The organism is Clostridium sp. HCP1S3_C6 (assembly GCF_052066735.1).
Classification (GTDB): Bacteria; Bacillota; Clostridia; order Clostridiales; family Clostridiaceae; genus Clostridium.
In genome coordinates this window covers 1-44,200 of record NZ_JBQHRN010000020.1, presented here as the reverse complement: position 1 = coordinate 44,200, position 44,200 = coordinate 1, and the positions used below count along the sequence as shown (strand labels likewise).

The window sequence follows — 44,200 nt, the reverse complement described above, 5'->3', positions numbered from 1 at the left end:
ATAGAAGAAGATGAAAATAAACCAGCAGAAGATAATAATAAGGATATAGAAGAGGATGAAAATAAACCAGCAGAAGATAATAATAAGGATATAGAAGAAGATGAAAATAAACCAGCAGAAGATAATAATAAGGATATAGAAGAGGATGAAAATAAACCAGCAGAAGATAATAATAAGGATATAGAAGAAGATGAAAATAAAACAACAGAAGATAATAATAAGGATATAGAAGAAGATGAAAACAAACCAGCAGAAGATAATAATAAAGATCTAGAGACAGATAAAAACAAACCATATCAAGATAAAGGTGATAAGGAATCAACTAAAGGTGAAGAAAATAGTAAACCATCTAACAATGCTACAAAAAATGAGGATAAGATTCCTTCAAATAATACTAATAAAGCACCTACAACTGGTGATGAAGCAAATATATTAGCAATTTTATCACTAGCTGGAGCTAGCCTAGTAATATTTAAAGCTTTATCTAGAAAAAAGAATATTAATTTTTAATTAAACAGTATATAATAAGAAGGCAGGGTAATTTATTTTGTATCCTGTCTTTTTTATATAACAAAAGAAAATTAAATAAATATAAGAATAATCCGATAATAAATTATATTTGTAAATAAAAAAAGAAAGGATGAAAAAATGGGAAGATTATTTGTAGTAGACACTGAAAACACTAATGATTATAGTTTTATTCATAATTATGAAATAAATAAGGAAGATGAAATAGTTCTTTTTGTAAGTAATAATATGAAGGGAATTAAAGCTGATGGCTGTATAGCACTTTTAAATACAGAAGGAAATGTAATAACAGAAAAAATTGAAACAGGTGAAAAAAATTCGTTAGATTTTCAATTAATTGCTTATGTTACTGAAAGGGCTATTAATGGTAGCTATGATGAAATATTAATAAATACAAGAGATCATGGATATAGACAAGTAATTAAATATATTCAAAGAAAGTATTATGAAAATATTAGTATAGTATCAATGGAAGGTATAAGAAAACAACTAAATAATAAAACTTTAGAACAGGATACCAAGGTAAATGAAGAAAACAATTTACATGAAGTAAATATTAATAAAGAGGAAAATACAATACAAAATGTGGAAAATCCTGTGAATGAAAATAACGAAATTGAAAAAACAATTAAAGAAGAAAATAAAATTGAAAATGAAACTATTGAAGAATCAAAGTTAGATAATGAAGAAAAGGTAGAAAGAAAGCAAGTTAAAAAAAGAACAACTAGAAAAAAACAACCTGCTAAAAATCATAATGAACCACCAGTAGAAAAAAAGGTAGAAGAAATAATAAAAAGTATAGTACCAGATGCTACTGATGATCAAATAAATAATATACTAAAAATGAAAAGTAAAACACTTCTTCTTAGAAATCTTCATGATGAACTTTTAAAAACATTTAGAGAAGATGGAAAGAAAATTTATGGTGAAATTAAAGGATATATGAAGAAGTAATAAAGGAAGAAATATAATTATGAACATAAATAAAAAATTAGATGGTGGAAAGCTTATAATTGAAATTGAAGGAAGACTTGATACTTCAACAGCTCCGCAACTTGAAGTTGAAATAAGAAAATCTTTAGAAGGAATAAATGAATTGGTATTTGATTTTTCTAAGCTTTAATATATTTCATCTGCTGGTTTAAGAGTTCTTCTTTTGGTGCAAAAGATTATGAACAAGCAAGGAAGAAAGTTATATTCTGTAGCTAATAGAACAAAAGAAAAAGCACAAGCCTTTGCAAAAAAATATAATATAGAAAAGGTATATGACAAAATAGAGGATGTGTTTGATGATGAAAATGTTGATATTATTTACATTTCAACACCTCATAATACTCATATTAAATATTTATTAAAAGCATTAAATAGTGGCAAACATGTACTTTGTGAAAAGGCAATTACATTAAATTCAGATGAATTAAGTGAAGCACTAGAGGCTGCAAAGAAAAATAATGTTATATTAGCTGAAGCTATGACTATTTTCCATATGCCATTGTACAGAAAACTTAATGAAATTATTTCATCTGATAAGCTTGGACCACTTAAAATGATTCAAATGAATTTTGGAAGTTATAAAGAATATGATATGACAAATAGATTTTTTAATCGTAATTTAGCAGGTGGTGCTATGCTTGATATTGGTGTTTATGCACTTTCCTTTATAAGATGGTTTATGTCAGAAACACCAAAACATATTTTATCTCAAGTGCTAGAAGCTCCAACAGGTGTTGATGAACAAGCAGGAATACTTCTTATGAACGATAATAATGAAATGGCAACAGTAGCATTATCACTTCATGCAAAGCAGCCTAAACGTGGTATGGTAGCTTTTGATAAAGGATATATTGAAATATATGAATATCCAAGAGCTCAAGAGGCTATTATAACTTATACAGAAGATGGTTCAAAAGAAGTTGTAAAAGAGGGCTTCACAGAGGATGCAATTCTTTATGAAATAATTGATATGGAAAAAGCTGTTTCTCAGGATAATGATATGTATATTCAATATACGGTAGATGTTATGAAAATAATGACAGATATAAGAAAGAAGTGGCAAATGTACTATCCAGAAGAAGAAAATTAGAAAATATGCTTTATGATTAAAAATTAGTCATAAAGCATATTTTTAAATTAAATTAAAAATAATTCGAAAAATATGCTTTTAAATGTAGAATACAGTAAAAATATATGATATAATCAACCCTTGCATAAACTAAAAATATGAAAGGTAAAAGTCATAATATGAAAATTACTAGAAATAAAATAATGATTTTTGGAATGGTGATTACATCTATAAGTTATCTTATATGGAGAATTTTTTTTACAATTCCTTTTGGATATGGTTGGCTTTCTTTAGTGTTTGCATTTTTTCTTCTTACAGTGGAGATACTTGGAATGATAGAAAAAATAATTCATTTTCACAATATGTATTCTATTGAGTATCCTCAAAGACCAATAGTTAGTGAAAAAGATTTTCCTCATGTAGATGTGTTTATTACAACTTATAATGAACCTACATATTTATTATATAAAACCATTAATGGGTGTAAATCTATGGATTATTGTGATAAATCCAAAGTACATATATATCTATGTGATGATTCTGCTAGACCAGAAGTTAGAAAATTAGCTAAAGATATGGGAATAAATTATTTAAGCAGGAAAGACAAAAATGGTGCAAAAGCAGGTAATTTAAATAATGCATTAAAAAATACTTCATCTCCACTTATTGTTACTTTTGATGCTGATATGATACCAATGCATGACTTTTTAATAGCTACAGTTCCATATTTTATTGAAGATTTAATTAATGCTGAAAAAATAAAAAAAGAAAAAGGTGCAAAAGAAAGTAAAAAGAGAAAAAATAAAATTGGTTTTGTCCAATTACCTCAAAACTTCTATAATTATGATCTTTTCCAATATAATCTTTTTTCTGAAGATAGAATTCCAAATGAACAGGATTATTTTTATAGAGATATTCAAGTTTCTAAAAATAAAAGCAATTCAGTTATATATGGTGGATCTAATACTGTAATTTCAAGAGAAGCTTTAGAAGAAATAGGAGGATTTTACACCAAAGTAATTACAGAAGATATTGCTACGGGACTTCTTATTGAAAGTAAGGGATATAAGTGTATTGCACTAGATGAAGTTCATGCATCAGGACTTGCCCCTAAAGATTTGAAATCTCTTATTAAGCAGCGTAGAAGATGGGGCAGAGGTTGTATTCAAACAAGCAGAAAACTTAATATTCTTTTTAGAAAGGGTCTTACATGGTCACAAAAAATTAGCTATATATCATCAATATTATATTGGTTTAATCCATTAAAAAGATTTATTTATATAATGGCACCTATTCTTTTTTCTGTATTTGGAGTTGTTACAGTTAAATGTACTATAGTTGAAGTTTTAATATTTGCACTTCCTATGTATATTTTTTCTAGACAATGTTTAAAAATTATTTCAAGAAATATACGTACTGTAAAGTGGACTAATATTTACGAAACAATATTTTTGCCAATACTATTTTTTGATATTTTATTTGAAACTTTTGGTATATCCAAAAGTAAATTCGAAGTTACACATAAATCTCAAGTAAAAGAAGATAAAATTTATCAATTAAAAAATTCTATACCACATATTATATTTTTAATACTCTCTATTATTGGTATATTTAATTGTATAAAAATGATATTTATAAAAGGTGTATATGATTATTTTGTATTGCTTTTTTGGCTTATGATTAATTTTTATAATGTTTTAATGGCAATTTTTTTTCTACTTGGTAGAAAGACAAGCAGAGGGGCTGAGAGATTTCTTGTAAATGCCTCTTGTGTTATAAATTCCAAGGAAATACTAAAACCAATAGAGTGTATTTCTTATGATATATCAGAAACTGGATTATCTGTACTTTTAAATGAAGCTGTATTTATTCCATATGATACAGATGTATCAATATTATTAAAGACAGATATGTATATATCAAAGTTTATAGCTAGAATTATTCATGTTGATGAATTTAATGGAAAGTGGAAATATGCTTTTGTCATAAAACATATAAATAATAAAAATTATAATAATCTTCTTAACATAATTCATGATAGAGTTCCTAAAATGACTAAAACCATAAGTAAAAATAGGAATATATTTTATGATTTTAGGGCAAATATTTTAAAAAGAAATAAAGATTACAAAACATTAAATCGTAGACTTCCACGTATTGATTTAAATAAGAATGTTGAAACTAAAGAATGTGGAAATATCACTATATTAAATTACAATTATGAGTGTTTGCTTTTAAAAATAGATTGCAAATTTTCTAATATCAAAAAGATAACTATAAAATATGGAAACAATAAATATTTAACTTGTTATTTAAAAAAGAAATTATCTAACAATAATAAGTCCTTGGAAAATAATCATTACAAAGCAGTATATGCAATAAGTAATTATAAAAATATTCTATTTGATGAGGAATTTAATTTGTATAAAACATAAACTAAATGTACCTATATACTTTCATAGTTATAGGTACATTTAATTTTTTGCAATAAAAAGCATTTACATGTAATTCACTTGTAATAAAAAATGCTTATAAGCAGTAATTAAATTATTCTATTAGTCTTTTTTTGTAGAAATGTTGACACTATTAGCAAAAAGTAGTAAGCTTTATTCATGAGGAAAACATACTAAAAAGATATGATAAATATGTTTAATTGCACATGTTAAATGGGAGTGATAAAAGTGGGAAAAATTAAAAGAGTTATAGTTACATTTTTTGCAGGTATGATAAGTTTCATGTGCATGGGATGTTTTGGAAGCCCTTCAAAAAATAAAGAAATTATAAATGTTTCTTATGATCCTACTAGAGAGTTTTATGAAGAATATAATAAAAAGTTTACAGAATATTGGAAAGATAAAACTGGTGAAGATATTTCTATAGTTCAATCACATGGTGGTTCGGGAAAACAAGCAAGATCAGTAATAGAAGGAAATAGAGCTGATGTTGTAACTCTTGCATTAGAACATGATATTACTGCTATTGAAGATTCAGGACTTATAGATGAAGGATGGGTTAATGAATTTGAAAACAGCAGTGCACCTTATACATCCACTATTGTATTTCTTGTAAGAAAGGGAAATGAAAAAAACATAAAAGATTGGGATGATTTAATAAAACCTAATGTTAATATTATTACACCTAATCCTAAATCATCAGGAGGAGCTTGTTGGAATTTCCTTGCAGCATGGGCTTATGCAAAAGATAAATATAATGGTGATGAAAGTGAAATAAAAGATTTTGTAAGAAAAATATATAAAAATGTATCAATATTAGATTCAGGAGCTAGAAGTGCTACTACAACATTTGTAGAAAATGGACAAGGTGATGTATTAATATCATGGGAAAATGAAGCTTATCTTTCATTAAAAGAGCATCAAGATGAATACGAAATTATAACACCAAGTGTAAGTATTTTAGCTCAACCCTCTGTAGCAGTAGTAGATGAAAATGCAAGAAAAAATAATACAGAAGAAGTAAGTAAGGAATATCTTAAGTACTTGTATTCAGATGAAGCACAAGAAATAGCTGCTAAAAATTATTATAGACCAACTAACAAGGACATTTTACAAAAATATTCAGATGTATTTGATTTAAATACAAAATTATTTACTATAGATGATTTTGGTGGTTGGAATAAAGTATATGAAGAATACTTTAAAGATGGAGCAATATTTGATGAAATATACAAAAAATAATTTGCAGGAGGATGTATTATGAAAAAGAGTAAAGAAAAAAGAGTAATTCCTGGATTTAAATTGTCATTAGGAATAACTATTGCACTTCTTAGTATAGTTGTGCTTATTCCATTAGCATCATTAATTCTTGTTTCTTCTGGAATAGGATTAAAAAAATTTATATCAATTGTTACAGCCCCTGAAGTTATGGCTGGTTATAAAGTAAGTTTTTTATGTGCTTTTATAGCAGCTATTATAAATTGTATATTTGGCACAATACTTGCATGGGTGCTTGTTAAATATGATTTTCCATTTAAGAGATTTTTAGATGGGCTTATTGAACTTCCTTTTGCAATTCCTACAGCTGTAGCTGGTATATCTTTAACAGCCTTATATTCAGATAAAGGATTTATTGGACAATTTTTTGCAAAGTTTGGAATAAAAATAGCTTATACAAAAATAGGTATTGTAATAGCAATGATATTTATTGGAATTCCTTTTGTTGTAAGAACAATACAACCTGTACTTGAAAAAATTGATTTTCAATATGAGGAAGCTGCAAGAATATTAGGAGCAGGAAGAATTAGAACATTTTTTAAAGTTATTTTACCAGAAATATTTTCAAGTATAATTACTGGTTTTGGATTAGCTTTTGCTAGAGGAATTGGTGAATATGGAAGTGTAGTATTTATTGCAGGAAATATTCCTTATGAAACACAAATTATACCTCTTCTTATAATGAATAAATTAGAACAATTTGATTATACGGGAGCCACATCAATAGCCCTTGTTATGTTAATTGCGTCATTTGTAATATTATTTGGAATTAATTTTATTCAAAATGCTGTAAGTAAAAGAGCAGCAGGAAATTAGGAGGGATTATTGTGAAAAAAGATAAATTTAAATATGTTCTTATTGGAATAAGCCTTTTATTTGTTGTTCTTATGCTTATTTTGCCAATGATAACTGTAATTTATAATGCTTTTTCAGCAGGTATAGAAAAATATAAAAATGCAGTTTTTGATACATATGCTATTAAAGCACTTAAACTTACATTAACTGCAACAGTAGTAGCAGTAGTAATAAATACTGTTTTTGGTTTATTTGCTTCATGGCTTATGAGTAAGTTTGATTTTAAAGGAAAAAATATTTTAGCAACATTAATTGATATTCCTTTTGCAATATCTCCTGTTATAGCAGGTCTTGTATTTATATTAACTTTTGGACGAATAGGATGGGCTTATGGAATACTTCAAAAGTTAAATTTAACTATTGTTTTTGCAGTTCCTGGAATAATACTTGCAACAATATTTGTTACATTTCCATTTATATCTAGAGAAATATTACCTGTTTTAAATTCAGTAGGAAAGGATGAAGAAGAAGCAGCAGCACTTATGGGAGCATCTGGTTTTACTATATTTAGAAAAATAACTTTTCCACATATTAAATGGGCACTTCTATATGGAGTAGTACTATGTAGTGCAAGAGCTATGGGAGAGTTTGGAGCAGTATCAGTTGTATCTGGACATTTAAGAGGTAAAACTAATACGTTGCCGTTACATGTTGAAATATTGTATAACGATTTTAAAATAACTGATGCTTTTGCAGTTTCATCAGTGTTGGTAATTTTAGCAGTAATAATACTTATTATAAAGAATGTTATTGAATACAAATCAAAGAAGGCTGGTGAAAATTAATGTATGTAGAACTTAAAAATATAAATAAAACATTTAATGATTATAAAGCATCAAATAATGTAAATTTTGCTATAGAAAAAGGAAAACTTGTAGCACTTCTTGGACCAAGTGGAAGTGGTAAAACAACAATACTTAGAATGATTGCAGGACTTGAAAATCCAGACTCTGGAGACATTCTAATTGATGGAAAAAGAGTTAATGATGTGGAAGCCAGTAAAAGAGGAATTGGTTTTGTATTTCAAAGTTATGCACTTTTTAAGTATATGACAATATATGATAATATTGCTTTCGGATTGCAAATTCAAAAAAAGAGTAAAAGTGAAATAAGGAAAAGGGTAATGGAACTTATAAAGCTTATTGGGCTTGAAGGATTAGAAAAAAGGTATCCAAATGAATTATCAGGAGGTCAAAGGCAAAGAGTTGCATTTGCAAGAGCCCTTGCTCCAAATCCAAGTATATTACTTCTTGATGAACCTTTTTCTGCTATTGATGCAAAGGTAAGAAAAGAACTTAGAAGTTGGCTTAAAGAAATGATAAAAAAAGTAGGAATAACAAGTATCTTTGTAACTCATGATCAATATGAAGCTATTGAAGTTTCAGATGAAATTATAGTAACAAATAAAGGAAGTATTGAACAAATGGGATCGCCTCTTGAACTTTATAAAAATCCTAGAACACCCTTTGTTGCAAAATTTATTGGTGAATCTACAGAACTTGAGGATTATGAAAAATATAAAGGTTTTGAAGAAATTGGACCAGGTAAAAAGGCAGTTATAAGACCAGAATTTATAAAGATAATAAAAGATGGAGAATATAGTCAGTATCCTTGTGCAGTTCAAAGAGGTACAGTTAAGGGAATTTCATTTATGGGAGATAATTTAGAAATAACACTTGAGGTTTTTGGAAAAACATTAGTTGCAAAAAGAAATATTGAAGAAGAGCCTCTTAATATAGGAGAAGAAGTAGACGTGCTTGTTTATAGATTGTATATATTTGGTGATGATACTGCTCATATTGTTGAAAATTCTCACTTTGAAAATAAAGAATCTATCTATATATAGTATAGCTTGGAGTTGATAAAAATATGAAAAAACATGTAAGTATTAAAAAGCTTGAAACAGATATTTTGATTATAGGTGGAGGAGCTGCTGGATGTTATGCAGCTCTTACAATTGGAGAAAAATCAAAAGCAAATGTATTAATTGTAGAAAAAGCAAATATAAAAAGAAGTGGCTGTTTGGCTGCTGGTGTTAATGCATTAAATGCATACATTACAAAAGGAAGAACACCTGATTTTTATGTAGATTATGCCAAGAAAGATGCAGATAACATAGTTCGTGAAGATCTGCTTCTTACAATGTCACAGGATTTAAATAAAGTAACTAAAAAACTTGAAGATTTAGGACTTGTAATATTAAAGGATAAAAATGGAGATTATGTAGAAAGAGGTACAAGAAACATAAAAATTAATGGTGAAAATTTAAAGCCTATTTTGTCAGATGCTGTTAAGAAATTAGATAATGTTAATATACTTAATTATGTAAACATAATTGATTATATAGTAAAAGATAATGAAATATTAGGTGCTATAGGAACTTCTATTAATGATAATGTTTTGTATGAAATAAAAGCAAAAAAAGTAATATGTGCAACTGGTGGAGCAGCTGGTCTTTATAAGCCTAATAATTCAGGTTTTTCAAGGCATAAAATGTGGTATCCACCATTTAATACTGGTGCAGGATATGCTATGGGAATAAAACATGGTGCAGAAATGACAACTTTTGAAATGAGATTTATTGCTCTTCGTTGTAAGGATACAATTGCACCTACAGGAACAATAGCCCAAGGTGTAGGAGCAAAGCAGGTTAATTCTTTAGGTGAAGTTTATGAAAATAAATATGGACTTACAACATCAGAAAGAGTATATGGAACAGTAAAAGAAAATCTTGATGGAAAAGGTCCTTGTTATTTAAAAACAGAAGGTATTAGTGAAGATAAAAATGATGATTTGAAAAAGGCATACTTAAATATGGCACCAAGTCAGACATTAAAATGGGTTGAATCAGGTAAAAATCCTAGTGAAGAAAATGTTGAAATAGAAGGTACAGAACCTTATATAGTAGGAGGCCATACTGCAAGTGGTTACTGGGTTGATTCTTATAGGGAAACAACAATCAAAGATTTATTTGCAGCAGGAGATGTGGCAGGTGGATGTCCACAAAAATATGTAACAGGAGCTTTAGTAGAAGGTGAAATTGCAGCAAATAGAGCATTAGAAAAGTTACAAGAAGCTAAAGTTACAATAAATAAGTCAGAAGAAGAAGAAATATTAAATAATGCAAAAAGTAATGTAGAAAAAATATTAAATACAGAAAATCCTGTTTATTCAACAGAAGAATTAGAAGAAGCTATGCAAAAAATAATGGATGAATATGCAGGTGGTATAAAAAGTAATTATGGATATTCTGAAAAGAAACTTGATATAGCTGATTATAAAATTAATCAAATTATAAAATTAGCAGATAATTTAGGGGCAAATGATATGCAGGAGCTTATGTATGTTTATGAGCTTAAGGAAAGACTTGTAGTATGTAAAACACTTATTGCCCATTTAAAAGCTAGAAAAGAAACAAGATGGCATAGTTTTGCAGAAAATCTTGATTACCCAGAAAAGAGTGATAAGTATTTAAAATATGTTAACTCTAAATATGAAAATGGCAAAATAAAAATTATATATAGAGACTTAGTAGGTAGAGGTGAAGTATATGAGCATAGCAATTAATAAAGATAAATGTATTGGATGCAAATGCTGTATGGAAGTATGTCCAGGAAGTTTAATAAAGCTTGATGAAAACAATAAAGCATATATTAAATATCCAAAAAATTGTTGGGGATGCTGTTCATGTATAAAAGAATGTAAAAAAAATGCAATTGGACTTTACCTAGGTGCAGATATTGGCGGTATGGGAAGTATTATGACAGTAAAAAAAGAAAAGGACATTTTAAAATGGCAAATTGAAAAATCTAATGGAGAAATCCATGAAATAGATGTAAACACAAAGGATTCTAATAAGTATTAAGGAGGAATAATAATGGGAGAATTATCACATTTAGATCAGTTAGAGGCAGAAGCTATATATATAATAAGAGAAGTGGCAGCAGAATGCGAAAAGCCAGTAATGCTATATTCAATAGGAAAGGATAGTTCAGTAATGCTTCATTTAGCATTAAAAGCTTTTTACCCTGAAAAACCACCATTTCCATTTTTACATGTAGATACAACATGGAAATTTAAAGAAATGATTCAATTTAGAGATAGAATTGCCAAGGAAAAAGGTATTGAAATGCTTAAATACACTAATGAAGATGGTGTAAAAAGAGGAATAAATCCTTTTGATCATGGTTCTGCATATACAGATATTATGAAAACACAAGCATTAAAGCAGGCTTTAAATAAGTATGGATTTACTGCTGCTTTTGGTGGAGGAAGAAGAGATGAAGAAAAATCTCGTGCTAAGGAAAGAATATTTTCTTTTAGAAATGAATTTCAAGCATGGGATCCTAAAAATCAAAGACCTGAAATGTGGAAACTTTTTAATACAAAGATAAATAAGGGAGAAAGTATGAGAGTTTTCCCTATTTCAAACTGGACAGAAAAAGATATATGGCAATATATAAAGAGAGAAAATATAGAAATAGTTCCTTTATATTTTGCAAAAGAAAGACCAGTTGTATATAGAGATGGAAATATAATTATGGTTGATGATGACAGAATGAAACTTAGAGATGGAGAAAAGATTGAGTATAAAAAAGTAAGATTTAGAACTCTTGGATGTTATCCATTAACAGGAGCAACTGAATCAGAGGCTGATACATTAGATGAAATTATAGATGAAACTTTAAGTGCTGTATCATCAGAAAGAACAACAAGAGTTATTGATAGTGAAGCAGCAGGCAGCATGGAAAGAAGAAAAAGGGAGGGATATTTCTAATGAAAAGTTTATTAAAGTTTATTACATGTGGAAGTGTTGATGATGGTAAATCAACATTAATAGGTCATATTTTATATGATGCAAAACTTATTTATGCAGATCAAAAAAAAGCATTAGAACTTGACAGTAAGGTTGGAAGCAGAGATGGTAAAATAGATTATTCTCTTCTTTTAGATGGTCTTATGGCAGAACGTGAACAGGGAATAACAATAGACGTGGCTTACAGATATTTTAATACAGATAATAGAAGTTTTATAGTAGCAGATACTCCAGGACATGAAGAATATACAAGAAACATGGCTGTTGGTGCCTCTTTTGCAGATCTTGCAATAATATTACTTGACGTAAGTCAAGGGGTTTTGGTTCAAACTAGAAGACATGCAAGAATATGTGCATTAATGGGTATAAGATACTTTGTTTTTGCTATAAACAAAATGGATCTTGTAAATTATAGTGAAGAAAGATTTAATGAGATAAAAGAACAATTAAATGATTTAAGACATGAATTATCTCTTGAAAATGTTAAGATAATTCCAATATCAGCTACTGAAGGTGATAATGTAACTAAAAAGTCAGATAATATGAAATGGTATCAAGGTGAAGATATATTATCATATCTTGAAAATGTTGATATAGAAGAATTAAGCAATGAAAAAGGATTTTATATGCCTGTTCAAAGAGTATGCAGACCAAATCACACATTTAGAGGTTTTCAAGGACAAATTGAAAATGGTGTTATAAATGTTGGAGATGAAATAACAACTCTTCCAAGTAATGAGAAAGCAAAAGTTAAAAGTATTAATGTAGATAAACAAAGTGCATTTAAGGGACAAGCTGCTAATATCCAACTTGATAGAGAAGTGGATGTATCAAGAGGATGTGTACTTGTAAAGGATGCAGAAATAGGAACAAGTAATTTAATATCTGCAACAATTTTATGGATGGATGATGAAAGACTACCTGTTGGTAAAGAATTTCTTGTAAAGGTTGGAACAAAAACTATTCCAGGAATTGTAAAAGATATAAAATATAAAGTAGATGTAAATACAGGAGATCACTTAAAAGCAGGAACCCTTAGCAAAAATGAAATAGCTTTATGTACTATTCAACTTGCAGAAAATATAGTTATAAGTGAATTTAAAAAATATAGAACATTAGGTGAATTTATTCTTATTGACAGAGTATCAAATATGACATCAGCATGTGGTGTTGTAGAAAAAGCATATGGAGAAAATGAGAAGGATAATGACAATATTACATTTAAATATAATGATTTAGAAGCAAGAGGAGACATATTTGAAGAATTCTATTATGATACAGATAGCTTAGGAGTTTATAAATATAAAAAAGATGAAAAATTATATACAGTTGGAGATAATATAAACTTAACTGGTGCAAGCTACCAATATCCTGAAGATTTTGATATACTTATTTTTAGAGATAGTATATCAATAAAAGTTGAAGGTGGCGTAATAAAAGATATTACTTCTCTAGACAATTACACATTTAGTGGAAATCCACTTGTTAATGGTAGAGGTTTTGCACTAAATGTAAAATCAAAAGATGATCTAAATACATTACTTAATGATTATAAAAATTTAAAGGAGGCTGACTTCTTAAATAAGTGGGCTGATTTTACAAAGTATAGGAAGGTTGTATTTGGAATTAACTAGGAGGAAATAATATGGCAGTAAATGCAAAACGTCAAAAAGAGTTAAAAGCTTTGGGTTTTTTACTTCAAAATGATAAGGAACACTTTGCAGTGAGACTTTTAAGTAAGGCTGGCAATTTTACTACTAAGGAACTAAAAGATATTGCAATGCTTGCAGACAAATATGGAAAAGGCTATGTAGGAGAAACTACACGTCTTCAAGTGGAAATTCCATGGATCAAAGATGAGGATGTAGAAAGTTTTATTGAAGAAGCTAAAGCTTTAGGATTAAGGCATGGAGGTACAGGTCAAAAAATAAGACCTCTTGTATCCTGTAAGGGTACAGTCTGTCTTCATGGAAATATCGACACTCAAAAAATATGTAGACAATTAGAAGAAGCACATTTTGCAGAAGATACTCCTCACAAATGTAAAATTGGTGTAGTTGGATGTGCAAATAACTGTGCAAAGGCAAATATTAATGATATTGGAATCCTTGGAAGAACTGTACCAGAATTTAATCTTAACAATTGTGTAGGATGTGGTATGTGTGTTAAAGGATGCAGACAAAAGGCACTAGAAGTTGTTAATGGTAAGATAGTTCATAATAAGGATCTTTGTGTAAATTGTGGCGAATGTGTAAGAGTTTGCAAGCTTAATGCTGCCATAGCTAAGGAAAAAGGTGCAGAAATCTTTGTAGGGGGAAGATTTGGACGTGCTATAAGAATAGGTGATTCTTTGGGAAAAATATTTAAAGAAGAAGAAATTGTACCTATGGTAAATAAAATTTTGTCTTACTATAAAGAAGTTGGAGAAAAAGGTGAAAGAATATCTCATGTTATGGATAGAATAGGAAAGGATAATTTTATAAAAGAATTATTAAAGTAGTACTTTTAATAAGTGTGTCATTAGCAGTTAAAAATTGTTAATGGCACACTTATTTTTATGAAAAATAATTATAATAATTTTGTGAAAAAGTAATTATTATGGTAAAATACTATTAAGTGTGTTAGGTATTTAAAAATTGAATATTTATATGATTAAAATCTATCTACAATTTTAAGGAGTGGATAGAAATGATAAAGAAAGTAATAGCAATTTTAATGTCAGCAGGAATTATAATAACTTCACTAAGTGGTTGCAGTATTGACAAAACTATATTAGGAAATGATGTTACAATTGATGGTGAAACTTGCAAGGATGTTTCCTTTAAAACGATTAGAAAGCAATTAAATGGACAAATACCATCAACAACAGATGGACAAAATGCTGATAATTCTAAATTAGTAAATGCAGATAATATAAACATAAATGATATGGGAACTCAAGGTGGCAAAAAAGGCAAAGATGGAGAAGAAAAGGGATTCCCAGAAGATAAAAGCAACAAAAAATTTTCAAATGATAAAAATAATAAAGAAATGAATGAAAATAAGAATTAGAAAAATAATTTAAACATTAAAAAATATCATTTGTTATATTAATATCAAGTGATATTTTTTTATTTTGGGGGTATGAGATGAAGAGAATTCTTATAGTTGAAGACAATATAGATGTAAATAATATGGTCAGGGAAATGTTGACAAATTCACAATATGAAGTTTTTTCAGCTTTTAATGGAATAGAAGCTGTAAAGGCTATTAAGAAAAATACATATGATTTAGTAATTCTTGATATTATGCTGCCCTATAAAAGTGGTGATGAAGTTTTAAGAGAAATAAGGCAATTTACAGATATTCCTGTAATAATATTGTCTGCCAAGGATATGGTTTCTACTAAAATTGATTTATTAAAACTTGGGGCTGATGATTATATAACAAAACCTTTTGATTTAGGTGAACTTGTAGCAAGGGTAAATGTGTTATTTAGAAGAATAGATAAAAATGTTAAAAAGGACAACCTAATAAGATATAAAGATATTACATTAGATGGTAATTTAAAAAATGTTTTTATTAATAATAACAAATTGGAACTTACTGCAAAGGAATATTTAATAATGGAACTTTTTATGAAAAATAAAGAAAGAATATTTTCAAAAGAAGCTATATATGAAGCCGTATGGGGAGAAGAATATTTAGGAGACGATAATGCAGTAAAAACTCATATGAGTAATTTAAGAAATAAGCTTAAAAAAGCTAGTAATAATGAAGAATATATTGAAACTGTATGGGGTCTTGGATATAGACTTAAAAATAATTAGTTTACATTCTTATCTTTTTATTTACATTTTACCTAATAAATCTTAACCTTTTCTAAACCTTTAATATGTATATTAAAAGTATAGAAAAAAGGCGGTGGTTATATGGATGAATATATATTAGAAACTGAACATTTACATAAAAAATATAAAAAGCATGAAGTTATTAAAGATGTTTCGGTAAAAATAAAAAAAGGCAAAATATATGGGCTTATTGGAGAAAATGGAGCAGGTAAATCTACATTTATGAGACTTGTTACAGGGCTTTCATTCCCTGATGAAGGAAATATTAAGCTTTTTGGCAATTCTTTTAATAAGCTTGCTACTGAGAGAAAGAGGATAGGATGTATGATTGAATATCCAAGTTTTATTCCTTATATGACAGCAAAAGAAAATTTAACATATCATAGAACTATTAAAGGAATTCCAGATGCAGAAATTGAGGAAAAACTTTTAGATTTAGTTGGACTTAATGATGCAAAAAATAAAAAGGCAAAGAATTTTTCTCTTGGCATGAAGCAAAGACTTGGAATAGCTATAGCACTTCTTGGCAATCCAGAACTTCTTATTTTAGATGAACCAGTTAATGGGTTGGATCCTAAAGGAATTATAGAAATAAGAGAACTTCTTAAAAAGTTATCAAGAGAAAAGGGCATGACAATTATTATATCAAGTCACAATTTACCTGAATTATATCAGCTTGCTACAGATTTTATTATAATTCATAAGGGAGAAGTTAAAGAAAATATTACATCTGAAGAATTAGATGACAAATGTAAGCATGCAATAAATATTAAGTGTGATAATGTTGAAAAACTAGCAAGTGTATTAGAAACAAAACTTAAAACAACTAATTATAAAGTTATGCCTAATAAAGTAGTAAAACTTTATGATTATTTAGATGAAAAGGAACTTGTTTCAAGAACAATATTTGAAAGTGGAATAAATATTTCAGAATTTATAGCAACAGGTGATACATTAGAAGATTATTTTATTTCTGCAATAGGAGGAGATAAGAATGATTAATATGATTAAAGCTGATTTATATAAAATGAGAAAATCAATAACAATGAAAGTGGTATTTTTAATAACATTAATATGTTCTATTTTAATGGCTTTAATGTCTTATTTTATTGCAGATGGAAGCTTAAGTGATACATATAGTGGTATAACTTTTCTTTTTGCAGATGCTAATATGACTAGTATATTAGGATCAGTACTTGCAGCCGTATTTATATGCAGTGATTTTGAAAATAAGGTAATAAGCACAGAAATATCATCAGGTACAAGCAGATTTACTATAATTATAGGAAAAATAATTTCATATTTTATTGCAGTAAGTATAATAATGCTTCCATATGCTATTGTGTCTATTATTGGAGTTTTATTAAAGAAAAATTTTTCAATATCACAGGGAGTGGGCTTTTTTAACTTATTACAAAGTAGTCAAAATATATCATTTTCAACAAGTGATGTGTTAAAATTAATAGTAGTAGCTTTAGTTTTAATAGTTGTATATTTAGGACAATTTATTATATGTATACCAATTACATTTAAAGTGAAAAAGCCTGTTATTGTAGTAGCTGTTTATTATGCATTTACTGTAGCTATGGCGCAAATTTCAAATTTAGCTGCAAAGTCAGATGCTTTTAATAATATATTGTCATGTACACCTTATGGAAATAAATATTTGTTTTTAACATTAGAATCATCCTGTGGTGATATTGTAAAGGCATTAGCTGTAAGCATTATATTTGTAATATTTATATCAATAATTTCATACTTATTATTTAGAAAAGAAGAAGTAAAGTAGTAAAAAGGAGAATTTAAATGAAGGATATAATTATAATATTTTTAGTAATATTTTTAGTAATATGTTTTATTTATATTCTTATTTTAAATGCTCAAATAATAAGTATAGATAATCAAATGAAGTTAAAACTTAAAGAAAAAAACAAAAGACCAATAACTATTCAATTTACTAATAAAAAGATTATTAATCTTGTAAAAAGCATAAATAAGATTCTAGAAAATGAAGAAAATGTGAGAAGTGAAATTGTAAAAAATGAAAATGAATTTAAGGATATGATAGCAAATATTTCTCATGATTTAAGAACTCCATTAACAGCAATAAAAGGTTATCAGCAGCTTATAGATTCGGAAGAATTATCATATAACCAAAGAGAAAAGCTTAAAATTGCAATGAAACATACAAGTGAACTTGGAGATTTAATTGAGCATTTTTTTGAATATTCTAGACTTGTAAATTCAGAACCTAAGGTAGAAATGAAAAATATTAATATAACAAGTATAATAACTGAATGTATTATATCAGTTATACCTCAATTTGAAGCAGCAAAACTAAAGGTAAAATTTAATGCAGATAATATATTCTATGCTTTTGCAGATAAAGAAATGTTTACTAGGATAATATTAAATCTTCTTGGAAATTGCTTGAAATATTCATCTAGCGATGTAACTATATTAATAAATAAAAAAAATGAATATATATGCATATCTGTAATTAATGAAGTAGATAATATTAGTAAGATTAATGAAAAAAAGATATTTGACAGATTTTATTCATTAGATCCATCTAGAAATAACTCAGGTGGCTTGGGGCTTTCAATAGTAAAGCTTTTATCAGAAAAGATGAATGGGAAGGCAGAAGCAGTTTTTGATAATAATTTAATTGAGATTAAAGTATATTTGATGAATAAAAATTCATGCAAAAATATAGATTTACTTAATAAAATATGATAAAATATTTTAAAAGATGAAAGTAAATTTGTATCTTAGGCACCTTTCATATAGAAAGGTGTCATATTTTTTATTATTAAATGGAGGTAGGCATGAAAAAAATAAGATTTTTATTAATTTCATTTATGTTACTTATTAGTGTCTTTATGTTTGGGTGTTCAAGTAATAGTAGCATTTTAGGCAACAATAAAAAAATAGTAGTTGGTACAAATGCGGAATTTGAACCTTTTGAGTATATAAATGAAAAGGGAGAAATTGATGGATTTGATCCAGCTGTTATGAAGGCTATAGGAAAGTCAATAGGGTATGATGTTGAATTTAAAAATATGGAATTTAAGTCATTAACGGCAGCATTAAAAACAGGAAGCTTAGATGCTGTAATTGCAGGAATGACAGTTACAGATGAAAGAAAAGAAAGTGTAGATTTTTCAGATACTTATTATAATGCAACTCAATGCATAATTATTCAAAAGGGAAGTAGTGTATCTTCCATTGAAGATTTAAATGGAAAAGAAATAGCTGTTCAAGAGGGAACAACAGGAGATATTTTAGTTACACCATCTGAAAATAATGAAAGAATAACAAATGCTAATACAAATGTTAAAAGATTTAAAAAGGGATCAGATGCTGTACTTGAACTAAAGAATGGTGGAGTAGATGCAGTTGTTATAGATAAGAGTCCAGCAAAAAAATATGTTTCTCTAAATAGTGATTCTCTAGAACTTATTGAAGATGAAGAGTCAACTGAATCATATGCAATTGCAGTAGCTAAGGGAAATAAAGAATTATTAGATGATATAAATAAAGGACTTGAAGAGATTAAAGAAAATGGTGAGTTTGATAAACTTGTTGATGAGTATATAAATAAGGAACAATCAACTAATGAATCAGATTCTCAAAATTTCTTTGTTAAAACTGCTCATAAAATTAAATATGTGTTTGTTGATACAAATGGCTATAAACTGCTTTTAAAAGGTTTGGGTTTAACAATAGCAATTACAGTTTTTGCAATAATAATTGGAACAATTTTAGGATTTATAATTGCTTTTATGAAAATGACAGAAGTAAAGAATAAAAGAAAAACTGTATTGTCAAGGTTAGCAGGAGCATATATAAGCGTTTTAAGAGGAACTCCAGTTGTTGTTCAACTTTTGATAATGTATATGGTTATATTTAAGAGTCATTATGGTTTTATAGCTGCAGTTTTAACCTTTGGGTTAAATAGTTCTGCGTATGTAGCAGAAAATATTAGAGCAGGTATTATGGCAGTAGATAATGGACAAATGGAAGGTGGTCTTTCTCTTGGATTTACTTATGGTCAAACTATGAGATATATAGTCCTTCCTCAATCTGTTAAGAATTGTTTGCCAGCCCTTGGAAATGAATTTGTTGCACTTTTAAAGGAAACATCAATTGTTGGATATATTGCCATTCAAGATTTAACTAAGGCTGCAGATTTTATTATATCAAGAACATATGAAACATTTTTGCCTCTTATTGCAATAGCAATAGTTTATTTTGTAATAGTTATGATATTAACAAAGATTGTTAAAGAAACTGAAAGGAGGTTGCGTCAAGGTGATATGCGTTAAAAATTTAAAAAAATCTTTTGGTGAATTAGAGGTTTTAAAAGGAATTAATTATAATATAGAAAAAGGTCAATGTGTTGTATTTATAGGTCCATCAGGATCAGGTAAAAGTACTTTTTTAAGATGCTTAAATATGCTTGAAGTTCCTACAGCAGGTAATATTATTATTGATAATGAAGATATTACAAAGCCTCATGTGAAAATAAATAAAGTTAGACAGGAAATAGGAATGGTATTCCAACATTTTAATTTATTTAATAATTTAACAGTGCTTGAAAATATTACCCTTGCGCCAATTAAGCTTAAAGGTTTAACTAAAAAGGAAGCAGAAGATAAAGCAAAATCTCTTTTAAAACGTGTTGGGTTATTAGATAAGGCTGATAATTATATAAGTCAACTTTCAGGCGGCCAAAAGCAAAGAGTTGCAATTGCAAGAACTTTAGCTATGGAGCCTAAAGCAATTCTTTTTGATGAACCAACATCTGCTCTAGATCCTGAAATGGTTGGTGAAGTTTTAGAAGTTATGAAGTCACTTGCAAAGGATGGTATGACAATGGCAGTTGTAACTCATGAAATGAATTTTGCTAAAGAAGTAGCTGATAAGGTTGTATTTATGGATGGAGGATATATTTTAGAAGAGGGTACTCCAGATGAAGTATTTGGTAATCCTAAACATGAAAGAACAAAAGCATTTTTAAGTAAAGTTATTGTAAAGTAATATTTAGTAAATATATTAATGCATATAAATCTATACGTAGTGTTATGAATAGTAGTGATAATAAAAAATACTTGTAAGTGAATAAAATTTATAAATTTGTCAATAATAAAGATGATATGTGAAATAAAGCATACATCTTTATTTTTTTACTTATAAGGGGTTAATTATGTTTCAAAAAAAGACTAAACATTTAAATATGGAAAAATGCACTAAAACTATATATAATACATTGTTTCATAATAATAAATTGCAATGTCCTTTTTGTTCCAATATTAATATAGTTAAGAATGGAAAAAATAAAAATAAACAAAGATATTTATGTAAAGATTGTAAAAAATCATTTATAAATGAAACTAATACACCAATATATAATTCTAAAAAAAATATAAATTTATGGATTAGATTTTTAGAATGTCTTTATAAACAGTATTCTCTTCGTGAAATTTCTAAAAAAGTAAATATATCAACTTCAACAGCTTTTTATTGGAGACATAAAATATTAGATGCAATAAGAGAAAATGAAAAAATTAAATTTCTTTCAGGATTTATAAAATGTAGAGCAATATTATTTAATGAATCTTTTAAAGGAAATCATAGTAAAAGTAAATTTAAAATGCCAAGACCTGCATATAAAAGTTATTTGACACCATTTGAATTCCTAAAAAGAAAAAAAGTTTGTGTTTTATTAGCAGATGATACAAAAAATAAATTACTTTCACCAATAGGTAGAACTAGTGGATTAATTCCAGAATATAATCTTATAAAATTTTTTAATAATAATACTAATGAAGTTACAAAACTAATTTCAAATAACATTAATTTGAGAAGATATAAAAAATTAAATAATGTATTCTCATTAGTAAATTTTTTTGAACTAGATGCAAATGAGCAAAATAAATATAATTTTAATGATATTAATTTTATTTCCATGGATGTTTATAACTTTTTTTGCCCATATAGAGGAGTTGCAACAAAATATTTGTCAAATTATCTTGCACTATTTAAATTTATAAATATGAATAAGATAAAATCGTGTCCACTTTTTTATAGAGTAAGTATGCCCCTTTTTATAAAAAACTATAAGGAGCGATTGCCACTCATAGCATAAAAGATTTTACTATATTTTTTATGTACTAATATTATTTATAATAAGAGATTTTTAATTATTTTATGCATACCATAAATAAAGTATCACTTATATTAAAAACACTACGTATAGTTTTATTATAATAATCTATATACATAATAAAAGCCTTGGACAATAAATTATCATCCAAAGCTTGTATGAGATTATTTTCACAAAAACTATTTTATTTTTAAATAGCTTGCTGAATAAGGTGGTAAAGTTAATCCGCCTTCAAATTTAACTTCGTTATTTGATATTAAATCTATGGCAGCAGAAGCACCTGCATCAAAATGAGCAGTATAGTCATAATCTCCAGCATTTATGCATACTAAAATCCTTTCACCCTCAAAATCTCTTTCAAAAATACATTGATGATTAGTAAGAACAACAGATTTAAAATTACCATTACATAATGCTTTACTGCTTTTGTGTGCAGAAGCAAGTTTGCTTATCCAATCAGACAAATCATTTTCTATAAAAGTATCAAAGCATGCACGAAGGGCATTGTCCCCATCACTTTTATTGCCTTCTGCTCCCCATTCACTTCCGTAGTATATACAAGGGATTCCTGGCATTCCAAAAGCCATAGCATAAATTAATGGCAAATGATTTTTATTAGTTAAGTTACTTGCTATTCTTGATACATCATGATTATCTACAAATGATAATAAATGTTTACCTTTATAAAGTGTCCAATTTTCTGGACCAAATTGTCTTAAAAGTGAATGGACAATTTCAAACATGTTCATACTGTTAAAGCTTGAAAATAATCCTTTATAACATTCATAATTTGTGCAGCTATGAAGCATTTCATTATTAACAAATTGATTATAGTCGCCATGTAGAAGTTCACCTAGTAAAAGAAATTCAGGTTTTAAATTATCAGTAAAACTTCTAAGCCTTTTTAAAAAGTCCTTATCAAGACAATAAGCAACATCAAGTCTTAGACCATCAATATCAAATTCATCTACCCAGCCTTTAATTGCATTAAAAATATGATTTATTACTTCTTCGTTTTTAAGATTTAATTTTACTAAGTCAAAGTTACCTTCCCAACCTTCATACCATAAACCATCATTGTAATTAGAGTTTCCGCCAAAATCTATATGAAACCAATCTTTATATTTTGAATTTTCTCTGTTTTTTAGTACATCTTGAAATCCAAAGAAACCTCTACCTACATGATTAAATACACCATCTAAAACTACTTTTATTCCATTTTCATGTAACTTTGCACAAACTTTTTTAAAGTCTTCATTAGTACCTAGTCTTGTATCTATTTTTGTATAATCTCTTGTGTTATATCCATGAGTGTCAGATTCAAAAACAGGTGAAAAGTATATTGCATTAGCTCCAATTTTCTTTATATGTGGAATCCAATCAATAACCTTTAATATTCTTGATTCTAATATGCCATCATTTTCAAAAGGTGCTCCACAAAATCCTAATGGATATATTTGATAAAAAACACTATTATAAGCCCACATTAATATTTCCTCCTTGTTTTGTATAAGTTTGTATATACTTATTTATCGTATAAGGGATTATTGTTCTAAATAGATATTTACTATTTTATTAAAAAACATTTATAATTATTATCTAAAAGCCCAAAAATAACTTATAGATATTTAGAGCAAAGTAATATATAATATAAAAAGTAAAAAAAATTGGAGGAAATGCTATGAAAATAATAAACCCAAGTATAAAATTAGAAGATGAAATAGATAGCCAAAGAATTATAAAAAAGCTTGAAAGAATAGGTAGAGTTTGTTATAAAAGTGAAGGAAATATAAATGACGAATCAGCAGAAAAATTTATTTCTAACATTTTAAATAGAAATCATGAATCTGTTATAGAACACGAAAGTATATCTGTTAGAATTATATGTGATAGGGGCGTAACTCACGAAATTGTAAGACACAGAATAGCAAGTTATAGTCAGGAAAGTACAAGATATTGTAATTACTCAAATGATAAATTTGGAAATGAACTTACATTTATAAAACCTTGTTTTTTTGAAGAAGGTTCACATAAATATGAAATTTGGAAAAATTCAATGCAAAATGTTGAAAATGAATATATGGAACTTATAAGAGCTGGGGCAAAGCCACAGGAAGCTAGATCAATACTTCCAAACTCAATTAAAACAGAAATTGTAATGACAATGAACTTAAGAGAATGGAGACATTTCTTTTTATTAAGGTGTGATAAAGCAGCACATCCTCAAATGAGAGAAGTTGCAATTATGATTTTAAATATTTTTAAAGAAAAACTTCCATTGCTATTTGGAAATATTAAAGTTGAAGAATAGTTTTTTAGAATCTGGTAGTTTTACTAGATTCATTTATTATATATTAAGAAAAAGTTCACAATAAAGCATATAAATGGTATACTTATTAAAGAATTTTAAATTTTAATAATTAAATATAGGGGGAATATAATGGATTATAGAACTTATTTAAAAAATTATCCTGATGAAAATGGGAGATTTGGACCATATGGTGGCGCATATTTAAGTGATGAATTAAAACCAGCTTTTGAAGAAATATCAGAAGCATATCAAACAATATGCCATTCTTCAAAATTTATAAATGAACTTAGAAGAATTAGAAAAGAGTTTCAAGGAAGACCAACTCCAGTATATCATGCTGACAGATTATCAAGAACAATTGGAAATTGTCAAATTTATTTAAAAAGAGAAGATTTAAATCATACTGGTGCCCATAAACTTAATCATTGTATGGGTGAAGGACTTCTTGCAAAATACATGGGTAAAAAAAGGCTTATAGCAGAAACTGGTGCTGGACAACATGGTGTAGCACTTGCTACAGCAGCAGCTTACTTTGGACTTGAATGTGAAATACATATGGGAGAAGTTGACATAAAAAAGCAAGCTCCTAATGTTACAAGAATGAAAATATTAGGTGCTAAAGTAGTACCTGTTACTCATGGGTTAAAAACATTAAAAGAAGCAGTAGATTCTGCTTTTGAATCATATGCTAAGAATTACAAAGATTCTATTTATTGTATTGGTTCAGCATTGGGACCACATCCATTCCCACTTATGGTTCGTGATTTTCAATCTGTAATTGGTTATGAAGCTAAGGATCAATTTAAAGAAATGACAGGACTTATGCCAGAGGTTGTATGTGCAGCTGTTGGAGGAGGAAGTAATTCTATTGGTATGTTTATACCATTTCTTGATGAGCCAGCTACTGAAATAGTTGGAATTGAACCACTTGGAAGAGGAAAAAAATTAGGAGATCATGCAGCTTCAATGTCATTTGGAGAAAAAGGAATTATGCATGGATTTGAAAGTATAATGCTTAAAGATAAAGATGGTAATCCGGCACCTGTTTATTCAATTGCCAGTGGTCTTGATTATCCATCAGTAGGACCTGAACATGCATTTTTACATGATTTAGGAAGAGTAAATTATAATACTGTATCTGATGAAGAAGCCATGGAGGCATTTTATAAATTATCAAGATATGAAGGTATAATACCAGCAATTGAAAGTGCTCATGCTGTTGCATATGCTATGAGAAGAGCAAAGGAAATGAAGCAGGGATCTATTCTTGTATGCTTAAGTGGAAGAGGCGATAAGGATATAGATTATGCTGTAGAAAAATATGGACTTGGAGAACAATTCTTTAAATAATAAAAAAAGTTTCTTAGATTATAATCTGAGAAACTTTTTTATATCTATAAAATTATTTAGTAACTTTTTGCTTTTTTCTTAAATTTATTTTTGCTAATCCAATTATATAAATTAATGCTATACTTCCGTATACAAGTACTTTCATATCATGTGAATCAAATGTATCAGATGGTGTATTTGTACTTATTTGTGGAGTATCAGTTGTTGAAGGTGTGTTTGTGCTAATTTGTTCCTTGGAAATTGTTATACTGTCGTAAATTACAGGTTCTTTAATAATGGTATCAGTATTGGTGTCGTATTTAAAGGTATATGTTTTACTGGAAATTTTATCCTTTGATACTTCAAATATTGTGTAAAATTGTTCTTGTTTATCTGAACTTGTCAATCCATCTTGGTTATATTTAGCATCTGCTGAATTTATATCAAGGAAAGAGTAATTTGTACTTAGTGGATCTCCCTCTGAAACTTTGTAATCAATTTTTTTATACCATTTAAGTCCACCAGCATGTCCGCCTACCATATATAATGGAGAACCATTATGTTTGAAATAAGAACCATCATTATTTTGTGCAAGATTTGCATTGTTACCTTCTTTTGTGATAAACCCTCTTGCATATACATGGTCATGACCTTCTAAAACTATATCTACATTTAGGTCTGATAAAATAGGTCCCCAGTATTCTCTAGCTGCTTTTATATCTGAATCAACAATATGTGAAGCTCCAGTATAAATTGATTTGTGGAAAGATACTATAACCCACTTGTTATTATCTTTTGCTTCTTTAACTTCTTTTTCTAAATATTCCTTTTGGGCATTTCTTATTTCATCATTACTTTTGGCAGTTTCAAGATTTAGTACTATGAATTTTGCAGCGCCATAATTAAATGAGTAAACAGCATCAGAAACATCTGAAGAGGCAGAAGGTGCAGTTATATGTCCTGTAAAATTTGAAACATCATGATTTCCTTGAGTTACGGCAAGTAGGTGATTAGAAAACATATTTTGACCTTGGTCTTTATATAAACCTCCGTTATTAAAAAGATTTTCATATTGGCTTTCATCATCTGCATTGTTTGTAATATCACCAGCTATATACACAAGATTAATATCATTTTTTTTATTTATCATATTGCAAGTTGCTCCAAAAGCTTTGGCATTTATACTATTAGATACTTGAGTATCAGCAAGAAAAGCAAATTTTATTGTGTCATCACCTGAATCATTTAATGCAGTAGTTGTAGTAAAGCTTCCATCAAATGATTTATCTCCTGAAGTAATTGTATATGTATATTTTGTTTTTGAATTTAAGCCATTTATTAGAAGCATCACCATAGTAGTATATGCTTACTTCATCCCAATTTGTATAACTGTTATCAAAATAAACTGTTATGGTATCTGTTGAGTTGCTGTAGCCTTTGTATCATCAGCACTTGGTTTCGAGCTAAAAAACATTGTTACCATTAATATGGCAATAGTAAAGAGTGATAAGAGAGTATTTAAAGTTTTTTTCATAATAAAATCTCCTTTAGTATTTATTTTTGATTCAATAATAATATAAATATAATTTGTTAAAAATAGCTCAAATTTTATTTAAAAATAAAGTTAATTTTATATTAAAGGATGATTTTAATTGTAAATAAAAATTAATTTAAGTAAATAAAAAGTTAATTTTGTTGGAAAAGATAAATAAATTTCGATAGAATACGATAATGAATTATATGAAATAGCTATGTGTAAAATTATAAATTATTAGGGGGAAGTAATATGGTAAAAGTTAAGAGAAGTATGAAAACTGATTTAGTGGTGGTAACAAATATTATAATTTTTATAATAGTAATGATATTATCTGCTGTTACTGATTTAACTTTAAGAAAAAATCTTGATAACGAAGTGAAGGAAGGGTTAGAAGGTGTAGCTTATAGTGTATTAGATGTTTTAGAGAAGGGAACTGAAGGTGATATAGTTAAAGATAGTGCTGGTAATTTGAAAAAAGGTAATTTTGCAATAGGAATTGATAATGAATTTGTTGATTCTATAAAAGAACATACAAATATTGATGTTACTATCTTTGCGGGTGATACAAGAGTTGCAAGTTCAGTGAAAGATAGTAAAGGAGATAGAGTTGTAGGAACTAAAGCCAGCCATGAAATTATTGAAGAAGTTATTAATAAGGGAAATACATATTTTAGCAAGAAATTAGATATTGAAGGAACAAATTATTATGTATATTATGTGCCTATAAAAGATAAGTCAGGAGAAGTTATTGGAGTATCTGTTGCTGGAAAACCAACAGGTAAAGTTGATTCTATAGCATATTCTGGTATAATACGTCAAGCGATTTTTGGCTTTTTAGCTATTATTATAGCAGCAGGGGTAATTTATATAAGATCAAATTCTATAGCCAAATCCATAAATGGTGTTTGCGAATATCTTATGATTCTTTCTAAGGGTGATTTATCAAAATCTATTGATAAAAAATATATAGACAGAAAAGATGAAATAGGATTAATAGCCAAAGTTTCAGAAGAGTTAAAAGATAGTCTTAAATCCCTTATAGGAAAAACAATAGATGCTTCAAAATCATTAATAGATCATTCATCACAATTAGAGGTAATATCTGATGATTGCTTAAGAAATACAGAATCTGTAAATAGAGCTATGAATGAAATATCAAATGGTGCTATGTCACAAGCTGAAAATACTCAAAATGCTTCAGAAAAATCTATAAATATGGGTGACTTAATTAAAAATATAAAAGATAATGTCGATAACTTAGATAGTAGTACTGGAGCTATAAGTAAAGCTGAAAGTGATGCAGATAAAATAATTGAAGAATCTAGTGAATATAATAATGTTACAATAGATTCAGTAACAAAAATTGCACAACAAACAGAAAAAACAAATGAAGCAGTTAATAAAATTAAAAATGCAATTGAACTTATTACAGAAATTGCAGACCAAACTAATCTTTTAGCATTAAATGCAAGTATTGAAGCTGCAAGGGCTGGAGAAGCAGGCAAAGGATTTGCTGTTGTTGCAGAAGAAATTCAAAAGCTTGCAGATGAATCAAATAAGTCAGCTAAAACAATAGAGCAATCTATACAAGAACTTGCAGTTGAATCAGATAGAACTGTTTCAATTATGAAAAATGTAGAAGAAGCTGTTAATAACCAGAAAGTTAAAATTACCCAAACTAAAGATACTTTTAAAGTTGTAAGTAATGGAGTGATTAAATCTGTAGAAGATATACATGAAATAAGTAACCAAGCTGAAGGACTTGATAAAGTAAAAGATGGAATAATTGACATTTTACAAAACTTATCTGCAATTGCAGAAGAAAATGCTGCATCTACAGAGGAAACAACAGCATCTATGAATGAACTAGCAAGCACAATAGAAAAGGTATCTAAGTCATCAGAAAAATTAAAAGATTTAGCAGAGGACTTAGAAAAAAGCGTATCAATATTTAAAATTTAGATAAATAGGACTTCTTATGAAGAAATAAATTCATAGGAGGCCCTTATTTTTTAATAAAAATAATTATAAGAGGAGAGGTAATATACTTTTTTTATGGAAAAAGTCTTGTGGTATAATATAATAAAAAACAGAAGTGGAGATAATATGAAAGATAGAATTATTAAATATATGATGATTGTAAGTATATTTATTAGTGTATATGTAATTACTTATAATGGATTTGTTGGTCTTATGCAATCCCTTAGAGAAATTTGTGCAATAGTATTAATATGTATATTACAGTTAGCTATATCACTTAATGAAAAAAATAAAGTATTCTATATTTTTTTACAAATAATTATATGTTTTATTTGTTTTATTCTTAATATAAATTATATTGTATGTTTATGTCCCTTTATTACTTACTATGCCTTGAGAAATTATATTAATAAGTATTTTATTTTTGTAATTAATATGTTACTTACATTTATTACATATGGGTATCTCACTATAGAAATTATAGGTTATAATATGATTATACTATTTCTTTTAGATGAGGTTAATAACAATATTATTTCTACTGAAAAATTAAGAAAATTAAATAGAAATACAAGATATAGGAACTTTGATTTAGTAAATAAAATAAATAATTTTGATAAATATGTAGAACAAAGCAGAGTAGTTGCAACATTAAAGGAAAGGAATTATATATCTCAAAAACTTCATGATAGTTTGGGACATAGAATAACAGGATCATTAATGCAGCTTGAAGTAACTCTTGAAATGATAGATAAAGATAAAGAATTAAGTAAAAAGTTCTTGAAAAATGCAATGAATAATTTAAGAGAAGGAATGGATGAAATAAGAAGTTTTTTATCAAATATAAAGCCTGAAAATAAAGTATATAATTTTGAGGACATTAAAGAATTATTACTAAAATTTCAATATGAAACATCCATAAAAACTCTTTTTAACATTAAAGGTGATACATCAAAAATAAAAAGCAAATATTTAGAGGCAATAACTTTAAATATAAAAGAAGCATTAACAAACTGTGCAAAATATTCAGAAGCCACTAAAATAGAAGTATCTATTTATTGTTATAATAAAGTTATTAGGGTAGAAATAAAAGATAATGGAATAGGATGTAAAAGGGTAAATAAGGGGCTTGGATTAAGAGGAATGGAAGAAAGAATAGAAAAAATTAATGGAAGAGTAAATTATTCATGTGATAATGGTTTTATAATAAATATGATTATAATATTGGAGGACTAGAAATTGAGTGTAAAGATAATAATATGTGATGATGATAGCTTAATTAGAGAAAGTTTAAAAATATTATTACCATTAAAGGGTGATATAGAAGTAATTGGTATGTGCGAAAATGGCAAAGAAGCTATTGATTTTTGTACAAATAACTTAGTTGATGTGGCCTTAGTAGATATAAGAATGCCAGAAGTGAATGGTGTACAAGCTATAAAAGAAATAGTTGAAAAAACCAAAACTAAATGTCTTGTATTAACAACATTTGATGAAGAAGATTATATAAACGAAGCAATGGAATATGGTGCTAAAGGATATATTTTAAAAAATAGTTCTCCAGAGCAAATTGTTCATTCAATTATGTCTGTATATAATGATACGGTGGTGTTAAATGAAAATATATTAGATAAAATACATGGCAAAAGTAAAACTATAGAATTTTGCAAATATAATTTTACAGATAGAGAAAAAGAAATAATAGTTGCTATTAGTGAGGGATTAAGTAATAAAGAAATAAGTGCAAAATTATTTATATCAGAAGGAACAGTAAGAAATTATATAACAAATATTTTAGATAAAACTCAACTAGAACATAGAACTGCAATTGCTGTAAATTATTTGAAGGGGAATTTTTAATGTGACAAAAGTCATATAGAAAGATGATATTTCTAACTAAAGAAATATCATTTTTTTTTATATAATATGAATATAAAATAAATATAAGTTTTATCTAAATAAAAGAAATAAGGAGATGTAAGTATGAAATTATTAGAAATAAAAAATATTGTAAAAGAATATGATGACAATGTTGCTGTTGATGGTATAAACCTAACAGTAGAAAAAGGACAAATATATGGAATATTAGGACCTAATGGTGCTGGAAAAAGTACTTTAATAAGTATGATATGCGGCCTTAAAAACAAGACTTCTGGTGAAATAATTTATGAGGAAAAAGTTAATAATATAAGAAAATGGAAAGAAAATATAGGAATAGTTCCACAGGATTTTGCAATTTATTTTGATTTAACAGCAGAAGAAAATATTAGATTTTTTTGTTCATTATATGGATACAAAGGTGAAGAACTTAAAAAGAGAACTGCAAAAACATTAGATTTTATTGGCCTTACTGATGTGAAGGATAAAAAAGCAGATACTTTTTCAGGTGGTATGAAAAGAAGACTTAATATAGGATGTGCTATAGCTCATTCACCAAAACTTATTATTATGGATGAACCAACAGTAGGTATAGATCCACAGTCAAGAAATCATATTTTAGAATCAGTTTTAAAACTTAGAGATGAAGGAGCAACAATTATTTATACATCTCATTATATGCAAGAAGTTGAGGATATTTCTGATAAAATATCAATAATTGATAAGGGACATGTTATTGCAGAGGGAACTAGTGATGAATTAAAGAATTTAGTAGGAGATAAGAATGTTTTTAAATTAATATTATCTAAGAGAATAAAAGGACTAGAAGATAAGTTAATGGAAATATCAGAGGTAGAAAAAGTAATTGAAAATGATGGAGAATACAAAATTACTAGCTTGAAAAATACTAACTTAATGACAAAAGTAATAGAGATAGCTTATAGCTTAGGAGGTCAGGTTATTAGTTTTTCAAGTGAAAAACCAACTCTTGAAAATGTATTTTTAGCTTTAACTGGAAAACAATTAAGAGAATAGGGGTGATAAATGTGTTTATTTCATTATTAAACAAGGAATTTAAACAATTTGTTCGTAAAAAATCAAATGTTGTATTATTATTTGTTTTTCCAATTGTATTAATTACTACATTAGCTTTAGGTCTAGATAGTATAATGAATGGAAATTTAAATATATTTGGAAGCGAAGATGAAAAGTCAGTTGTATATTATTCCGTTGATGATAATTCACAATATAAAGATGGATTTAATACCTTTAAAGATGCTGTAAGTGACCAAGTTACCATAGATTTTAAAGAAGACAAGTTAGATAATGTAAAAGATGAAATTGATTCTTATGATGCAGTTGCTTTTGTTAAAGTAACAGAAGATGGTTTTTCAATGTATACATCTAAAAATGGTGATGATACTAAATCAAAAGTATTTAAACAAATTATGGAGAATGTTCTTAATAATTTTTCTACATATAAAACAATTGCAGAGGAAGATCCTATGGCAATGATGAATGTGGTGGAAAGTAAAATAGATGATGTATTAAATGATGAAACAGATGATTTAAGGAATTCATCATCATCAGAATATTATACTTTTGCAGAACTTGCTTTAATTATTTTGTATGTTTCTACCATTACATCTCTATCTACATTTAAAGAAAAGGAGCTTACAACTATTAACAGAGTAAGGCTTTCTAAGGTTTCTGAAGGAAAGATGATTTTTGCAAAAGTTATTTTTGGAACATTAATAGGTGTAGTTCAGACAGTTTTAGTTTGGGCATATTCAAGTATATTCCTAAATGTGAACTGGGGAGAAAATACATTTAAATTTATATTACTATTTATTACATTAGCATTATTTGCATCAATGTCAGGAGTTGTTGTGGGAGTTTCAGTAAATAAAGAAGGATCAGCAACTGGTATATTAAATACAGTTATAATTTTTATTTGTGCATTTGGAGGTTGTTACGTACCACTTTATGAAATAACAAATTCACAGTTTATGGCAACAGTTTGTAAGTTGAGTCCTATATATTGGATTAGCATATCAACTAACAGCATGATATGTGGTATTAAAACAGATAGCTATATAATTGCACTTATAGTTCCTATAGCTTTATCAATAATAATGCTTGTTATTTATTTACTAATAAATAAGAAAAGGGGGGCATTGTCAGATGTTTAGTATAATAAAAAATATATGTAAAGTTTTATTTAAAAGAAAAAGCTTTATAATAACTACCTTTATTTTGCCAATAGGAATAATATTATTATTTTCTTCAATGAATAGTTCTACATCATATTTCCCAATTGCAATTATTAATAATGATAAGGGAAAACTTGGGGATGTATTACAAGACAAGCTTCAAGATATGGATGGTATTGAAATTGATAATATAGACGAAAATGAAAATTATAAGCAGAAGTTGGCATTTCATAATTATGAGATGGTATTAAAGATTGATGAAGATTTTTCAGATAAAATACTTAATGGTGATGAATGTCCTATAGATTTTTATTCAATATCAGAAAGTGATTACAAATCAATACTAGAAAATACAATTGAAAATGAAATTAAGTCCTTGTCTACTATTGCAAGTAATGTGAAAGTAAATAATGATAATCTTGAAAATATAGTAAATGAATTTGAAAATAATAAGCCTGAACTAGAAACAACTGATAAAAATAAAAGAACTAATATTAAAGATGCTTTTGGTGTGATACTATACTTGATGGTTGTTTCAGCTGGAGTTATTTGTGAATATACTTTAGAAGATGAAAAGCTTGGTACAAAAGAAAGAATTCTTATGTCTAAGGTATCTGAAAAAACTTATTTTGGTGGTCAATGCATTATATATTTCTTACTTGCATGTGTGCCAGCTATAGAATATTACATTATTTGTATAGTAAATGATTTTGATTTTGGTTTTGATAATTCTTGGTATCTATTGATAATTCTTCTATCATCAGTACTTCTTAGTGTAGTATTTAGTATGTTTGTTGGATCACTTATAAAGGATAAAACCGTATATAACTTATCTTTAACTGCAGCTATTGTTCCAATATTCATGTTAAGTGGAGCATTTTGGCCATTTGAATTTATGGGATCTGCTCTTCAAGCTATAGGTAATTTTCTTCCTATAAGATGGATTATGGTAGCTATAGAAAGACTTCAAAATAATAATGATATTTTAAGCGTAATGCCAATAGTTGGAGCTGTAATATTAATTTCACTTTTATTATTCCTTCTTAGTATATTCTTTACAAGAAATAAAATAGTACTAGTTAAGAATAGAGAATAATTTGACAGGGAATATCTTAAATGATAGTATAACAATGCCAGCAATAATTATATTGCTGGCATAAAATTATTATAAAAGCAGGTAATATATAATGAAAGAAAAATTAAAAGTTAAAAAAATCGTTCTTAGTGGAATTTATATAGCAATTGCAACAGTTCTTGGAACATTATCTGTTCCTGTATTTGGTGGAAAAATGTCTCCTGTTCAGCATTTTATTAATGTAACAGCATCAATTACTTTAGGCCCTTTATATTCTGTTATATGTGCATTTATTACATCAATTTTAAGAAATGTCATTGGTACAGGAAGTCTTTTAGCTTTCCCAGGAAGTATGGTAGGTGCACTTGTGTCAGGAATTTTATATAAGATTACAAAGAAAACTGAAGGTGCATTAATAGGAGAGATTATTGGTACGGGAATTATAGGATCCCTTTTAGCTTATCCAGTAGCATCGCTTTTTATGGGTAAGAATGTAGCTGTATTTACTTATCTTATTCCATTTTTAATATCATGTATAGGTGGAGCTATTATAGCTTATGTATTTTTCAAGGTGCCATTTGTAAAAAAAATTATACAAAATAATGCTTTAAATTAAAAAGTGTTCATATAAAAATAAGCGTGATTCCATAATTTTAAATTCATATGGAGTCACGCTTTTTGTAATTATTATTTTATTATTTTTATAGATCCAAGTACAGGAATTTCTTTAGCTTTACCCATTAGAGCTGTTACCAACCCATATATAAAGGCTATTAATATTACAAAAGAAAGTAATTTAGGAACAGATCTTAATAGCTTATATAAACTCCATGGTAATATGTTGTAGAAAAATGAAAATGCATAAGATAATATTTGCACACAAACAGAAGAGATTAATAATACTAATGACTGATTTGCATGGAATTTTCCAAATCTTGAATTTGGAGCAGCAACAAGTGGTAAGAAGAATAAAATTCCAAGATAAGATAAACCGCTTATTATCTTATTATTTTCTATATCTATTTGATCAAAATATCCTGTAAAGTCAGAAGAACTTTGCATATTATAGTTATTTTGGTATTGGTTATTAAAACCATTTTGATATTGATTATTATATGAATTTTGGTATTGATTATTATATCCATTTTGATATTGGTTATTAAAACCATTTTGGTATTGATTGTTATAATTATTTTGATTATTCATGTTATTTTGATATTGATTGTTCATATTGTTTTGAACATTGGCATTGTTATAAAAATCATTTCTATTATTTGCTGCAGTTTGAGATTGGTCACTATAAAAGTCATTTTGAAAATTTTTATTATTTTGGCTGTTAAATCCATTGTAATTATTTTCTGACATTAAAATTATCCCCCTTAAAATTTTATACAATTATTATTTAATCATATTTTTATGGGATTATCAATAGTCATGAATTAATGCTATATAAATGCTTCATTTAGTAAATATATAGATAAATTTAAGTAACCAGCAAAAACAATCCAAGTAATATAAGGAATTTGAAGAAAAGCTGATGTTTTGTTGAGTTTATAAAATTTAAAAAACATAATAATTACAAATGATAATAAGACTATTAAACATATAAATGATACAAAATAAAGTCTTAAATTAAAAAATATTAATGACCATATAAAATTAAAAAACAGCTGAATATAAAAGATTATTGATGCACTTTTTTTTCTATGAAAATTATAATCTAAATTTTGGCTATAACCACTTTTACAAGATTGTGTTAAATAGAAAGAGGTACCCATTAAAATATATAAAATAGGCCATACTATCATAAAAACTATAGGTGGTGGTGATAAAAAAGGCTTTTTTATTACATCATATATATTCATGTTATTTTTTGTAAGTAAATATGATATAAATCCAGTTAAGATAGGAATAATTAAACATTTTATAAATTCTAAAAAATTGAATTTACGGCATTTTTTCATATACATCACCTCCAAGTATTTTATTATATTTTATGCATTTTTATGAGTAGTCTTTTTTTGTTGAAATATAAGTAAAATAATCAATAATTTGACATAAAATTAATATTGTAATAAAATTGTATGGATTATTATAGCTAAAAAGAGGTTTTGTATGTGAAAATTGATGATATTAATTTTATTAATTATAAACCTAAAGGAAGGGAAAATGTTAAAAACTTAATTGGATTAATTATTGTTATAAATATATTTTTAATTGGAAGTTTTATAGTTCTTTTTTCAGATGTATATAGAAATTATGCTAATTTAAAAAGCGGTGAATATGAAATGGTAACTGGAAAGGTTATAGAACCTACATATTTTTCTGATACATCATCATCTTTAAAAGTAGAATATAAAGATTATAATAAAGTAATTGAAAGAAGGGTTATTTCAAATAGATATTATAAAACAGGAACAAAAATAGATCTTATGATAAATAAAAATAATATAAATGATATTAGGGTTATATCATTAGCATCTCAATATATTACTGCTAAATGGATTATAATAGCTACAATTACCATAAATATCATATTAGCTACTATTATAACATTTACCATTAAGAATACAAAAACTTCAAAAAACAGAAGTATAAGATATAATGAAATTAAAAGCATTAATTCTGTAATGTTAAGAAAAAATAAAAAAGAAAATCATATAAGAAGAGTTGATAAAAAATATTCAAAGTTGAAAGATATAAGTTTTAATAATAAAAAAGTATATATATACATAGGTTGTAGTTTGATTATTTTAGGAGTTTCTGTAAAGTTGTTATTAAATTTTTATAATAATTATATTATAAAAAATTCACTATCTTGGGATATTGTTAGCGCAAGAGTTACTGAAGATAAACATTTTGACAATGAAACAAAAACATATACAGCAAAAAATAGTAGATATACATTTGATTTTTACTATAAGGGTAGAAAACAAAAAGTATCATTAGAATCTATTGACAAATTAAAGAATGGAGATATGGTAGATCTAGCAATAAAAAATGAAGACATTACAACAGTAAGAAAGGCAGAAAATAGAATAAGTATCTCAAATTATATTCTAATTATATGTATTTGCATGTTCTTTTTGTATTTTACAAGAATTGAAAATAGCTGTTTTAAGTGCCCAAATTAGATAGGGTTTTGGGCACTATTAAATCTTATTTGCTTTTTTCTCTGTTTATAGTAACAATAAATAAAATTGAGTTTATTATTGCAACAATACAAAAAATAAGTAGAAGTATACAGGAAAAGAAGTTAGAAACAAAATTCATAAGTGGATTAAGCAAATCAAGTATTAAAAACACAATAAATGTTCCTGCAAGTATAATAGATATATGACATAATATTTTTCTCAAACTAGTTTACCTCCTCTATAAATATTCCATCAGTAATTTCTGTACTTTTATTACTTGGACTATTAATATAATCATTATTAAAAGTCATAAAAGAACAGTGGCCTCCATCAAGATTGTAAGCTGATTTACATCCAAGTGATTCAAAAATCTTTGCAAGATCATCTAGAAGAAGACCATTAGAAGAATTTAAGCCTCTGCCATCTACTACTACAAAACAGTAATGTCCTGGACTAAAATATCCAATGGCTGTTCTTGGATGATATCCTTTTATGTAGCTTGATGTATTAAATGTTTTAGAAGCTTTACCTTCCTTATCTAAAAGGCATGGACCAAAAACCCATGTTTGATACACATCATTATAATTAATGTCTTTTGATTTATATTCATCATTTGTGTATGTTTCCATAATTCCATTATTATAAAGTATACATACATCAGAGGTTGTATCTTCAAGTCTATATACTGTGCCATTTCTTATTAAAGGACCAGCTGAATTTTTTGACTTATTGTAGCTATAAGAATCACCGTTTATAGATATAATAGATTTATTTTCCTTTGACATATTAAGTAGTGAATCAGTATATCCAGTACCATAAGTGCTTTTGGCAAAGTGTGTTTTTAAACTATTTATATTTGCAATATATATATCGGCTACATAATAATTAGTAGTATTTTTCATATTATCATTTTTATTAAGATCTTCATCCTTACTATTTTCATTATTTATAGAAGGATTGTACATATTATAATTAGATAAATCTAAATTTGATTTTTCAGAGGATTTGCTATTAGAATCTTTATTTACAATAGATGAATCAGCTGAATTAACATATATTTTTTTACTAATAGTTACAGATACATTAGAGCTTTTATAAGTAGAATTATTTTGAATATTTTCAGATAAATCTTTATCTGATTGTATACTATTTTCTACTTGCTTATTTTCTTCGTTTTTTTCTTTATGAGGCATTAAGTATACAAAATAATAATTAGAAAAAACTATAAGAGATATTAATGATATATCTAATATAGTAAAAAAAAGTATTTTTAATATTTTTTTTATTATCATATAAAAATCCTCCCAGATTTTATGTTAAACTATTATAATATTATAAGACTTTTTTATTATAAGTAAAATATAAAGATGGTGATAATTTGGAAAATAATACAATTGGTAATGATAAATTTTTAAAGGATAATATAAATAATGATGAAAAACTCCATAAAGATTTAAAATATTTTCAAAAATTAAAGGATGAATTTTTTGAAGATGATAAAAATGAAGAGTTTTTTTCTTTATGTAGCAATAATTATAAAAAAATAATAAAAATGCAGAAGGAAAAATTTGATAAATATAATATAAGAAGAAGTATAAAAATAAAGGAAGAGGAAATAAAAAAGGCTTTTTCAAAAAATATAAATAGTAGAAATCTTTATGTAGATATAAAAAATACAATTTGTAAAGAATACATATGTTACGATGAAGTTTTATATAAAGGTAAGGAAAAGTCTCATTTAGAGTATTTAATAAATTATAATAATGATTCTCAAAAAGGCTTTATAGAAAGCTGTAATACTAAATATTTAAATGAAAATATAAAACAAAGTTTTTTTAAATACATTGTTATATTTCTTTTGTATTTATTGTTTTTAGTAGGACTTTTTTTTAAGCTTAAAAGTATTGGTGGTACAATGATTTTTATTAGATATGCTATTTTAGCTACTGTATTATCAATATTAATAGTAAAAATAGTTCCTAAGATCAAAAAAAGAAGAAACAAGAAAAAGAAAAGAACAATAAATTCAAGTGCTGAATTACAATTTTACAAAAAATATCCCCTTATAAATTTAAATGCATTTTTATTAGGTTTAGTTTGGAAAATAAAAGCTGTACATTATGCAAATAATGAAAATGATCTTCAAGGAATTGTTCATAACTTAGATTTATATGATATTGTAAAATCCTATGAAAATGTTTTTGAATGTTCTGTTAATGACATAAAACTTATTAATATATATGAAGATAGGAGCACAATAAAAATAAATATTAGATGCTTTTTAAGATTATATAGATTTACTGATGATTATAAAGAAAACTTTTCAGATAAAAAAAGTTCAGGATGTAATAATATAAAAGTGACTAATGAGGAACTGTTAATTACATTAAAAGCGCTAAATAATGATAATTGTGATAATGATTTTAAAATTTCAGAATACAAAATATTGTAAAGTTATTAATTTGACCAAATGATAAAAAAATGATATTTTATTATTAGTTATACGACTGACGGAAGTGGAATTGACCACATGAAGTATAATTTATTAATTAAGCCGACCGTCTGGGCAAAGAGTAATTTTACTCTTTCTTACATAAAGGAGTGTAACATATGAAAGAATTAGAATTAAAGTATGGATGTAATCCTAATCAAAAACCAGCTAAAATTTATATGAAAAATGGTGAGCTTCCTATTACTATTTTAAATGGTAGACCTGGTTATATTAATCTTCTTGATGCATTTAACAGCTGGCAGCTTGTAAAAGAATTAAAAGAAGCTACAGGACTTAAAGCGGCAGCATCATTTAAGCACGTTAGCCCTGCAGGTGCAGCAGTTTCTATTCCTTTAGACGAAACATTAAAAAAGGTATATTTTGTAGAAGGAATTGAACTTTCAGATATGGCTACTGCTTATATAAGAGCAAGAGGAGCAGATAGAATGTCTTCTTATGGAGATTTTGTTGCATTATCAGATGAATGTGATAAACAAACTGCAGAATTTTTAAGCAGAGAAGTTTCTGATGGTATTATTGCACCATCATATTCTAAGGAAGCATTAGAAATATTAAAGAAAAAGCGTAAAGGCACATATCTTGTAATTCAAATGGATCCAAATTATGAACCAGAAGCACAAGAAACTAAACAAGTTTATGGTGTATGCTTTGAGCAAGGAAGAAACAATTCAAAAATTTCAGAAGAACTTTTAAATAATCTTCCAACTAAAAACAAGACTTTATCAAAAGAAGCTAAAATTGATTTAATTATTTCATTAATTACATTAAAATACACTCAATCTAATTCAGTATGCTATGTAAAGGGTGGTCAAGCTATAGGAATTGGTGCTGGTCAGCAATCAAGAATTCATTGCACAAGACTTGCAGGAAATAAAGCTGATACATGGTATTTAAGACAAAATCCAAAGGTATTAAATCTTCCATTTAAAGAAGATATAAGAAGAGCAGATAGAGATAATGCTATTGATGTTTATATATCAGAAGAACATGATGATGTATTAAGAGATGGGGAATGGCAAAGGGTATTTACTAAAAAGCCAGAAGTACTTACAATGGAAGAAAAGAAAGCATGGCTTGCTACAATGACAGATGTTGCTCTTGGTTCAGATGCATTCTTCCCATTTGGAGATAACATTGAAAGAGCCCATAAAAGTGGAGTTAAATATATAGCTCAGCCAGGTGGTTCAATAAGAGATGATAATGTTATAGAAACTTGTGATAAATATGATATTGCTATGGCATTTACAGGTCTTAGATTGTTCCACCATTAAAATTAAGAAAATAAAAAAAGTATGCTAAAAAATTTTGGCATACTTTTTATTTTAGTATTTAAACTTAATTATTATTTCTTTTATTTCACCTTTAGAATTTTTTCTGATATTAAAATCTTTAATATCTGGACAATCACATTCTAATTGGTGAGTAAGTTCATTAACAGTTGCTTTAACTTTTTTAGTTAAATCACCATCTTCTATTATAGAAAATCTTGATTTTCTACAAGTTATTTCATTTCTATCATCATCTACTATAACATAGTATTCAGGAGCTTCTTCAATAACTTTATATTCTTTGTGCAAAGTTAAAGTAGAGCATAAGTTATTATCAATACATTTTACAATCATTCTCATTACCTCCATCCATAAATTTAAATTTATTATAGTTGAAAAATATAATAACTATATAAATATCATATTATAATTATTACTTTGTGTCTATAAAATTATGTATAAAAAAATATTAAAATGTTATATTTTTATAAAAAAATAAAAAAAATAGTTAAAAAATCATAAAAATTTAAAAATGAAGGTTGTTTGAAAGGAAGACTTTTGCTAGAATAGATTTAGGATAAAATTACCCCAGTGGGACAATTTTTGACCAATAATGACCAATAAATTATATAGCTTATTATTTGTTGAAGTTATAATAATTCGGGAGGAGAAATTAAGTATGATGTATTCAAGAGAAGTTGAAGAAATGTGCGTAGTTAATAGAGGCACAAATCATGGTCCAGCACCAATCCCAGAAGAAGGAAAATGGGTAAGATCAAAAGAAGTTAAGGATATTTCAGGATTAACTCATGGAATTGGTTGGTGTGCACCACAACAAGGAGCGTGTAAGTTAACTTTAAATGTTAAGGATGGAATAATTGAAGAAGCATTAGTTGAAACTATAGGATGCTCAGGAATGACTCATTCTGCTGCAATGGCATCTGAAATATTACCAGGAAAAACTATATTAGAAGCTTTAAACACAGATTTAGTTTGTGATGCTATAAATACAGCTATGAGAGAATTATTCTTACAAATAGTTTATGGAAGAACTCAAACTGCTTTCTCAGAAGGTGGACTACCTATAGGAGCAGGTCTTGAAGATTTAGGTAAAGGTCTTAGAAGCCAAGTTGGTACTATGTATGGTACTCAAGCTAAAGGTCCTAGATATTTAGAAATGGCTGAAGGATATGTAACAGATGTTGCACTTGACAATGATAACGAAATAATCGGATACAAATTCGTTCACTTAGGAAAGATGATGGAAAACATCTCTAAGGGTATGGATGCTAATGAAGCTTTAGAAAAAGCTAAAGGTCAATACGGAAGAGTTGACGATGCAGTTAAATTTGTTAACCCAAGAAACGAATAGTATATATAGATTATAAGGAGGATTTTTAAAATGCCATTATTTGAAAGTTATGAAAGAAGAATTGATCAAATCACTCCAGTATTAAAGAAATACGGAATGGAAAAAATAGAAGATGCTAAAGAAGTTTGTGCATCAATTGGAATAGATCCATATACAATAGTTAAGGAAACTCAACCAATAGCATTTGAAAATGCTGGATGGGCATATACTTTAGGTGCTGCTATAGCAATAAAGAAAGGATGTAAAAAAGCTGCTGATGCTGCTGAAGCTATCGGAGAAGGATTACAAGCATTCTGTATTCCTGGTTCAGTTGCAGATGACAGAAAAGTTGGTTTAGGACATGGTAACTTAGGAGCTATGCTTTTAAGAGAAGAAACTAAATGTTTTGCATTCCTTGCTGGTCACGAAAGTTTTGCTGCTGCAGAAGGTGCTATTAAAATAGCTGAAAAAGCAAACAAAGTAAGAAAAGAACCTTTAAGAGTTATCTTAAATGGTCTTGGAAAAGATGCTGCAAAAGTAATTTCAAGAATCAACGGTTTCACTTATGTTCAAACTGATTTTGATTTCTATACAGGAAAAGTTACAATAGTATCTGAAAAAGCTTACTCAAATGGAGATAGAGCTAAAGTTAGATGTTATGGAGCTAATGATGTTAGAGAAGGTGTTGCTATAATGCACTTAGAAGGTGTTGACGTATCAATCACTGGTAACTCAACTAACCCAACTAGATTCCAACATCCAGTTGCAGGTACTTATAAGAAAGAATGTATCGAACAAGGTAAGAAATACTTCTCAGTTGCATCAGGTGGTGGTACTGGAAGAACTCTTCACCCAGATAACATGGCAGCAGGTCCAGCTTCTTATGGTATGACTGATACTATGGGAAGAATGCACTCAGATGCACAATTTGCAGGATCTTCATCAGTTCCAGCTCACGTTGAAATGATGGGTCTTATCGGTATGGGTAACAACCCAATGGTTGGTGCTACTGTTGCAGTTGCTGTTGCAGTTGAAGAAGGTATGAACAAGTAGTATAAAAAACCTAGTGTTTATAAGTATTTAGACTAATTTTAAGATGTTCGCATTTAGCAGATAAATATATCTGAAAATGTGAACATCTTTTTTTTATATAAAAAGCTTGCTCACGTTCTTAGGTGTGAGGAGGTAGTATAAAAAAATGCAAAAAATATCTTGGTAGTAATTATGGTAGAATTATGTTCATAACGTTTAGTTATTAATTGAAAGAATAAATTAGCACCTAATTTATCTATTGGTAAATAACCAATTTCATCAATTATTAAAAGTTTATATTTATTATAATGTTTCAATCTAGCTTCTAATCTGTTTTCATTGTATGCTTTTCTAAGATTTTGTATTAAATCATGGCAACTTATAAAGTATGTCAGATAACGTTTACTAGCTGCTTCAACTCTGTATTCCCAGCCACCATTTCTTTTTCTAACGCCAAGAGTTGTAGCCATAAAAATTATCTGCTACTTAAAATGTAATCAAATATAAACATTTTAAGAATTTTACTGTTTCAATGTATCTGCTTTTGTTATAAAAACTACTTGCATTTGATATGATACTCCACAGTCGT

Annotated in this window: 44 protein-coding genes, 1 pseudogene and 1 riboswitch; of the genes and pseudogenes, 36 read left to right on the top strand and 9 right to left on the bottom strand. The window is 27.3% G+C overall.

Going from position 1 to position 44,200, the window contains the following annotated elements:
* The 22 genes and pseudogenes from ACTNAO_RS08450 to ACTNAO_RS08345 all read left to right on the top strand — a co-directional run.
* Positions 1–510, top strand: a pseudogene (locus tag ACTNAO_RS08450) (hypothetical protein); the annotation flags it as partial.
* A gap of 138 nt (positions 511–648) precedes the next feature.
* Positions 649–1,482, top strand: coding sequence for a PIN domain-containing protein (locus ACTNAO_RS08445; RefSeq protein ID WP_441028030.1), 834 nt, complete (start codon positions 649–651; stop codon positions 1,480–1,482).
* Positions 1,483–1,501: 19 nt separating this feature from the next.
* Complete coding sequence (locus tag ACTNAO_RS08440) at positions 1,502–1,651, top strand: STAS domain-containing protein (protein WP_441028029.1); 150 nt, start codon at positions 1,502–1,504, stop codon at positions 1,649–1,651.
* Positions 1,652–1,699: 48 nt separating this feature from the next.
* Positions 1,700–2,611, top strand: coding sequence for a Gfo/Idh/MocA family protein (locus ACTNAO_RS08435; RefSeq protein ID WP_441028028.1), 912 nt, complete (start codon positions 1,700–1,702; stop codon positions 2,609–2,611).
* A 137-nt stretch (positions 2,612–2,748) separates the two neighbouring features.
* Positions 2,749–5,025 carry a glycosyltransferase gene (locus ACTNAO_RS08430; protein WP_441028027.1) on the top strand — a complete coding sequence of 759 codons (2,277 nt, stop codon included), beginning with the start codon at positions 2,749–2,751 and terminating at the stop codon, positions 5,023–5,025.
* A gap of 288 nt (positions 5,026–5,313) precedes the next feature.
* Positions 5,314–6,285 (top strand): sulfate ABC transporter substrate-binding protein, encoded by a 972-nt coding sequence (locus ACTNAO_RS08425; RefSeq protein WP_441028031.1) that lies wholly within the window; start codon positions 5,314–5,316, stop codon positions 6,283–6,285.
* 18 nt (positions 6,286–6,303) lie between these two features.
* Positions 6,304–7,137, top strand: coding sequence for a sulfate ABC transporter permease subunit CysT (cysT, locus tag ACTNAO_RS08420; protein WP_441028026.1), 834 nt, complete (start codon positions 6,304–6,306; stop codon positions 7,135–7,137).
* A gap of 11 nt (positions 7,138–7,148) precedes the next feature.
* Positions 7,149–7,961, top strand: a complete 813-nt coding sequence (gene cysW, locus ACTNAO_RS08415; RefSeq protein ID WP_441028025.1) for a sulfate ABC transporter permease subunit CysW — start codon at positions 7,149–7,151, stop codon at positions 7,959–7,961.
* Positions 7,961–9,022, top strand: a complete 1,062-nt coding sequence (locus tag ACTNAO_RS08410) for an ABC transporter ATP-binding protein (protein WP_441028024.1) — start codon at positions 7,961–7,963, stop codon at positions 9,020–9,022. The genes cysW and ACTNAO_RS08410 overlap by 1 nt, the downstream gene beginning before the upstream one ends.
* 23 nt (positions 9,023–9,045) lie before the next feature.
* Positions 9,046–10,743, top strand: coding sequence for an adenylyl-sulfate reductase subunit alpha (locus tag ACTNAO_RS08405; RefSeq protein ID WP_441028023.1), 1,698 nt, complete (start codon positions 9,046–9,048; stop codon positions 10,741–10,743).
* Positions 10,727–11,041 carry a 4Fe-4S dicluster domain-containing protein gene (locus tag ACTNAO_RS08400; protein WP_441028022.1) on the top strand — a complete coding sequence of 105 codons (315 nt, stop codon included), beginning with the start codon at positions 10,727–10,729 and terminating at the stop codon, positions 11,039–11,041. Before ACTNAO_RS08405 ends, ACTNAO_RS08400 begins: the two co-directional genes overlap by 17 nt.
* Before the next feature lie 12 nt (positions 11,042–11,053).
* Complete coding sequence (gene cysD, locus ACTNAO_RS08395) at positions 11,054–11,953, top strand: sulfate adenylyltransferase subunit CysD (RefSeq protein WP_441028021.1); 900 nt, start codon at positions 11,054–11,056, stop codon at positions 11,951–11,953.
* Positions 11,953–13,626: a sulfate adenylyltransferase subunit 1 gene (locus ACTNAO_RS08390; protein WP_441028020.1), complete on the top strand. Its 1,674-nt coding sequence runs from the start codon at positions 11,953–11,955 to the stop codon at positions 13,624–13,626. The genes cysD and ACTNAO_RS08390 overlap by 1 nt, the downstream gene beginning before the upstream one ends.
* An 11-nt stretch (positions 13,627–13,637) precedes the next feature.
* Positions 13,638–14,492 (top strand): 4Fe-4S binding protein, encoded by an 855-nt coding sequence (locus ACTNAO_RS08385; RefSeq protein ID WP_441028019.1) that lies wholly within the window; start codon positions 13,638–13,640, stop codon positions 14,490–14,492.
* A gap of 188 nt (positions 14,493–14,680) precedes the next feature.
* Complete coding sequence (locus ACTNAO_RS08380) at positions 14,681–15,043, top strand: hypothetical protein (RefSeq protein WP_441028018.1); 363 nt, start codon at positions 14,681–14,683, stop codon at positions 15,041–15,043.
* A 77-nt stretch (positions 15,044–15,120) separates the two neighbouring features.
* Complete coding sequence (locus ACTNAO_RS08375; RefSeq protein ID WP_441028017.1) at positions 15,121–15,801, top strand: response regulator transcription factor; 681 nt, start codon at positions 15,121–15,123, stop codon at positions 15,799–15,801.
* 102 nt (positions 15,802–15,903) lie between these two features.
* Entirely contained in the window at positions 15,904–16,824 is a 921-nt protein-coding gene (locus tag ACTNAO_RS08370; protein WP_441028016.1) for an ABC transporter ATP-binding protein, read from the top strand.
* Entirely contained in the window at positions 16,817–17,611 is a 795-nt protein-coding gene (locus ACTNAO_RS08365; protein ID WP_441028015.1) for an ABC transporter permease, read from the top strand. Before ACTNAO_RS08370 ends, ACTNAO_RS08365 begins: the two co-directional genes overlap by 8 nt.
* Positions 17,612–17,628: 17 nt before the next feature.
* Positions 17,629–18,558, top strand: a complete 930-nt coding sequence (locus ACTNAO_RS08360) for a sensor histidine kinase (RefSeq protein ID WP_441028014.1) — start codon at positions 17,629–17,631, stop codon at positions 18,556–18,558.
* Positions 18,559–18,650: 92 nt separating this feature from the next.
* Positions 18,651–20,150 (top strand): ABC transporter permease subunit, encoded by a 1,500-nt coding sequence (locus ACTNAO_RS08355; RefSeq protein ID WP_441028013.1) that lies wholly within the window; start codon positions 18,651–18,653, stop codon positions 20,148–20,150.
* The gene (locus tag ACTNAO_RS08350; protein ID WP_441028012.1) at positions 20,137–20,865 is read left to right on the top strand and encodes an amino acid ABC transporter ATP-binding protein; all 729 of its coding nucleotides are present in this window, start codon (positions 20,137–20,139) and stop codon (positions 20,863–20,865) included. The genes ACTNAO_RS08355 and ACTNAO_RS08350 overlap by 14 nt, the downstream gene beginning before the upstream one ends.
* A 166-nt stretch (positions 20,866–21,031) precedes the next feature.
* A complete protein-coding gene (locus tag ACTNAO_RS08345; protein ID WP_441028011.1) occupies positions 21,032–21,973 on the top strand; it encodes an IS1/IS1595 family N-terminal zinc-binding domain-containing protein in 942 nt (313 codons plus the stop codon).
* 197 nt (positions 21,974–22,170) lie between these two features.
* On the opposite strand, the gene ACTNAO_RS08340 is transcribed toward ACTNAO_RS08345, so the two are convergent.
* Positions 22,171–23,478 carry an alpha-amylase family glycosyl hydrolase gene (locus ACTNAO_RS08340; RefSeq protein WP_441028010.1) on the bottom strand — a complete coding sequence of 436 codons (1,308 nt, stop codon included), beginning with the start codon at positions 23,476–23,478 and terminating at the stop codon, positions 22,171–22,173.
* Positions 23,479–23,672: 194 nt separating this feature from the next.
* Between ACTNAO_RS08340 and thyX the strand changes: the two genes are divergently transcribed.
* Positions 23,673–24,302 carry an FAD-dependent thymidylate synthase gene (gene thyX / locus ACTNAO_RS08335; protein ID WP_441028009.1) on the top strand — a complete coding sequence of 210 codons (630 nt, stop codon included), beginning with the start codon at positions 23,673–23,675 and terminating at the stop codon, positions 24,300–24,302.
* Between the two features lie 129 nt (positions 24,303–24,431).
* A complete protein-coding gene (gene trpB, locus ACTNAO_RS08330) occupies positions 24,432–25,652 on the top strand; it encodes a tryptophan synthase subunit beta (protein WP_441028008.1) in 1,221 nt (406 codons plus the stop codon).
* A 52-nt stretch (positions 25,653–25,704) separates the two neighbouring features.
* Here the strand turns inward: trpB and ACTNAO_RS08325 are convergent, their stop codons facing one another.
* Together ACTNAO_RS08325 and ACTNAO_RS08320 are read right to left on the bottom strand one after the other, a co-directional pair.
* Positions 25,705–26,985 (bottom strand): metallophosphoesterase family protein, encoded by a 1,281-nt coding sequence (locus ACTNAO_RS08325; RefSeq protein WP_441028007.1) that lies wholly within the window; start codon positions 26,983–26,985, stop codon positions 25,705–25,707.
* 54 nt (positions 26,986–27,039) lie between these two features.
* The gene (locus tag ACTNAO_RS08320) at positions 27,040–27,165 is read right to left on the bottom strand and encodes a hypothetical protein (protein ID WP_441028006.1); all 126 of its coding nucleotides are present in this window, start codon (positions 27,163–27,165) and stop codon (positions 27,040–27,042) included.
* Between the two features lie 252 nt (positions 27,166–27,417).
* Here ACTNAO_RS08320 and ACTNAO_RS08315 point away from each other — a divergent pair, with 252 nt between their 5' ends.
* The 7 genes from ACTNAO_RS08315 to thiW all read left to right on the top strand — a co-directional run bounded on the left by ACTNAO_RS08315 (position 27,418) and on the right by thiW (position 34,930).
* Complete coding sequence (locus ACTNAO_RS08315; RefSeq protein ID WP_441028005.1) at positions 27,418–29,130, top strand: methyl-accepting chemotaxis protein; 1,713 nt, start codon at positions 27,418–27,420, stop codon at positions 29,128–29,130.
* Between the two features lie 144 nt (positions 29,131–29,274).
* Complete coding sequence (locus tag ACTNAO_RS08310) at positions 29,275–30,384, top strand: sensor histidine kinase (protein ID WP_441028004.1); 1,110 nt, start codon at positions 29,275–29,277, stop codon at positions 30,382–30,384.
* A 3-nt stretch (positions 30,385–30,387) separates the two neighbouring features.
* On the top strand, positions 30,388–31,008 hold the full coding sequence (locus ACTNAO_RS08305) for a response regulator transcription factor (RefSeq protein ID WP_441028003.1): 621 nt from the start codon (positions 30,388–30,390) through the stop codon (positions 31,006–31,008).
* A gap of 123 nt (positions 31,009–31,131) precedes the next feature.
* A complete protein-coding gene (locus ACTNAO_RS08300) occupies positions 31,132–32,061 on the top strand; it encodes an ATP-binding cassette domain-containing protein (RefSeq protein ID WP_441028002.1) in 930 nt (309 codons plus the stop codon).
* A gap of 11 nt (positions 32,062–32,072) precedes the next feature.
* Complete coding sequence (locus ACTNAO_RS08295) at positions 32,073–33,218, top strand: ABC transporter permease (RefSeq protein ID WP_441028001.1); 1,146 nt, start codon at positions 32,073–32,075, stop codon at positions 33,216–33,218.
* Positions 33,211–34,335, top strand: coding sequence for an ABC transporter permease (locus ACTNAO_RS08290; protein WP_441028000.1), 1,125 nt, complete (start codon positions 33,211–33,213; stop codon positions 34,333–34,335). Before ACTNAO_RS08295 ends, ACTNAO_RS08290 begins: the two co-directional genes overlap by 8 nt.
* A 91-nt stretch (positions 34,336–34,426) precedes the next feature.
* The gene (gene thiW, locus ACTNAO_RS08285) at positions 34,427–34,930 is read left to right on the top strand and encodes an energy coupling factor transporter S component ThiW (protein WP_441027999.1); all 504 of its coding nucleotides are present in this window, start codon (positions 34,427–34,429) and stop codon (positions 34,928–34,930) included.
* A gap of 71 nt (positions 34,931–35,001) precedes the next feature.
* Here the strand turns inward: thiW and ACTNAO_RS08280 are convergent, their stop codons facing one another.
* Both ACTNAO_RS08280 and ACTNAO_RS08275 read right to left on the bottom strand, forming a co-directional pair.
* Positions 35,002–35,679: a hypothetical protein gene (locus ACTNAO_RS08280; RefSeq protein WP_441027998.1), complete on the bottom strand. Its 678-nt coding sequence runs from the start codon at positions 35,677–35,679 to the stop codon at positions 35,002–35,004.
* A gap of 80 nt (positions 35,680–35,759) precedes the next feature.
* Entirely contained in the window at positions 35,760–36,278 is a 519-nt protein-coding gene (locus tag ACTNAO_RS08275) for a TspO/MBR family protein (RefSeq protein ID WP_441027997.1), read from the bottom strand.
* A 153-nt stretch (positions 36,279–36,431) separates the two neighbouring features.
* Here ACTNAO_RS08275 and ACTNAO_RS08270 point away from each other — a divergent pair, with 153 nt between their 5' ends.
* Entirely contained in the window at positions 36,432–37,448 is a 1,017-nt protein-coding gene (locus ACTNAO_RS08270; RefSeq protein WP_441027996.1) for a hypothetical protein, read from the top strand.
* A gap of 25 nt (positions 37,449–37,473) precedes the next feature.
* Here the strand turns inward: ACTNAO_RS08270 and ACTNAO_RS08265 are convergent, their stop codons facing one another.
* Together ACTNAO_RS08265 and ACTNAO_RS08260 are read right to left on the bottom strand one after the other, a co-directional pair.
* Entirely contained in the window at positions 37,474–37,671 is a 198-nt protein-coding gene (locus tag ACTNAO_RS08265; protein ID WP_441027995.1) for a hypothetical protein, read from the bottom strand.
* Between the two features lies 1 nt (position 37,672).
* On the bottom strand, positions 37,673–38,740 hold the full coding sequence (locus tag ACTNAO_RS08260) for a phosphodiester glycosidase family protein (protein ID WP_441027994.1): 1,068 nt from the start codon (positions 38,738–38,740) through the stop codon (positions 37,673–37,675).
* An 86-nt stretch (positions 38,741–38,826) separates the two neighbouring features.
* Here ACTNAO_RS08260 and ACTNAO_RS08255 point away from each other — a divergent pair, with 86 nt between their 5' ends.
* Positions 38,827–39,900, top strand: a complete 1,074-nt coding sequence (locus tag ACTNAO_RS08255; protein WP_441027993.1) for a hypothetical protein — start codon at positions 38,827–38,829, stop codon at positions 39,898–39,900.
* Positions 39,901–39,941: 41 nt separating this feature from the next.
* A riboswitch (ZMP/ZTP riboswitch) is annotated at positions 39,942–40,023 on the top strand.
* A gap of 35 nt (positions 40,024–40,058) precedes the next feature.
* Positions 40,059–41,231, top strand: a complete 1,173-nt coding sequence (locus tag ACTNAO_RS08250) for a phosphoribosylaminoimidazolecarboxamide formyltransferase (protein ID WP_441027992.1) — start codon at positions 40,059–40,061, stop codon at positions 41,229–41,231.
* Positions 41,232–41,282: 51 nt separating this feature from the next.
* Here the strand turns inward: ACTNAO_RS08250 and ACTNAO_RS08245 are convergent, their stop codons facing one another.
* Complete coding sequence (locus ACTNAO_RS08245) at positions 41,283–41,582, bottom strand: hypothetical protein (protein WP_441027991.1); 300 nt, start codon at positions 41,580–41,582, stop codon at positions 41,283–41,285.
* Positions 41,583–41,907: 325 nt separating this feature from the next.
* Here ACTNAO_RS08245 and ACTNAO_RS08240 point away from each other — a divergent pair, with 325 nt between their 5' ends.
* Both ACTNAO_RS08240 and ACTNAO_RS08235 read left to right on the top strand, forming a co-directional pair.
* Positions 41,908–42,600 carry an iron-sulfur cluster assembly scaffold protein gene (locus ACTNAO_RS08240; RefSeq protein ID WP_441027990.1) on the top strand — a complete coding sequence of 231 codons (693 nt, stop codon included), beginning with the start codon at positions 41,908–41,910 and terminating at the stop codon, positions 42,598–42,600.
* Positions 42,601–42,630: 30 nt separating this feature from the next.
* The gene (locus tag ACTNAO_RS08235; RefSeq protein WP_441027989.1) at positions 42,631–43,632 is read left to right on the top strand and encodes a GGGtGRT protein; all 1,002 of its coding nucleotides are present in this window, start codon (positions 42,631–42,633) and stop codon (positions 43,630–43,632) included.
* Positions 43,633–43,742: 110 nt separating this feature from the next.
* Here the strand turns inward: ACTNAO_RS08235 and ACTNAO_RS08230 are convergent, their stop codons facing one another.
* On the bottom strand, positions 43,743–44,081 hold the full coding sequence (locus ACTNAO_RS08230) for an ATP-binding protein (RefSeq protein WP_441027988.1): 339 nt from the start codon (positions 44,079–44,081) through the stop codon (positions 43,743–43,745).
* Positions 44,082–44,200: the final 119 nt, after the last annotated feature.

Coding starts and splice junctions, on each gene's coding strand:
- ACTNAO_RS08445 (WP_441028030.1), top strand. CDS start 649: ATGGGAAGATTATTTGTAGTAGACACTGAAAACACTAATGATTATAGT.
- ACTNAO_RS08440 (WP_441028029.1), top strand. CDS start 1,502: ATGAACATAAATAAAAAATTAGATGGTGGAAAGCTTATAATTGAAATT.
- ACTNAO_RS08435 (WP_441028028.1), top strand. CDS start 1,700: ATGAACAAGCAAGGAAGAAAGTTATATTCTGTAGCTAATAGAACAAAA.
- ACTNAO_RS08430 (WP_441028027.1), top strand. CDS start 2,749: ATGAAAGGTAAAAGTCATAATATGAAAATTACTAGAAATAAAATAATG.
- ACTNAO_RS08425 (WP_441028031.1), top strand. CDS start 5,314: ATGATAAGTTTCATGTGCATGGGATGTTTTGGAAGCCCTTCAAAAAAT.
- cysT (WP_441028026.1), top strand. CDS start 6,304: ATGAAAAAGAGTAAAGAAAAAAGAGTAATTCCTGGATTTAAATTGTCA.
- ACTNAO_RS08410 (WP_441028024.1), top strand. CDS start 7,961: ATGTATGTAGAACTTAAAAATATAAATAAAACATTTAATGATTATAAA.
- ACTNAO_RS08405 (WP_441028023.1), top strand. CDS start 9,046: ATGAAAAAACATGTAAGTATTAAAAAGCTTGAAACAGATATTTTGATT.
- ACTNAO_RS08400 (WP_441028022.1), top strand. CDS start 10,727: ATGAGCATAGCAATTAATAAAGATAAATGTATTGGATGCAAATGCTGT.
- cysD (WP_441028021.1), top strand. CDS start 11,054: ATGGGAGAATTATCACATTTAGATCAGTTAGAGGCAGAAGCTATATAT.
- ACTNAO_RS08390 (WP_441028020.1), top strand. CDS start 11,953: ATGAAAAGTTTATTAAAGTTTATTACATGTGGAAGTGTTGATGATGGT.
- ACTNAO_RS08385 (WP_441028019.1), top strand. CDS start 13,638: ATGGCAGTAAATGCAAAACGTCAAAAAGAGTTAAAAGCTTTGGGTTTT.
- ACTNAO_RS08380 (WP_441028018.1), top strand. CDS start 14,681: ATGATAAAGAAAGTAATAGCAATTTTAATGTCAGCAGGAATTATAATA.
- ACTNAO_RS08375 (WP_441028017.1), top strand. CDS start 15,121: ATGAAGAGAATTCTTATAGTTGAAGACAATATAGATGTAAATAATATG.
- ACTNAO_RS08370 (WP_441028016.1), top strand. CDS start 15,904: ATGGATGAATATATATTAGAAACTGAACATTTACATAAAAAATATAAA.
- ACTNAO_RS08365 (WP_441028015.1), top strand. CDS start 16,817: ATGATTAATATGATTAAAGCTGATTTATATAAAATGAGAAAATCAATA.
- ACTNAO_RS08360 (WP_441028014.1), top strand. CDS start 17,629: ATGAAGGATATAATTATAATATTTTTAGTAATATTTTTAGTAATATGT.
- ACTNAO_RS08355 (WP_441028013.1), top strand. CDS start 18,651: ATGAAAAAAATAAGATTTTTATTAATTTCATTTATGTTACTTATTAGT.
- ACTNAO_RS08345 (WP_441028011.1), top strand. CDS start 21,032: ATGTTTCAAAAAAAGACTAAACATTTAAATATGGAAAAATGCACTAAA.
- ACTNAO_RS08340 (WP_441028010.1), bottom strand. CDS start 23,478: ATGTGGGCTTATAATAGTGTTTTTTATCAAATATATCCATTAGGATTT.
- thyX (WP_441028009.1), top strand. CDS start 23,673: ATGAAAATAATAAACCCAAGTATAAAATTAGAAGATGAAATAGATAGC.
- trpB (WP_441028008.1), top strand. CDS start 24,432: ATGGATTATAGAACTTATTTAAAAAATTATCCTGATGAAAATGGGAGA.
- ACTNAO_RS08325 (WP_441028007.1), bottom strand. CDS start 26,985: ATGGTGATGCTTCTAATAAATGGCTTAAATTCAAAAACAAAATATACA.
- ACTNAO_RS08320 (WP_441028006.1), bottom strand. CDS start 27,165: ATGAAAAAAACTTTAAATACTCTCTTATCACTCTTTACTATTGCCATA.
- ACTNAO_RS08315 (WP_441028005.1), top strand. CDS start 27,418: ATGGTAAAAGTTAAGAGAAGTATGAAAACTGATTTAGTGGTGGTAACA.
- ACTNAO_RS08310 (WP_441028004.1), top strand. CDS start 29,275: ATGAAAGATAGAATTATTAAATATATGATGATTGTAAGTATATTTATT.
- ACTNAO_RS08300 (WP_441028002.1), top strand. CDS start 31,132: ATGAAATTATTAGAAATAAAAAATATTGTAAAAGAATATGATGACAAT.
- ACTNAO_RS08290 (WP_441028000.1), top strand. CDS start 33,211: ATGTTTAGTATAATAAAAAATATATGTAAAGTTTTATTTAAAAGAAAA.
- thiW (WP_441027999.1), top strand. CDS start 34,427: ATGAAAGAAAAATTAAAAGTTAAAAAAATCGTTCTTAGTGGAATTTAT.
- ACTNAO_RS08280 (WP_441027998.1), bottom strand. CDS start 35,679: ATGTCAGAAAATAATTACAATGGATTTAACAGCCAAAATAATAAAAAT.
- ACTNAO_RS08275 (WP_441027997.1), bottom strand. CDS start 36,278: ATGAAAAAATGCCGTAAATTCAATTTTTTAGAATTTATAAAATGTTTA.
- ACTNAO_RS08260 (WP_441027994.1), bottom strand. CDS start 38,740: ATGATAATAAAAAAAATATTAAAAATACTTTTTTTTACTATATTAGAT.
- ACTNAO_RS08250 (WP_441027992.1), top strand. CDS start 40,059: ATGAAAGAATTAGAATTAAAGTATGGATGTAATCCTAATCAAAAACCA.
- ACTNAO_RS08245 (WP_441027991.1), bottom strand. CDS start 41,582: ATGATTGTAAAATGTATTGATAATAACTTATGCTCTACTTTAACTTTG.
- ACTNAO_RS08240 (WP_441027990.1), top strand. CDS start 41,908: ATGATGTATTCAAGAGAAGTTGAAGAAATGTGCGTAGTTAATAGAGGC.
- ACTNAO_RS08235 (WP_441027989.1), top strand. CDS start 42,631: ATGCCATTATTTGAAAGTTATGAAAGAAGAATTGATCAAATCACTCCA.
- ACTNAO_RS08230 (WP_441027988.1), bottom strand. CDS start 44,081: ATGGCTACAACTCTTGGCGTTAGAAAAAGAAATGGTGGCTGGGAATAC.